Here is a 56704-nt window from a genome sequence, read left to right as displayed (position 1 = left end):
ACCAGTGACCATTACCTTAACAACGAAAGTGGCCGGTACAGAAGCAGCTGCAACCGACTTCCAATACCTGCAAACGTCTATCGTATTCCCGAAAGACACAGCAGTATTTACTACTACCGCTGCAGTGATTAAAGCGATCGCAGATCAGATCATAGAAAAAGATGAGCAACTGAACATTTCCGGTGCCGCCAGCGGTTACTCCGTAACAGATGCGCAACTGAAGATCTATGATGCAACCCGCAGAGATGCGACTAAAACGAAGATTACCTTCACACCGCCTGCTGCCGGTATGCCCGAAGGCAATACCCAACAGGTTGGGTTTAGTTTACCAGCAGGCGTGAGTACAGAAATACCTATTAAAATATCTCTGCCATCTACAGGTACTGCTACCCGTGGTACCGATTACAGTCTGCCAACAGATACCAGCTTTACCGGTACTTCCGGTGCTGCTGAACTGAAAGTAGCTGCTGATATCCTGGTAGAAGATGTAGAAGATATTCATGTGAATCCAACAATCAGTGATGTTTATAGCACGGTGTATACCTTTGCACCAGCAACGCTTGACCTGACAATCAAGGATGCGCAGTATCCATTCCCTGTCGGTGATTCCATTAAACTGAGCAGCGTACCGGATAGCGTAAACGAAGGACAGAGTGCCGTAATTACCGCTACTTTACCAAATGGCTGGAAAGCGGGTAAGAATTGGGTAGTAAATCTTAATAAGAGTGCGATTTTATCTACCGTGGCGGATAGTCGTCATAGTAGTATTCCTGCTACTGTAACGATTGCCAATAACACTGCTGCCGGATCTACGGCAGCTATCACTACCAGTACCAATTTAATACTGGATGATGAAGGAGCCATTATCGTAGAAGGTAACAAAGGTGATGTGAATATGCCTGCTACCAACACCGCCATTTATATTAAGGATCTTACCCAAACACAACCTGGCGCAAGGAAGATTACACTTACACCAGATGCTACGTTAATACCGGAAGGCAATAAAGTAATGGTGCACGTATCTGTACCATATGCTTCTACCAAAGATCTGACAATTCATCTGGCAGCAGATCCTGCGCTGACTACCGCTAAAAACGTTGACGACTATACGATGCTGGCCACTACGTTTGTATTACCGCATGGTACTACTACGGCTGATTTTGAATTACTGCAAACTGTTGCGGATAAGGTGCTGGAGAATAGTGAAGCACTGGTAGTAAATGCTACCGCCAATGGCTATACGGTGAACAACATGAGCCTGAGTATCAAGGATCTTACCCGTACCAATCCAGCTAACCTGCAACTGAATGTGAATATCTTTAAGTCACCGCTGACAGAAGGTGATAATGGTGCAGTGACCATTAGTTTGCCTGCGGGAGTAACTACTGCTATACCTATCCACATACAGTTACCACAAACAGCAGGTACTGCAGAAGCAGGACCTGACTATTCACTGGCTACTACCGTAACATTGGATAGCAGTAGCGTGGTAGCCGGTTTGAGTATTAAGAAAGATAATTTCACCGAAGGTCCGGAAACCATTACACTTTCCGCTACGGCCGCAGATGGTATCAGTACTTATACTATTGCTATACCAACGCTGACCATTCAGGATGATGCGGCGCAATATCCTTTACCATCTGATATATTAATTCATACCAGTATGGCTGCTATTGATGAGAATGGCGCGCAGGGAGCTGTGTTAAGCGTACAATTGCCTAACAACCTGCAGGCAGGTAAGGATATCGTGGTACATATTAATAAGGATAACACGCTGAGTACCGCTGTTAATTCGGATCATAACGCATTGCCTTCTCCATATGATATCCTTATCGCAAAAGGACAAAATACCGGTACACATCCATTTGTGCTGAAGGCAGCGAAAGATATGATCCTGGAAGATGATGAAACAGTGGTGTTTAAGGGAAGTATTACAGATCCGGTTTTCAGTGCGGCTGCTATAAAAGATACCACGATCACTATTAAAGACAGAACACATGATGATCCGGCCACCGGATTTATACATCTCACTGCGGTAACTACTGGTACACATGTATTGGAAGGTAACAGCTATACCATGAACGTAGCGTTGGCACCAGGCGTTACTTCCGGCAAACCTATCACTGTAGCATTAAGTATAGATGCTGCTTCGGTAGCTGGTGCAGGTGATATCAATAATCTGCCGCTTACGGTTACCATTCCTGCGAACGCACCTGGTGTGGACTTTACCTTCCAGGCAAAAACAGATTTCATACTGGAGAAACCAGAACTGTTATGGATTTCAGCAGCACCGCAGAATTACCCTGGCATGAAAGGAGATAAACTGTCGGTTACCATTGATGATGCTACCAGGCTGAATCCGGACAACCTGAAACTGGAAGTGCGTGTAGACTCCACCGTTATACAGGAAGGTAATACGAGTGATGTGACAGTTGGATTTGTGAATAGTCAGATTACTTCTTCAGAAGATGTGGTTATTAACATCTCCAGGCATGCAACATCTACCGCAGATGCTGCCGATTATAGTGGTGTACCTGCACAGGTAACACTTGCTGCCGGTGAACACAACCAGGTATATCACCTGTTGGTGAAGGATGATAAGATACTGGAGGGTGACGAGCAACTGCAGTTTACCGCGCAGCTGGGAACTACCGGATATGTTATATCACAACCAGGTATGGTGCTGATTCCGGAAACAGGAGATATGCGGGTGATCCTGCAAAAAGATAAAGATGCTGCAGAACCGTCTACCAATGGTGCTTATATCGTGAAGTTACCAGCTAACCTCACCGCTGCCACAGATGTGAAAGTAGTTTTCTACGTAAGCAGCATTGCTGGAACGACCAATATTTCACCGATACAAACCTCCGCAGTGATACCGGTTGGCCAAAACAGTGTATCCGTTCCCGTGAATGTGATAGACAACAAGGTGATTGAAGGAGATGAGCAGGTGAAAATAGCCCTGATGCTGGCACAAATGAAACGGTTTAACAAAAACATTGCCCTGGATGTAGATGATCGTGATACAGTGAGCCTGAATATTCATGATGATGAAAGTGATTCACCGGGTCGTGAAATGACGATATCAAAAACCGCTGATGCTTCCGAGCCAGCTACTGCAGGATCCTTCCGGGTTCAGTTTACTGACACCCGGTTGTCTGCCACAAAAGATGTGACGATTACCTATACCGTAGCAGGTAATGCTGTAGCAGATACCCGTTATAAGAAACTGAGTGGTACGGTATTAATTCCTGCTGGTCAGCATGGTGCGGACATCCCGGTAACGCCTATTGATAATAGTATTGTAGAAGGAGATGAGAATGTAGCCGTGCAGCTGAAAACTGTTAGCAGTACGCTTCCTGGTGTAACCTGGCCATTGTCTGCCAATGCAGCTGCGGATGTGATCATACATGACAATGATACCCTGGTGGTAGAATTATCTGCCAATGCTACCAGTGTGGCAGAAGGAACTGCAGTACAGTTTACGCTTACTTCGCCAGCTTCCGCTGCACATGATGTACCGGTGAGAATAAAGATTGCCCAGGATGCGGCACGTACGTTTACCGCTGGTGAAGGCACCGTGAATGGTAACATAGTTACGATTACCATGCCGGCACTGACTAAACAGCATACTTTCACTATTACAGCTGCTGATAATGATATCAACGATGATGATGGTTATTTGAAAACAGCTATTCTGCCATTCGTTGGAGGCAGCAGCACGCTGGTATATAAAGCGGGTGATAAGGATACTGCAAGGGTAAGCATTACCGATAATGATCCGCTGACACTGACTTTTGCCGCTGATAAATTCAGTGTGAAAGAAGGTAATAAAGGAGAAAATACACCACTGCGGTTTAATGTACAGCTGAGCAGACAAAGCTCCCGTGCGATTACTGTTAACTATGATTTTGAGGAATCCACTGAAGGGGTATCTTATCCTTATATGGACTTTAAAGCTACACCGGGTGTTGATTTCGACAACACGATCAAACAAACGGTGATTGCTCCTTTGCAAACCATCGGACAGGTAGCTGTGAATATTAAAGGTGATACGACGTTTGAACAAAACGAAACATTTATCCTGAAGATGTCTTCTGTATCAGTACCATCAGGCCAGAATACGCCGGTATTAGGTAATCCGTTGAAAGCAACGGGTGTGATCCTGAACGATGATGCCATGTGCAAAACCTGTGATACAGATGGTGATGGTTTAACTGATGGACAGGAAGATATCAATGGCAACGGTGATCCGTTTGATGATGATACAGATGGAGATGGTATTCCGAACTTCCTGGATCTTGATTCCGATGGAGATGGTGTACCTGATTCCGTAGAGAAGTTCACTACAGATGGTCGTGCGATCAACAATAACAGTGGTAAGATCCGCGTACATCCTGCTATTTCACCAAATAATGATGGTTTGGGTAACGATGTGATGTATATCGAAAACATTGAGAAGTATCCAAACAATGAAGTGGTGATATTTAATCGTTGGGGTGGTACCATCTTTAAACTGAAGAACTACGATAACAAGTCCAACAACTTTAAAGGACGTGCAAATGCAGGAGGCAGTGTAGGTAATGATGTACCGGATGGTTCTTACTTCTATAACATTGAAGTAACCATAGATGGTAAGAAAGAGCATTACACCGGCTTCATTGTGATTAAACGTTAACGTATACACGAATTTATTAGTAAGATGAGTTTGACTAAATATTTAAGCTGATACCTATGAAAGAGCGTCTTATGAAAGCTTTAGGGGTTGCTATTTTATGCTGGTGCTGTTGCCTGCAGGCGGCCGCACAACAGGAACCACTGTATTCGCAATACATGTTCAACGGTATGATCATTAACCCGGCTTACCCATCAATGGACGAGTCCTCCAGTCTTACGGCAGTGGGTCGTAACCAGTGGGTGGGAGTAGATGGTGCACCTAAAACAGCAACGGCTTCTTTTTATACACCTATTAAAGCCACTAACACCAGCTTGGGTGTTTCGCTGATGAATGAAAAAATCACGGTGAACTCACAAACGGCTGTCAATTTTAATGTTTCCCAGCGGGTAAAGCTCAACGAGAAAATTTACCTGGCCATGGGCATCAAGGCTGGTATGTCGCAGTTCCGGGAAGATAACAGCTCGTTATCTACTACCGATCCGGCGTTTGCACATAACCAGAGCTATTGGAAAACAGATGTTGGATTTGGATTTATGTTGTTTACCGACCGTTTCTTTATCGGGATTTCCTCTCCTACATTCAAAAGCTTTGATATGGGTAACAGTGTGAATAAGGTAGTGGTGGAATCGCACTACTATCTGCAAACCGGTTATCTTATCAATATTAATGATGACGTGAAACTGAAGCCGAATGTGTTACTGAGACAGGTGAAAGGGGCGGGCTTCCAGTATGATCTGAATGCCAATGTGCTGTTGAAAAATGTGGTATGGCTGGGCGCTTCCTGGCGTTCAGAAAAAACAGTAACAGGATTGGTACAGGTACAGGCTACCAAGAACCTGCAGATAGGCTATTCTTATGATACGCCTATGCAGTCGAACCTGAAAGGCGCACAAACTGTATCGCATGAGTTGATGGTGAACTACCGTTTTTCCTGGTCTAAGTGGAAAGTGGTGGCGCCGCGTTATTTCTAATTATAATAAAATGAAGAATAGTATGCGAAAAATTAATTTCTGTTCCCTCATACTTTTTCTGAGCATTGTTTCCCTGTTTGTTTCCTGCAGTTTTGTAAAGGATCATGTTCAAATAGGCGGCTTGGGGAGTAAGGCTAAGGTAAAACGTGCCGAGCGTCTTTACAAAAGACAAGAATATGAGCGGGCCATTTCATTGTGTATCGAAGTGATCAATAATGGCACCAGTGAAGACCTTTTACGTAGGGCTAAGTTGCAACTGGCGAGGACTTATTTTGAAACCCGGCAGTTTGAAAAAACGATCAGCCTGTACGATGAATTGCTATACAAACCGGAAAAAGATGTACTGGTGACCGATGTTACTAACTACATCGATTTGCTGAAACGTACAGGGAGGGTGATCAAGGCGCAGGAAATAAGCGCGATTTACGCCAATAACTATAAAAGTAATGCCCGCTTTACTAACCTGCAGGCGTCATTGGTGGACTACTACAGCTTCTTTAACCGTGACTCTATGGAAAATATCCGGGTGGACAGCTTACGGTTAAATCTGCCAGGGTATCAATATGGCCTGGCATTGTATCAGAACAATGTTGTTTTCCTTTCCAATGATATCAAGAAGAATGAACAGCAGTCTTTCTACACCAACTCCAAATTATACCAGATTTCAGAAGATGGGGTAGAACCATTTAATAACAGTCTGCGGGGTGTTTTACAGGTAGGACCGGCTTCTTTCTTTGAGAACGGACAAAAGGTGATCTACACTTCCAACCGGTTTACGGATGTGAAGAATGACAAGAACTCTTATATCAACTATAATAATGGCACGCAGCTGTTATCCGCTATTTATCAACCAGACCATGATATGTGGAGCAAACCGTTGCCGGTGAAGCTGGGAAAAAACACGGAATCTTATTCTTTCCTGCATCCATCAGTTGCACCTAACGGTAAACGTTTGTACTTTGCATCCGATATGCCTGGCGGTCAGGGCGGTACAGATATTTATTATGCTGACTGGGACAAGGAAGCCAAAAGGTGGAAAGCACCTGTGAACATGGGGCCTGCTGTCAATACCAACGGAAATGAACTGTATCCTTTTGTTGTTGGCGATAAATTATTCTTTTCATCCAACGGTCTTCGGGGCTTTGGCGGACTGGATATATTTATGATCAATACTAAAAAACCAGAAGAAGGTACCGTACATTTGCCTTATCCTGTGAATACGCAGTTTGATGATCTGAATCCTGTATTGGATGAAAACAAACTGTTATTATATTTTACATCAGATCGTTCGGGTGCACATGATAATGATCATATCTATGTATTAAACCTGAAGAAAAATCCTTTGAAACAACTGGACCTGCCTTATCCCGGCAAACCAGTAAAAGACGACGATAGAGTGCCTTATACTATGAACCAGACGGACAGCCGTCAACAGCTGACTTTAGTAGGTAGTAAACAGTATGATAACCGCCCTGCAGAACAGCAGGTAGTGGTTCCTGCTGTTGTAAAGCCTGTTGCCTCAGTTGCCGTTGCTGCCACGCCTGAGCGTAAAATGGTAGATTATCCCGACAATATAACAGACAGTTCTCCTGAAAACATTCCCTGGCAAACGACCAATCCGGGCGGCAGCGTTACTGCTTCCACATCTTCCAATAGTACCACAACAATACCCGTACACACCGGCCAGGCAGCATATAGCAGTCCGGAGGTGGTAAGCTGGCGACAGTCGGGCAGCATGCCTGCTTCATTTAAAGGTGGCAGCTACACATTGGCAAAAGATAGTGCAATGAAAGCACTGGAGTCACTTTGGAAAGTACCGGGCTTTATTTATTATGACCTGAATTCCTATGTACCGCAGGACCAGGAATGGCGCAAGCTGGATTCTATTTTCCAGTTATGGAAGGCCAATCCTCACCGGATTATTATGGTGAACGGGCATACGGATATTATTGGTACGGAAAGATATAATCTGTCGCTTTCCAAGAACCGTGCAGTGTACATACAGGAATGCCTGTTGAGCAGGGGAGTGGATGCAGATAAAATAAAGATTAATTACTTCGGCTCTACCAGGCCGGTGTGGATAGCGAGACAGTATAGTCTGGATAATGACAGGGACGTCTTCATACAGCTTCAAGGCGTAAACAGGAGATGTGAGGTCAGGATTCAATAAATTGTTTATCGGTTATTTTTTGCGTATATCAAACTAATACAAATGAACAAAATTTCTTCACTAATGCTTTTACTGGCGGTAGGCACACAAGCCTTCGCACAGGAAATGCCTGTTGTGTTTAACAAGAGTTTCAGTGCTCCCAAGAACCAGTATAAGAAGCTGGCGATTGCAGAGAACAACTCGATTGTTGCTATCGGCGGCGGAACAGATAATGGTTGCATAACCAAATTATCTGCAACAGGAAACCTTATTTATAATGCCAAACTGAATAAGGGCGGACTGGTAGCTTACCAGGATCTGCTTTTATTACCTAAAAATGAACTCGTGGCAGTGGGTGGTGGTACCATTGCTTATGGCAATGCCCGTATTACCAAACTGTCTGCTACCGGCGAAGTAGTATTTGACAAAAGCATTGGCAATGGTCAGGGTGGTTATTTCACAAAGATCATTACCGATCGTCATGGTAATTACATTACCGTTGGCGTAGATGGCAGCAAGCCTGCCCAGGCGCGCATCACCAAAATGAGTGCTGATGGTAAAGTTGAATTTGACAAAGGTTTTGGTGCACACAATGTATTTACCAATGTGCTGATTGATGAAGATGAAAACATTGTTGCTGTAGGTGGCGACGTGGGTGATGGACAGGGAAAAGCTTACATGGTAAAAGTAGATGGTAAGGGAGAAAAACAATTTGAGCTTTCTTTCGGTAAACCAGGTGCTACTTTCGAAAAAATGTTACTGCTGGAAGATGGTGCTGTACTGGCTATGGGCGGTGGCGCTTATGGTACCGGCAACGCCAGCCGCATCGCAAAAGTGAATGCGGAAGGTCAGGTAGTATTTGACAAGGAATACAGTACTGTTGATGGTAAGTTCAATGCCATCAAAGTAAATGACCTGGGTCAGATCTTTGCCTGCGCAGAAGAAAAAGATAAAGGCCGTATTGTTAAACTGCGCCCTGATGGAACAGAGTTGTTTAACAAAGAAACTGATGCTGCTTTATATGCATTGGAAGTAGGCAAAAATGGAAAGGTGGTGGCTGCCGGCGGTAACGTTAGCAACAACACCGGTAAAATTGTAAAACTGCTTCCTGATGGAACCGCAGTGGTAAACAAAAACCTGGGTTCTGTTTTCCAGCACCTGTTACTCACCGAAGATGATGAGATCTGCGTAGTTGCCAAAGATGGCTACCGTATGATTAAACTGACTCCTGATGGTGAAATGATGTTTGATAAGCAACTGGGTAAATACGATGCTAAAACAAGTCTGGCTTCCCTGCTGATGAGCCCTTCCGGCGAAATCATTGCAGCGGGTGGTGGTGACGAAGATGGTAACCGTATCATTAAGATCAGTCATGGTGTATCTATTAACGATATCGCTGTTTCTGAGCCCCTGAATGGTTTATCTAATGCAACCATGACGATTACTTTATCCGGGTTTTTAAGGAGCAATGGTGTTCGTACACCCGTTAACGTCCATTATAAAACCATTCCGCATAAAGGTGGTGCTGATGCAGCTGACTTCGATGTTACCGAAGGAACTATTTCCTTTGTACCTTCTGAATTCGCCGCTGGTGCTATTATTTCCAAAACCATACAGATCCCTGTAAAAAGCGATAACCTGCTGGAAGGCAAAGAGTCTTTCCACGTAGAAGTGCTGGATGCATCAGAACTGTATCTTACTAAATCAAAAGGTGAAGTAACCATCCTGGATCAGCCGGCGATGGTGAAATTCATTGGAGGTAACAACGGAGCAGAACCTGCTACAGATGTGGTATTTTCTGCCGGTTTATTTAAAAGAGATAATACGCCGCTGATCAATGCTACTTCTAAACCGGTTCGTTTAACTTATAAATTCGGTAATGGTACTGCTTTACCTGGTGCAGATTTCGTGAGCAGCATTAAAGCTCCTTTCGTGATCGACAGCGGTGCAACTACTGCCAGTCTGAATGTAAAAGTAAAAGACGACAACCGTTTTGAACTGGCCGAAACCGTAGTACTGGTATTGAGTGAAATAAAAGCAGAGAACGAAGCCGTGGTAGGTTACAACGGAGACGTTACCTCTATTTCTGCTTCTCAGTACATACAGGATCAGGCAGCATACATTACCCTGGTTAAGCTGACAGATGCCAACGAATCTGCCACTGCACCGGTAAGTATGTTTAAATGTATCCTGGTAAAAGCTTCCGATCAATCTGTACAAACCAACTGTACCGGTAGCGATATCAACATCTTCTTTGGTGTGGATTCTGCGAGTACTGCGACCTACGGTAAGGACTATGTTATCATGAACGGCGACATGGTGAAGATTACCGGTGATTGTGCATTCAGCGAAACCGATATCCAGGTAGCGTTGGTAAACGACCGCGTAAAAGAAGCAGATGCACTGGTAGCAGTTAAACTGCGTGATGCCACTGCAGCAGCAAATGCAGGGGTGCTGAAAGTTTCTCCTGAGCTGAAACTGAACAAGGCCATAGCGATCATCCACGATGATGATAACGATGAAGGCACCGTGCTGACGGCTAAATAATAACGGCTTGGATCAATAACCGATATACGCGCTTCAGGCACACCTACTTCCCGCATAGTTTACTATGCGGGAATTTTTTTTGATACAACAGGTCAGAAAGTTTTCGCTTTTGGGCGATCCTTATAGGTTTTTTTCGTATAAAAAATGATGGTTTGTTTGAAAAAACGAATGGGATTCCTTACTATTTACATGATGGGAGACCTGGAGTATTCCTGAAGCCGTCCTTTGGCATGATGGAGAAGCGGCAGAGAGCAGGAGTCAATATGTGAAGCTATTTGCAGGCGAGCGTTACCATCTCACTGCGTTCCTGAAATCGTTATAAATATTAATAAACTTAAAAGCAGCATCTTTTATATTAGAATATAAAAGATGCTGCTTTTTTTTGTAAGGATAAATCCGCTTGTTAACAGTTATCGTACATAACCTTATAAAACAATGTTATTTTTTTAAAGAGTTGTGTCTTTTAATGGTTAACTTGGGAATAGCCTGGTATATCCTTACCGGGCTTTTTTTTATAACGATTTACGCATTACAAAGTCTTCCATCAGGTATCCATGGCCGATGTCAGTGTCTCTCTCTTTATAAACACTGAAGCCCTGTTTCTCATAAAAAAATTTGGCTTTATTGTATTTGTTTACATCCAGTTCGAGGGTATTGGCACCGCGGGCGCTTACCTGATCCACAACTTCCTGCAGCAGTAATTTTCCTACTCCTTTTCCCTGGTAATTATAGTCCAGATAAATTTTGTGGAGCTTATACACATCTGGCGTATCAGTCGTACCATAAGCAGCAAAACCAATTGGTTGGTCATCATCCGTCAGGATCAGAAACTGATGTTGTTGTTCAGTGATCTGTTTGTTAAGCGCTGCGGTACTGTACATCAACTCCAGCATGTAGTCGATCTGAGCTTGTGTAATTATTGCCTTGTAAGTGGGCCGCCATATTTTTTCTGCCAGGTCCTGTATCACCTGGATATCATTTACTGTTGCTTTATTGATTTGGTACATAGTATTATAAGCTGTTATTTTCCCGGAGTATATTTTCGATAGTTTCCTGCAGCTTGTCCAGTGTGGTAAATCCCCTGGCGCAGAGATATAATTGTTTGCCGGTATCCAGTATAGCAGCGGGGTATCCGGTGATGCCCCAGTTTTGTATCAGCTGGAATTCCTGGTTTGTTTCATAGCGGTAATGTTCATCGTGCAGGCGGCTGATGAATTCATCCTCCGGCAAGCTGAACTTTTTTATGAGCGCACGATAGGTGCTGTCGTTATTCAGGCTTTGCCCGTTATAGTTCAGTGCTACCTGCATATCATGTGCGAAGGTGATGGCATTTTCCGGCTGGTATTGTTTAAATACGGTGAGGGCAATGCTGGGCTTTTCGGAATCCATGATTTCTTCTGATGGCAGTAATTTTTCCAGGAAGGCCTTGCCAAATTTTACACCGGTCAAGGCTTCTACATTGGTATGTTCCCTTTGGATGTAGGTGGCCATAGAAGAAAACGGATGGCGGTTATCACCGGTAATCATGCCTCCGGAGAGGATATTGAATTCCATGTTTCCGTTGTCATTTTCCTGCAATTGTTGTACTACGGGGGTGAAGCCGTAGCACCATCCGCATAGTGGATCGTAGATATATATGAATCGCATCAGCGGTTAGCTTTTAGTGGTTAGCTGTAAGGTGTTTATGGTACAAAGGTAGCTAAAAGCGTAAAGCTGAAAGCTTTTTGCCTGATGCTTCCTGCCCCGGCTTTTTTCAATTTTCTTCCTCAAAAAAGTGTTCTTCATGCAGCTTTTTTGAGAGGGCTGCATCTTTTCGTATAGCCTTGATAGATAGTCTCACGGCAAAAATGAGGGTGATGACAGAAGCGCCCATCAGGAAAATATTATTACCGAGAAACAGGAAGAAATCGAACGTGCCATGGAAGAAGACCGCAATCAGCAGGCCCTGGAAGAGGAGGCCGCCGCTTTTCTGCGGAACAAATTTTGCCATGCCTGCATAGTAACCCATGAGTATAGCAAAGGTAGCGTGAGCGGGTACGGAGAGGAACATCCGGGCTACCCCGGTGCCTACGCCATACTGGCCTACATACGCGATATTTTCAAGGGTGGCAAAGCCCATTCCTATCATGACGGCGTATACAATCCCATCCATGGGTTCATTAAAAGCTTTTTTCGGATAGGCGAATAGCAGTAGTACCAGGAACTTGGCCAGCTCTTCTGAAATACCTACTACGCCATAGGCAAAGGCCGCAGTGCCCAGCAGTGTGCCATTATTTTCCCGTAGTCCCAATGATACGGCCAAACCTTGTACGAGCAATGGCAGCACAACGCAGCCCATGCCCAGCAGAAAGCTTTTTATCAGTAAGCCGGTGGGTTCGGGATCATATCGATCCATTAAATAAATAAACAGACATATGGCAAATCCCGGGGCCACGGCCAATCCCAGTAGCATCATGGAAGGATATTTTTTTGTTGCTTACGTTGTTGCAGATAATTATTCAGCATGTCAACAGTGTAACTACTGAGATTGTTTGTTTTTGTGATGCCTCCTTTTTGCGCAGCGAGTGTACCATACCTGATATCTCCGAATCCATGGATGCTGTGGGCATCAGGATCTATGGAGATGAGCACCTTTTTTTCTATGGCATAAGGCAGCCAGGTCCAGTCGATGTCGAGGCGTCGCGGGTGGGCATTGAGTTCTATGACTACCTGGTTGGCAGCGCAAGCATCAATAATCGCTTTATGATCCACGGGATAGCCGTTACGACTTAACAGGAGGCGGCCGGTCATATGTCCGAGGATGGTGGTATATGGATTTTCGATGGCTTTCAGCAAGCGGGCCATTGCCTTTTCCTCTGTCATTTTAAGATTGGAGTGTACAGATGCAATTACCAGGTCAAATTTGGCAAGTATTTCATCAGGGTAATCCAACGTACCATCGTTGAGGATATCGGACTCTATGCTTTTAAAAATGCGGAAAGGCGCCAGTTTTTTATTCAGTGCATCAATGGAGGCGTGTTGTTCCAGTACTCTTTCGATATGCAGTCCATTGGCATAAAAAGCGGAGCGGGAATGGTCGCTGATGACGAGGTATTCGAATCCCTGTGCTTTGGCGGCAACGGCCATTTCTTCGAGGGAAGATTCGCCATCGCTCCAGTTGCTGTGGGAGTGGATGATACCTTTGATATCGCCTGGTACGATGATATCCGGCAGTTGTTGCTCCCGAGCGAGTGTTAATTCGTTTATGCCTTCCCGTAAGAACGGCGGTATATAAGCCATTCCGGCGGCACTGAAGATTGCTTCTTCAGATACGGCATTGTGGAGGTAGGCGGCTCCGCCTGCGGTGTTGAATTTATCGATGAAAGCGGGGGCGCCGGTGGTGGTGAATAGTTTAGCGTAGAAGTTTGTTGCTTCGCAGCTATGTGTCACTATTTTAAGCTTCTCATCGTATTTCCATACCAGGTTATCCTGGTTGGTAGCGGTGAGTTCAAAGCCGGGGAGGGTGGCCAGTTGCTGGGCCACTATTTCGACCGGGGCGGCGATCAGTACTTCTATTTCATCTATGATAATGCTGTTGCGGCGGAAGGCTCCTGTAAGGGAAACGGCTGCCGGCGCCATGAGTTGTTGTAGTTGATTTTCCAGTTGCTGGCCGGTAGCTGCTACTTCTGCGTAGAGGAAGCGGTTGCGGTTAGAGAGGTAAAATTCTATATTCTGTCGTACACTTTCCTGGGTTTTGGCGCCGAATCCTTTGAGGAGCATCAGGCGGTTTTCATTGCAGGCGTAGAGGAGTTCACCCATAGATTCTACTTCCAGTTCTTTCCAGATGGTAGCTATTTTTTTGGGTCCCAGGCCTTTAATCTTCATGATTTCCAGGATACCGGCGGGGGTAATTTCCAGGTAGTGATTGAGCAGGGAGAATTGTTGGGTATCCAGCATTTCGAGTATGCTTTTGCCGGTAGATTCTCCGATGCCTTTGATACGGAATATCTCGTCTTTAGGCGTTTCTTTCAGCTGCGAGGGCAGTTTCTCTATTGTGAATGCCGCGGAGGCGAAGGATTTGGCTTTGAAACTATTTTCTCCGTGTATATCCATTAGTTTGGAGAGCAGGGAGAAATTATCTGCGATTGAATAATTATCCATGCAGTAAAAATACGGAGATCATGCGAATTTTTGTCTTGCTCAATATAACCCTGGGTAGGACAAAAAAAAGATCCTGGCAAAAATGCCAGGATCCTTATAACTACATTTTGTAATTCCGATCTTAGTTAGCCGGAGTTGCAGGAGTTGCTGGAGCAGCAGCTGGAGCCTTTTTAGGGGCAGCTTTCTTCTTAGCAACTGGTTTTTTAGCTGGAGCAGCTTTCTTAGCAACGGCTTTCTTCTTAGCTGGAGCAGCTTTCTTAGCAGCAGCTTTCTTAGGAGCAGCTTTCTTAGCAGCAGCTTTCTTCTTAGGAGCAGCTTTTTTAGCAGCAGCTTTCTTAGGAGCAGCTTTTTTAGCAGCTACTTTCTTTTTAGGAGCAGCTTTCTTAGCAGCAGCTTTTTTAGGAGCAGCTTTCTTAGCAGCTACTTTCTTTTTAGGAGCAGCTTTTTTTGCAGCAGCTTTTTTAGGAGCAGCTTTCTTAGCAGCGGCTTTTTTAGGAGCAGCTTTCTTTTTAGGCGCAGCTTTTTTAGCAGCCGCTTTTTTAATTGTTGCCATTGTTTTTTGAATTTGGGTTAGTAAAAAAATTGGGTATTAAAAAAAACTTTATGGCTAACACTGATTAGGCTTCCGCCTGAGCAGTGGTATCAAATGCTTTAACAGAAACGTAAGTTTTGTTTTCGCGACCTTTTCTGAATTCAACTACTCCATCACTAACTGCGAAAATGGTAAAATCTTTACCAAGACCTACATTTTGACCGGGATGATAAACCGTACCTCTCTGGCGAACGATGATGTTACCGGAGATAGCTGGCTGACCACCGAAGATTTTTACTCCCAGCCTTTTGCTGTGGGAGTCACGGCCGTTCTTAACGCTACCTTCACCTTTTTTATGTGCCATTGTATAATTACTTTAAACTTGTCTAATAAAAAATTTAGCCTAAACTTAATTAAGCTATCTCATTGATTTTGATTCTTGTAAAGTGGGTTCTGTGACCAACTTTCTTTCTGAAGCCTTTTCTTCTCTTCATCTTGAAAGCGATGACCTTGTCACCCTGAACATGAGCCAGAATCTCTGCTTTTACTACTGATTTTACATCAGTGCCTACGGACAGCGTCCCAGCATTATCTGTTAACAGTACATCGGAAAACTCCACCTTGTCTCCAATATTTCCTTGTAACTGCTGTACAAAAATTTCCTGGTCTTTTTGTACTTTAAATTGCTGACCTGCGATTTTTACAACTGCAAACATAATTATCCAAAATATAATTTCCGCAAAAGTAACCTTTTGTTTTTTAATAGACAAAGTTTTTCGGTCTTTTTTAAATCACAATGTATAAACACATGTGAAGGACCGACAAAAGCTTAATCTTTTCAAAGATACATACTTTCTTGAATTTTAAATTATTTTAACAAATTATACTTTCGGGTGCCGGGCCGCAATATCCACCTCTTTATGCTATTTCCGGATCATTTAAAAACAGCTATCTTGCCGTACAAACCAACGCAAATTTGTATACTTTTGTCGTTTACGCAAATAAATACAGATAGGATAGGGGCATTTTTTTATTTAATAATTTAGTCATTTATTTTCCCGGCAGGCTCTTTTTCCCAGGGTAAAGACCGGAATTCAGGCTAATTAAATAAGAAATTATTCCAATCTTTAGTCTCTCAATCATAAAATAACAGGCATGAAGTTTAAATCACTGCTGGCCAAACCATTTGCTTCAATCGTACATAATAAGATAAAGAAGGAAATGTTAAGGGCGGTAGAAGATCAGGATGCTATCCTGCAGGAGCTGATAAAGACAGGCAAAAAGACAGAGTTTGGGACAGAGCATAAGTTTAACGCCATTCAAACCCATGAGGAGTTTAAGCAGGCTGTGCCACTAAGAGATTATGAGCAGTTTAAGCCTTATATAGAAAGAATTAAGGAGGGAAAGCAGAATGTACTGTGGAAAGGGCAGCCGATTTACCTGGCCAAAACCTCCGGCACTACCAGTGGCGTGAAATATATTCCCATCTCCAAAGAATCGGTTAACAATCACATGGATACCGCCCGTAATGCCTTGTTGAACTATATGGGGGAAACCGGCAATACAGCGTTTGCAGATGGAAAAATGATTTTCCTGTCTGGTTCTCCGGAGCTGGAAAGGGTAGGTGGTATTCCTACAGGTCGTTTGAGCGGCATTGTGAACCACCATATTCCCCGGTACCTGCGTACCAACCAGCTGCCATCTTACGAAACCAATTGTATTGATGACTGGGAAACCAAGCTGGACAAGATTGTGGAGGAGACCATCAACCAGGATATGACGCTGATCAGTGGTATACCACCATGGGTACAGATGTATTTTGACCGTTTGATGGAGCGTAGTAATGGTAAGCGCATCAAAGAGATATTTAAAAATTTTGATGTGATGGTATATGGGGGCGTGAACTTTGAGCCTTACCGGGCCAAGCTGATGGCTTCCATTGGCGCACCTATCCATACATTGGAAACCTTTCCGGCATCAGAAGGCTTCTTTGCCTTCCAGGATTCGCAGGAGCAGGATGGATTGCTGTTGAACACCAATTCCGGGATCTACTTTGAGTTTATTCCCGCCCACGAGATTTTCAATGAAAATCCGACCAGGTTATCGCTCAAAGATGTGCAAACCGGTGTAAATTACGCTATGGTGATCAACAACAACGCCGGATTATGGGGCTATAACCTCGGTGATACGGTGAAGTTCATTTCTGTAAATCCGTACCGTTTGCTGGTTACCGGCCGTATTAAACATTTTATCTCTGCCTTTGGCGAACACGTGATCGGAGAGGAAGTAGAACATAGCCTGATGAAGGCCGCAGCAGAAGAAAATGTGCATATTACAGAGTTTACGGTAGCCCCGATGGTGCAAACCAATGGTGAATTACCTTACCATGAGTGGTTTGTAGAGTTTGAAAATACGCCGGACAATCTGACTGCATTTGCGCAGAAAGTAAATGAAAACATGCGTCAGAAAAATATTTATTACGATGATCTGCTGACAGGTAATATATTGCAACCCCTGAAGATAAGGACTGTTCGCAAACAGGGCTTTATCGATTATATGAAAGCTATTGGAAAACTGGGAGGACAAAATAAGGTACCTCGATTGAGTAATGACAGAAAGCTGGCAGATGAACTGGCAGCATATTTACAAAAATAACCGGCGATTCAAAGCAGCAACAGCTGTCTGGTAATTACCGGCAGCTGATTCTTCATTTTTTGTTAACTGTAAAAAAGTAAATCACCGTAATGAATAAACGAAAGATTGCCATCTTTGGGTCAACCGGATCCATTGGCATACAGGCACTGGAGGTGATCGCTGCGCATCCCGACAGATTTAGTGTAGAAGTACTGACCGCACAGCAGAATGCAGATCTGCTGATAGAGCAGGCGCTGAAATTCAAACCTAATGCGGTAGTAATAGGTAGCGAGGCAAAGTACAAGCAGGTAAAAGACATATTATTTGATAAAGGCATTAAAGTATTTGCCGGTCCCAAAGCCATGGTGGAAGTAGCTGCCTGGAGCTCTATTGACATGATGCTGGCGGCTATTATGGGATTTGCAGGTCTGGCGCCTACTTTATCTGCTATTGAGCAGGGTACCCCGGTGGCATTGGCCAACAAGGAAACCCTGGTAGTAGCAGGAGATATTGTGATGGCTACCGCCCGCAGAAAAAATGTCCCCATTATACCGGTCGATTCTGAGCATTCGGCCATTTTCCAATGCTTGCTGGGAGAGCCTTTCAGCAAAGTGGAGAAAGTAATTCTCACTGCTTCCGGCGGACCTTTCCTGGGTAAAAAGCCCAATTTCCTGATTAATGTAAAGAAAGATCATGCCCTGCAACATCCTAACTGGAGCATGGGCGCCAAAATAACGATCGATTCCGCCACCCTGATGAACAAAGGGCTGGAAATGATTGAAGCACGCTGGCTGTTTGGACTGGCACCGGAGAATATTGAAGTGGTGATACATGCACAATCTATCATTCATTCTATGGTACAGTTTATAGATGGTTCCCTGAAAGCGCAAATGGGCTTACCAGATATGAAATTACCTATTCAGTATGCGCTGGGTTATCCTGATCGTTTGGCGAATGATTTCCCACGGTTCTCTTTCAGGAACTATCCTACGCTCACTTTTGAGCAGCCGGATACCAAAACATTCCGCAACCTGGCTATTGCCATTGAAGCGATGCACAAAGGCGGAAATGCTGCCTGTGTAATGAATGCAGCCAATGAAGAAGTAGTGAATGCCTTCCTGAAAAACAGGATCGGCTTCCTGCAGATGACAGAGGTAATTGAGGAAACACTGGGTAAGATACCGTTTATTGAAACCCCCACCCTGCACGATTATTATGAATGCGATAATGCTGCACGCGAACATGCTGCTTCCCTTATCAATTCTATCGTTATATAAAATTGCCAATAAAAATTAACAAAGAGTTTTGCCGGAATATGTATTAAAACTGATATATTAGGCAGATTAAAGCAGAAATAATTAAATGACTACAGAGGTAATATTGGTGAAAGCAGGGCAGTTATTACTGTCACTTTCTATTTTGGTAGTGTTGCATGAGTTAGGCCATTTTATCCCGGCCAAGCTGTTCAAAACCCGGGTAGAAAAATTTTATTTGTTCTTTGATCCATGGTTTTCTCTCTTTAAGATCAAGAAGGGAGAAACAGAATATGGTATTGGTTGGTTACCATTAGGAGGATATGTAAAGATATCCGGGATGATAGATGAGAGTATGGACAAAGAGCAGCTGGCGAAACCTCCGCAACCGTGGGAGTTCCGGGCCAAACCAGCCTGGCAGCGTTTGATCATTATGATAGGTGGTGTTACCGTAAACATCCTCCTTGCATTTTTCATATATGCGATGCTGTTATGGCATTATGGAGAAACCTATTTGCCGGTGAGCGAAGTGAAATACGGTATAGTAGCAGATTCTCTCGCACATAGTATTGGTATAAAAGACGGTGATAATATCATTGCCATTGATCATCGCCCTGTAAAGTCTTTTGAATCTATCCCCGGAGATGTGATTCTGCATGAAGCTAAAAGCATACAGGTAACGCGGGATGGCAAGGAAGTAAGTATTCCTGTGCCAGATGGTTTTATCAGAGCATTGCTGAAACAGAAGGCGCCTTTTGCGATGCCGCGCTTACCGTTTGTAGCGGATAGCGTGCAGCCCGGAAGCCCTGCTGCCAAAGTAAAAGTGCAGAAAGGAGATCAGCTGATAGCCATCAATGGCCTGCCGGTTCCCTTTTTTAACGATTTTGCCAAAGAGATCCGGAAACACAAAAAAGAAGATGTTTTTATCACCGTGCTTCGTGGTAAGGATACCCTGAACATGTCTACCACCTTAACGGAGAAAGGCGAGTTCGGTGTGTATCCAAAAGTACCTTTCAATTACAACACCAGGCATTTTACCTTCCTGGAATCATTCCCGGCAGGTTATCAGAAAGGTGTTGATAAATTGGTAGACTACATCAGACAGTTCCGTTTGATCTTTGTTTCCAAAGAAGTAAAGGTGGCAGAGTCACTGGGTGGGTTCGGCAGTATTGCCAATCTGTTCCCGGAAGCCTGGGACTGGGTGTCCTTCTGGCAACTGACGGCTTTCTTATCTATTATCCTTGCATTCATGAATATCCTGCCTATCCCGGCACTGGATGGTGGCCACGTACTCTTCCTGTTATACGAGATCGTTACCGGCCGTAAACCGAGCGAAAAGTTCCTGGAGTATGCACAGATAGTTGGTATGGTACTCCTGTTTAGTTTGCTGCTGTTTGCAAATGGATTGGATATCTGGAGAAGTATCAGCAAATGGTTTTCTTAGTATAAACACATAAGTTATTGTAATAAAGAAAGTTGCAGGAGAATATTTTTTCTTCTGCAACTTTTTTTATTTGACGCTTGACAGAAAAAACGTATCTTTGTCGCCTATTTGCCGGGGATGCCTGGTTTTGACAGCATAGATCTTTGAAAGTGTAAGCATGCCGTGCGTTGGATAATTAGCACGATAATCTGAATATTCAAACTCTAATTGGCGAATCTAATTACGCCATGGCTGCCTAATCATAGATTAGACACCCATTATAGCCGCTTGAAGTTGTCGCCTTATGTGACTTCCGCCGCCGAATCATAAACCCATAGGGATAGGTATTCATGGTTTCTGTGAGTGAATACTGAAGCTACAACGGATAAGGACACGGTTGGTTCGTTACGCCCCTGCCAGGTCCCGACAAAACAATGCGTAAATAAGCATGTAGAAAGCTTTCGGCGAATATGTTTGGACGCGGGTTCGATTCCCGCCATCTCCACTTTTGGACGCGGGTTCATTTATCCGTTTTTCAAGATTTTAGAAGTCACTGATTTTCAGTGACTTTTTTTATTTGTATGAGCTTAAAAAGGGGACTTTAGTGGGTCATTCGGAATCACATGGCAAACCCTGGGGATCATGTAAATTTTAAACCTACAGTTTAGTCAATCTATAAAGGCAGAATGCTATAGATCTAAGCCTGCCAACTGCCCCAAAGCCTGCATCACGGGGATTTTATCTTCTTTTAAGATATAGTGTATTAAGAACCCCCATCATTATAGTCAACATTGCCTCTTCATTATGTAGACTCTGCCGAGCCTATGCCTGGGACAGGCTAAGTACGTATAGTATCATTGGAGTAGAGGTGGACTTGATGTGGACTTGATGCGGGGATGACATCCGGATGTATAAGGCCAGAGCTGGCCATAGCAGCGCTGCTATGGCTAGCTCTGGCAGAGGAAAGAGATACTGTTGAAAGGAAGCGGGTGTAAAGGGGTTTATTTATCAAAATACCGCCTACCTGACAATTATCCCGGTTATTCCCCCTATTATATCATTCAAACTTACCGGTTTTTCGTTTTTCCAATAGGTGGCTATGCCATCAAGATAGCCGGCCACATAAACGTCATTGCCTGATACAGTGATGGCGCTTACCCCGGCACCTGCAGCTTCGTTCCCACTGGTCAACCGGCCAATTGTTCCATTTTTCCAATAAACAACGATATTGGCGCCGGCCTGGGTTCTGTCAATCCCAGCCACATATACATCGTTGCCGGATACGGCAATCGCATCTGCTCTGCAACCATTTGGAAGGGCCACACGCTCGCCATTTTTCCAATACACGGCAACTTCCCCGCCAGCTGAATTGATTTCAAATCCCGCCACATACACATCATTGCCGGATACGGCAATAGCATGGGCTTCTGCGCTCTTTTTGCCATCGGTCAGCGCTTGCGCTTTCCCGTTTTTCCAGCATGTGGCCACATATTCTCCCTGATCACTTACCTGGTAACCGGCTATATAAACATCTGCTCCGCTAAGGGAAATAGCATACAATTTCGTGTCCTCACCCAATGAGGTGCCAGCTCCATTTTTCCAATACATAGCCAGCTTTCCATTATTTCCAATCACATGTACATCTGAGCCGGATACGCTGATACCCACTGCTTTTGCATACGTTTTCCCATCAGAGAGTGTGATTGCTTTCTTATTTTTCCAATAGGTGGCAACAGGTTCTCCTGCATCATTATCCTGATAGCCAGCTACATACTCATCATTTCCGGATATTGCAATTGCTGACGCCCCGGCATGTTTTTTTCCATCTGTTAATTCGATCATTTCTCCATTTTTCCAATAGGTCAGGCCTCTTTTACCCGAATAATCATCATATACCAGTAGTATCGAAGAAGATGACTGGGCACGAAGAATGGAGCTGGTGACTAGTAACAATAACAAGGGGCCTACTAATTGCTTAATCTTTCTGATCATTTTTTACTTTTTATGCGGTTTACATTTTTTGGATACCTGGAGAATAGAGTCATCCCGAGTCGTCAAAAATAGGTGGCTGGTGTGGGATACCATGTTTTCATACGCCTACAGATTTACTACAGTGGCCTCAATAGATGGCTACAAAACGTCTACACGATTTATTATCTGTTAATAAATAAATATTAATAGATTAAACTATTTTATTGTGTGTGGTTGTTACGCCATCCCACTTTTTAAGCCTCTGGTATTCCAACATCTAAACTGCAACAATATTACCGCCATAGGCGTTAGTTTTAGTTTATCATTTAACCCAATAATTTTAGTTTATCATTTAACCCAATTATTTAACCCAAAATCTGTACTAGCATGAAACACCCTAATGGATTCTACATTAGCGCGGTACTCTGTATTGCATCTTTAATGATCTTCTCCTCCTGCTCAAAGAATGACAAAGACTTGAAAGACCCGTCACCAGCTCCCAATGCAGTAGAAGACATGACCAATTACCTGGTAAAACAGGGCTTTGACCGGCAGCATATTGTCTTTGATAAAGACCGTGTTGTTATTGAAAATGATATTATTATCACCATTCCTGAACTTAAACAACGGGTTGCCGACTGGAAAAAAGAACAACAGTCTGGTGTTCCTCAAACAGAACAACGGAGAGGTACTTACATTGTAAGTAATGCTTACAACACCAACATTAAGTTCTACATTGACCCCGCAGTACCTGCCAACTGGCAAACAGCTATTCAGGGTGCGGTGAACAACTGGAATGCCGTGAATGGCACCCGTCTGGGGATGTCTATTGTAGCTAATCAGGCCAATGCAAACACCCGGATTTTCATGGGATTTGAAAGTGCAAACTGGATAGCCAGGGCCTATTTGCCGGGATCAAATAGTGCACCTGGTGTAAGTGTTGAAATTAATTCCAATTTCAATAGTCTTGCCGCCAGTCAGAAGCTGTTTGCTATAACCCATGAATTTGGTCATACAATAGGTTTCCACCACACCAACCAAACCTCCGGTACATTAATACCCGGAACACCCAGCTCAGATCCAAACTCTGTGATGAATTCAACTGTGCTTCCATGGAATGGATTTACAGCCGGAGATGTTCTTGCAACACAGATATTATATCCACAATAACCAGAAGTGTAAACAAATCTTTAGGGCGGACTGAAAATATTTTCAGTCCGCCCTTTTTTTGATAGTAAAGACTGCAAGAGTGATTCAACAGCGATCTGTTTTTACATTTAAGTTTAACTTCAAAAAAAGAAGGGATATAAATCATTGATCTATATCCCTTCTTTTTAGCTGTATTTTAAAGGGGTAAGCACCCGGTATTACGTTATTTTGCCAATAATGCCTGCCCTTCAAAAACAATCCCTGGCCAGCCATGAATCATGAATTGCCTGATATTCTGGTGGTCTGTTCCATCCGGCGTATTTAATACAGATTGATAGTGTTCGGCAAATAAGTAAAGGGTATCTTCCTTGCTCAGGTTATTCAGTTGAGCGAAAGCAAAAACTTTGGCACTGCCCTGATTTTGGGTGGCTTCATTATGCGCCTCTCCATTTTTAAAGGCAGTTGGTTGATGCTGATAGTAAGCTTCTATAAATTCAATGACCTCTTTGAACGGGAGTGAATTGTCTTTTAATTTCTGAATCAGGGTAATCAGCTGTTCTTTCATCCGGCGTATTATGTATTTAAAATGAATGTGAGACTGTGTGAAGCTGCTGATGACAACCCCGGCACACCCCATTTAACAGATCAAAAATAGAAATTTAAAGGCGTAGCTTTTCATTTTGAGATATAGTTATTTAAACAGGCCGGCTTTTACAGCCAGGCTATCTCATCATACAGGTGTAAGGTGCGCGCGCTGACACCTGCCAGTTTAGCCAGATTTTTTTCATTATTTCTGCCAGAACAATATTTAACAAAGTGCTGCGCTTACCTGTTTAAATATCGAATAATATTGTAGATAGAAAAAAGCTTACAACATGTCTGATCAAAATAAAAACGACAGCTGGTCTGCAAAACAATATTCTAAGTTTGAAAATGAACGCAACCGACCTATCATAGATTTACTGGCGCATATACCTGCCACGGAAGTAAAGACGGCAGTAGATATAGGATGTGGTCCGGGTAATTCGACTGAATTACTTCAACTTCATTTTCCTGCTGCCATTGTTTCGGGTATGGATAGTTCTGAAGATATGATAGCGGCAGCCCGCAAAAGAATGCCTGATTTGCTGTTTGACGTAGCAGATATTTCAACATGGCAAGGTAGTGGGCATTACGATGTGATCCTGGCTAATGCTGCTTTGCAGTGGGTGCCTGATCATAAAACGCTTTTCCCGTCGTTGATCCATCAACTTAATCAGGGTGGAAGTTTAGCGGTGCAGATGCCTGATAATTTTGAAGAACCAGCCCAACAATTAATGCGATCAGTGGCTGCAGAAGGTCCGTGGGCTACAAAGCTGGTGAACGCATCAAAGCGGGTAGCTCGTGAAGGGGCCGGCTGGTATTACGAAAACCTGCGTAGCCAGGTGAAATCTTTAGATATATGGCGCACTACTTATTATCATCCGCTTGCCGGCGGCGCGGCGGCCATCGTAGAGTGGTTTAAAGGCACCGGACTTCGTCCGTTTCTGGATCCCCTGAAGGAGGAGGAGAAAGCGGCCTTTCTGGCCAGGTATACCGATGAAATAAGCAAGGCATACCCGGTATATGATAATGGTACCGTGTTATTGCCTTTTCCAAGATTGTTTATTATTGCCACCCGCTAATCGTCATGCGGACGCCTCACTCCCGAAAATTCTTTTTAAACATCTGAATGAAAACAGTTTATCTTTATAGTACCAACCATTGTGTCTATTTTTTATGTCTCAGTATGATGTATATACAGATGAGCAACTGATATCGCTGCTTGCACGCAGCGATGAAGCCGCCTTTACTGAAATTTATGATCGTTACTGGAACCGGCTCTATCAATCGGCCTGCCGTAAACAGGCAGACAAAGAGCAGGCAAAAGAAATTGTGCATGATGTGTTCCTGGATATCTGGAAACGCCGGGAAGGTTTAACCATCAGCCATTTGCCGGCATACCTGGAACAGGCTGTTCGTTTCCGGCTTATTAATTATATCAATCGTAATAAGATCCCCGCTTTTTTCGACTTATTTGAAACGCTTCTTTTTTCTCCTTACGAGGCCGACCAGCTATTGAAACAAAAGGATTTTATAAAGCTGCTGGAAGGGTGGGTGGACACATTGCCGGAAACACAACGCCGGATCTTTATACAATATTTCCTGAAAGAATTGTCCGTAAAGGAAATTGCGCTGGAAATGAATCTCTCTCCCAAAACAATACAGAATAATTTAAGTCTTTCTCTCCGTCATCTGCGTACCAGGTTTGGAACATTAGCCGTCATCCTGCACCTTTTTATCCACTAAAATGAAGCCGCAGAAAAAAAATATCTTTTTTCCGGGAAGCTGCGCTTTTTTTTGTGACTATATAAAAAAGGCTTTTTATGCAGCTTTCTGACTGGCACCAGAAACATTTGCGATCTATACTCAGGAAATATGAGGCGGGACAGGCGTCTCCGGCTGAAGTATGCTTTATTGAAAGCTATATGGACAGCCTGGATGACCTGAACAACGAGGCCGACAACGCCGGGGAAAGCAGGGAGCTGCAAGAGGAAATAAAAGCGAAGTTGCTGGAGAGCATCCGGCAGCCCGATGTAAAAACGAAGGTAGTGCCCTTCCGGCGTCCTTTACGGGCGTGGGTAGCCGCTGCTGCTGTTATACTGCTGCTGGGCAGTAGTGGCATGTATTGGTGGCTGCAACGTGCCACAAAGGGCGGCTCCGCTGCATTGGCAGCTAAAGACATTGCGCCCGGAAGTAACGGCGCTGTGTTACATCTTTCAGACGGGAGCAGTGTGGTGCTGGATAGTGCGGGCAACGGCACAGTGGCCGTACAGGGACAAGTGAAAGTGGTGAAGGAGAATGGGATGATAAAATACCAGGGTTGTACTAACGAGGTATTGTATAATGAAATTACTACCGACAAAGGCAAACAATGGAGAATGGTGTTGCCGGATGGAAGCGGGGTATGGCTGAACGCAGCCAGCTCTATCCGATACCCGTTGAGTTTTAACGGCAAAGAACGGATTGTGGATATTACCGGCGAAGTATATTTTGAGGTAGTACATAACGAAGCGCAGCCCTTCAAAGTGCGTGTAGGCAAACATGTGATTGAAGATATCGGTACGGCTTTTAACGTCAATGCCTATGCCGATGAACCAGTAATGAAAACAACCCTGATAGAGGGATTGATACGGGTTAACGGAACGCTTATGAAGCCGGGAGAACAGGCGCAGGCCAGCGCAGGAGAGGAGTCAGTGACGGTAAGTAAAGTAGAAAATGCAGCCGATGCGATGGCATGGGTAAACGGGCAGCTTTCCCTGGAAAGCAACAACCTGCAGGCGCTGCTGAGAAAAATTGCACGATGGTATAATGTAGAAATAAAAGTCGAGGGAACATTGCCGGAAACCGGCTTTATCGGTACGATAGACCGGAATGTATATTTATCTGATGTATTAAAAGCATTAACTGTTTATGGCGTTAACGCACGCCTGGAAGGAAAGACATTGATCATTTCAGCTAAGTAAAAATTTATTCATCAACCAAAAACTCATTCATATGACAACAGGATAGTTGTTAGGCCACCGGTATGCCTGAAAAGAAAAACCGGAAGTGATTACGACTCACCCCCGGTGTAATATTCAGGCTACCTTATCAACCAAATCTGCTTAAAGGACCTCGTTTTAAAGTAACAGCCGAACAAACCAAATTTATGAAACTTATTGTTAATGGGAATGCCCCTGTGGGCAGGGGCGAATTATTGTCTCTTTTAATCTGGAGGATCATGCGACTGACCATATTATTACTCATCATCGCACTGCATCTGAGCGCTAAAACTTACTCTCAGTACATTACTATCAAACAGGAAAACCTGACTATAAAATATGTTCTTGGTGAAATAAAAAACCAGACAGGTTACTCCTTTATCGCCGATAATACTTTACTGGAGAATAATACAGTACGGCATCTGAGGCTGAAGAACATTACCATGAGAGAGGCGCTGGATGCGTGTTTTAAGGGAACGCCTTATACGTACAGCATAGAAGATCATCTTATTATTATCAGGCGCATGCCGAATGGTATTTTTCCGTCTCTTCCGCTGCAGGTGCTGGCCGCTAATACCATTCGTGGCCGCATAACAGACGAAAACGGGAAAGCACTGCCTGGCGTCAGCGTACGCGTGGAAGGAAGAGCCATGGGTACTATCACTAATGAGAACGGGGAGTTTACGTTGGTAGGTGTAGCGGAGAACGCAACATTGACCATCGGCAGTGTCGGTTATGAAACAATGAGAATAAAAGCTGATGGGCGAAATTTTCTCAGCATCGTATTAAAAACAAAAACCAACCTGCTCGATGCGGTAGCGGTATTGTCTACCGGCTACCAAACCATATCAAAGGAGCGCGCTACAGGTTCGTTTGATGTGATCAGTAAATCGCAGCTCGACAAACCGGCGGTTAACATTGCCCAGCGCCTTATTGGCACTACTGCCGGTATGCAGGCCAAGCTGGATGTTGACGGTAATCCTACTTTTGAGATCAGGGGGAAAACCAGTTTATATGCAACTGCTACTCCCCTTGTTGTGGTAGATGGTTTCCCGGTACAGGGCGATTTCAATACGCTCAACCCCGATGATATAGAAAGTATCACTATCCTGAAAGATGCGGCCGCCGCATCTATTTGGGGGGCGCGATCAGCCAACGGGGTCATTGTTGTTACCACCAAAAAATCTGCACGTGGCGTTCCGCTCCGGGTAGAGGTCTCCGCGTTTACCCGTATGGGTAGTAAATTTAACCTGGACTATGTAAATCCGCTTGCATCGTCTGCCGAAACAGTGGATTATGAGAAACTGACTTTTAACAGGTGGGGAGCCCAGGTAAATTCCGGCGATCTGACTTCCAACTATGGGAAGCAATGGTCGCAGGCAACGGTAGCCCTGAGTGAAAATTATCTTGGATACCTGTCAAATGCCGACCGCGATGCGGTATTGGAGAAATTAAAAACACAGGATAACCGTTCCCAGATTTCAAAAAACCTGTTGGCTAACCCTTTGGATCAGCAGTACAACCTCACCCTTTACGGTGGCTCGCAACGGATGAGCAATGTATTGTCGCTGCTGTTCGGGAAAAAGCAGTCGAATTTTAAAGGAACTGGTGGAAATAATTACCTGTTTAATTACCGCACCAGTGCCAATGTATTTAAATGGCTTGACTTTAATGCCTCGGCTATGGTCCAGTACAATGATGCGCGGAACAATGGCGTATCACTGAGCGACATACAGGGCTTGTCGCCGTACGATATGCTGCTGAATACAGATGGCTCTTATACCAATATCAGCCAGTATTATTGGCCTATATTAACCCGGTCTGTGCCAATGAATAAATTTCCCTATGCTGACTGGACCTACAATCCCATCAAGGAGGTAGCTAACCGGGATATTACTACCAAACAGTTAAATGCCCGCATACAGGCAGGGCTTACGTTCAGATTGATGAAGGGGCTTTCGTTCGACAGCAAGATCCAGTATGAGCTGTTTAATACCTTTAACCGCGGACTCTATAATGATCAGACCTTTTACGTAAGAAGCCGGGTGAATACTGCTGCCAGCTGGAATCAGTCCACCGGTGCTATCACCCTGAATCTTCCTAAAGGCAGCATCCTTACGCAGAGCAGGAGTAAGGCGGAGTCATATAATTTCCGCAACCAGGTTAACTTCAACCGCAGGTTCGGAAAACAGCATGAAGTAAATGTGATTGCCGGGTCTGAAATCAACAACTTCGTTACGCAAACTTTCGGCAACCCTGTTACCTATGGTTATAATGATCAGACACTGACCCTGGGCACATTCCCCAATGGCCCCGGAGGCACTTTTTCTCCGATTAAGAACTGGCTTGGCAATAACCAGACATTCTCTTATACCAATACGTTCTCTTATGCAACAGAAAGATATTTTTCTTTCTTTGCCAACGGCGCCTATACTTTCAGGAATAAATACACCGTGTCCGGCAGCTATCGTACAGATGCTTCCAACCTCATCACGGATGACCCGCAGTATCGCTATGCACCTTTCTGGTCGGCTGGCCTGGCGTGGCAATTACAAAAGGAACGTTTTATATCGCGTATTTCCTGGATCGATTGGTTGAATGTGCGATTGACTTATGGATTTAACGGCAACGTGGATAAGTCCACCGCCTTCCGTCCGTTGATTTCCACCACGGCGACTCCGGATATTTATACACAGGACTTTAAAGCATCTGTTTCCAGCTATGGCAATCCTACGCTGCGCTGGGAAAAAACAGGAACCTGGAACCTGGGGGTAGACTATGCGCTTTTCCGCGACAAGCTTCGGGGTAAAGTAGATGTTTACAATAAAAAGGGAAGAGATCTTATTGCCGTATTGTCCATCCCCGCTGTAAACGGTACCACTTCCCAGAAATTAAACAATGCAGAGATGAGTAACCGGGGAATAGAAATAACCGCCGGTACCACCATACGTATCAAACGCAATGATATTGTATGGAGGGGAGATGTAAACTTTGCCTATAACAGAAATAAGATCACAAAATTATTTGTTGYCAACTATGCAGCATCTACGCTGTATTCCGGCGGAAGCGGCGCCTATGTGGAGGGTAAGGATGCCAATACGCTCTGGAGTTTTCAATATGCAGGCGTGTACGACAAACAACCTTATGTAAAAGGTGCAGGGAAGGACAACTATAATTTTACAGGATGGACGCCGGGAGATGGCCGGGATTATATGCAGGATATGGGAACGCTTGTAGCGCCTTATACGCTGGGCATGGTGAACTCATTTAAGCTATACGACTTTGATGTATCATTTATCATTACCGGTAAATTCGGTCATGTGTTTAACCGTATGTCGTTTAACTACCCGGTGCTGTGGGGTTCCAGGGTATTGCCGAATAATAAACTGGGAGAAGTGATGAAGGGCGATCCGATGAAGATAGTACCACTGCCCATGAATGATGATGAGCCTAAATTTTATTTCTGGGACCGGTTTTATCCTTACATGAGTTACCTCGCAGAAAACGCCTCGCATATCCGTATGCAGGAAGTGAATATTACTTACCACCTGAAAAACAGGGTAGCATCAGCTATGCACATTGGAGGGCTGCAGTTATATGCCCAGGGTAATGATCTTTTTACGATTCTGGCCAACCATTCCGGGGAAGATCCGGAGTACCCGCTGGGAACAATGAAACCCCAGCCCAAGTTTACGTTCGGACTTAAATTAACGCTCTAAATCTGCCATTATGTTTATTAATACAATATACCGCTTGTTGCCAGGCATGGCCATGCTTACTTTATTTGCTTCCTGTGATAAATATCTGAATGAGCCACCCAATAAAACATCCTCGCTGGTAGTTACCACTACCACACAGTTAAATGCCTTGTTGAATAATTATGGCACCTTTTACCAGGAAGGAAACAGGACCGCTATTTATAGTACCGATGATGCAGACCTTCCGCTGGATTTATATAATGCGCGTCCTTCCACATTTTCCATGGCACAGGTGGAGTTTACGCTCTGGGATATTAATAACCTGCCGGACGATGGCCGGGAATCATTCTGGAGTGGTGAATACAAGAAGATCTTTAACGCTAATATGGCCCTTTCCTATGCGGACAAAGTAAGTGGTACTGATGAAGAGAAAGCAATTATAAAAGCGGATGCGCATTTTATAAGGGCATACAGCTATTGGGTGCTTGCCAACACTTATTGTGTGCCTTATACAGATGCCAACAAGCAGGAAACCGGCTTACCTATAAAGTTAGGTACCGGTTTTGAGGAACCGGTGGTGCGTCAGCCATTGGGTAAAGTATATGAACTGATTGAATCAGACCTGGCAGAAGCAATGAAAACGCCTGTTTCCCTGGTGCAGGGTGGAATACCCCGTCACTGGCGGGCCAACAAGGCTGGAGTGAATGGTTTCGCTGCACGTTATTACTTAAACCGGAATAATTATGCGGAAGCGCTGAAATATGCGAATGCAGCATTGGCAGAATACAGCCGCCTGGTAGATTATAACACCGAAATGAAGTATGGCATTGATGGTAATATAACGATCAATGCCGGTACCCCTACTGCGCAAACGGTGACCATTAAGTACCCATATACGCACAACAACCAGTCTGATATGACAGACATGATAGGCTGGAAAGAATTCCTGTATTTCAGGATGCTGTATCATGAGTCGTGGTGGTATGTCCCCAGCAAGGCATTACTGGACCTGTATGATCATGATCATGACCTGCGTTATGAATATCATATCGTTGAAAATTATTCTTACGACCGTGGCTTAATCAAGCCTGCATACAGTTACCCGGGATATATTTTCTTCTATAAAGACAGAATCCCTTCCGGCCCTACCGTTGCAGAAATGATGCTGATCAAAGCAGAATGCCTGGCACGAACCGGAAGCATCAGTGAAGCCGTGACGGCTGTGAATACCCTGCGTGCGAAACGCATGAAACCCGGTCCATGGGTAGATCTTGTTGCCGCCGGTAAAGATGCTGCCATAAAATTGATCCTGGAAGAACGCAGGCGTGAAATGCCTTTCACACAACGTTGGTTTGACATCAGGCGGTTTAATAACAATGATGACCCCAACGATGATGTAGTGCTCAGCAGAACTTTTTACCCTTACAATAATGCACAGGTATCAGTGGGAGAGCCGACCCGATTATATACGCTGCCTAAAAACGGAAGACGTTTTGCGGCACCACTTCCCCGCACAGAAATTATTTCCAGTAACGGTTTAATAGAACAGAACAAATACTAAAAACGCTTTTATATGATTTGTAAAAAAATAATGAATACCGGTATTGCCTTGCTGCTTGCAGGGCTCCCGGCCATACCTGTTGTGGCGCAACAAAGTACGGCAGATATCAATGAATTAAAAGCCGTGATAACAAAGTATCCGGATAGTCTCGGAGCGCATCATGATTACATTAAAGCATTCCGTAAAAGTATTCCCAACGCATCTTTCCGCAATGGAGATTCGGTGATATCATTACTGAAAGGACAGTATGCGCAGTGGGCCAAACAATTTCCAAAATCAGCTATCGTACCTTTTGCTATAGGAGAAGCATTTGCTGATGCAGAAAGTCCTAAGGCAAAACCGTATCTGCTAAAGGCAGTGAACCTGGATCCCAAGCTGGCCCAGGCCTGGAGAGACCTGTCTATTGATGCAGACCGCTGGGGTGATCAGAATGGAGCAAGGGAATACATGGGTAAAGCATCAGCAGCAGATCCCTCAGACCCCAGCTATGCGTTTTATTATGCCATGGATTTTGAGCACGTTGATGGCAAAAAGTGGCGGGCCATGTTGTATGACCTGGCCAAAAAGTTCCCGCAAAGTGAACGCGGCGCTCAGGGCTTATACTGGCTGGGTGCCAGGAGCAACGACACTACAGAAAAAGTAAAAGTATATGAGCAGTTGCGTGCTTTGTATCCACCTGCGAAATTCAGCTGGTCGTCTGGCGGAATGGATGATCTGTTTAGTATTTACCTGAAAACAGCGCCTGAAAAAGCCGCAGCACTGGCTTCCTCCCTGAAGGGCCAGGAAGGCTGGGGCGCCAAAGATACGCTGGCAGGAAAGATCATTACGGTGAATACCTATCTGCAGCAGCAGCAATTCCGGGAAGCAGCCGATCTGCTGGCAGGCATTAAGCAGCCGCGGTACTCAAGACTGAATTCTTTCATCGCCTTGCTGAAAGCCAGGGCCACACATGGAGCAGGTAATACCAATGAAGCTTACAACGGACTTGCTGCGATTTATGCGAAGGACCCAACTGATGATATCTGGAAGGAACTGGAAGTGTACGGAAAAGCGCAGGGAAAGAATTCCCAACAGATGGAAAACGATATCTGGCAGATACGGCAGCAGACAGTGAAACCTGCTCCTCCTTTCAATCTTGGGCTGTATACCTCCTCAGGAACTGCTTCCCTGGAAGATTATAAGGGGAAGGTAGTATTGCTCACCTTCTGGTTTCCTGGTTGTGGCCCATGCCGCGGTGAGTTCCCACATTTCCAGAGTGTGATGGATAAATTCAAGGGACAGGAAGTAGCTTATGTAGGGATTAATGTTTCTCCGGACCAGGACGAGTATGTATTACCATTTATGAAAGGAACAGGTTATTCTTTTACTCCGCTACGCGCCACCGATGAATGGGCGGCCAAGGTATATAAAGTACGTGGAGAGCCTACCAATTTCCTGATCGATCAAAAAGGACAGCTGGTGTTTACAGATTTCCGGATAGATGGAAGTAATGAACGGACGTTGGAACTGATGATAGGGGAGGTGTTGAAGAGAAACTAATTTTTACATGGAGCACTTTATCAGCAGTTGTTTGGGTTAATGACGAGAGTATAGTAACGGACAGAAACAAACTTTCAGGAAAGGATTGGTATAAAAACGGAATACACAGTTTAGCGACTGGGTATTCCGTTTTTTTGCGCAAGGGGACCCCTTTCCTTCTTATTAAATTCCTGTAGCTCTTTGGATGGAAATAGTATCTTCTTTTTCATCTTTAAGTCCGGCATTTAGATATCTGCCAATTACAATGTATAAATAATTAAACAATAGTAATTTAAACTCCACACTATAATCTCTTAATTTTTTGCTATAGTTTGTGCTTTCAACTGAAACATCTGAAATTTAAAACTAGCTATTGTCAATCAACGGAGCAAAAGGGGAAATGGAGCTGATCAATTCTTTTCAGCGAGGGGATCATAAAGCGCTGCACCAGGTATATGCTATATATCAGCGGCCGCTCTGTTTTTTTACGGAACAAATCATTGCCAATACCATGGCAGCGGAAGATATCGTATCCGATTGCTTTATCAGTGCTTATCAAAAAAAGGAAGATTTTCCTTCCCTCAATCACCTGAAGTCCTTTCTTTTCACCGCTGCCAAAAATGCGGCACTTAACTATATTAAGTCGGAAAAGCGGCATCATGATATTCATCACCTGTTGGAAAGATCTGCCGATAAACTGGCGATAGATGTAGAAAATGCTTACATCAGGACGGAAGTGATGCAGATCATTTTTTCGGAAATTGAAAAGTTACCCCCACAATGCAGGTTGGTAGTCCGCATGGCCATTATAGATGGCAAAAGCGCTGCTGAAATTGCCACCGAGCTGAATATGGCCTACCAAACCGTTTTAAATCAAAAGGCGAAAGGGGTGGCATTGCTACGTAACAGCTTATTGAAAAATGAATTGATTTCCTTGCCCATGCTGCTTTCTGCACTAATATTACTGCAACAGTAATTTTTTTTTCAGAAGACCGGTATAAAATGAAGCGTTAGTTGTTTTAGTAGTGTAGTATGGAAGAAAAGAATCATTACATCGCCATTTTAATTGGCAAATACCTGGATGGTAGTCTCGATGCCAATGAGCAAATCGTATTAGACGAATGGATCAACGCATCCGATAATAACCGCCATCTTTTTGCAGAACTCAGTGATGGAGAACAGTTGATGACTCATCTTCAACGCTTCTATGCTTATGACGGAGACCGGATTGCCCGGAAAATCGGTGCACAGATTCCTGCCTTTGCAACGCCTCCCAGGACCTCCATCTTCCATATTCATTCCTTACGCAAATGGGGTTGGGCAGCTGCTGTGGCGCTGTTATTAGGTGGAGCTACCTGGTTTTGGGTAAATCATACAACAACCCCCACCACTTTACAGGCGTCCAACCTGGTAGCTATTGCGCCGGGAAAAGAAGGGGCGATTCTTACACTGGCAGATGGCCGGCAGGTATCGCTCGACAGTATGGGCAATGGGGTAGTCACTCATCAAAGCGGTGCTTCCGTAGTAATGTCCAACGGGAAACTGATATATGATGCTGCCGGTGAAAGTGCTACCAGCACCGAATACAACAAAATGACCACGCCAAAGGGACGACAGTTCCAGGTGACCTTACCGGATGGCACCAAAGTGTGGTTAAATGCCGCCAGCTCTATCCGCTATCCTACTGCCTTTACAGCAGAGGAGAGAAGGGTGGAGGTAACAGGAGAAGTATACTTTGAAGTAGCGAAGGATGCCAACAAACCCTTCCTCGTCAACATCAACAATAAAGGAACTATCGAAGTACTGGGCACATTGTTCAATGTAAATGCCTACGAAAACGAGAAATCAATCCGCACCACGCTGCTGGATGGAAGCGTGAGAGTAGCGGTTAGTCATGCTAACAGTGTTATACTGGCACCTGGTCAACAAGCCAGCATCGGCCAGGCAACAGGCCTGCATATGCCGGAAGAAAAAGTTATGGTGGTAAATAATCCGGATCTTGAAAAAATAATGGCCTGGAAAAATAACTTATTTAATTTCGAAAACGCAGACCTGGGGGAGGTTATGCGACAGCTGGAACGCTGGTATAATATAGATGTGGTATATGAGAATGGTATACCGGATAAAAAATTTAAGGGAGAAATGAGCAGACAAATCGCATTGGCGGATCTGCTGGAAATATTAAGGAAAACGGAAGTAGACTTTAGAGTAGAAGGACGTACACTGATTGTATTAAATAATAAGTAGCCAATAATATTCTTCACCGAATGCATTAAGGAGGGCTGGATAAACCAGTCAGGGAATAACTATATATATCAACAACCAACCATTAAAAAACCGTCATGGATTGCAGCCATGACGGTGAATGAATCTGGTCGGTTCTAAACGGTTTCTTCGTTTCACATTTATTAACAACCAAATCTCATGCAATCTATGCAAAAAAAATGCTATTGGCCCCCCGACCGTAGGGGAAAATTCAAGGGCCTAACCAAAATCTTCCTGGCTATGAGACTTACTGTCATTTTATTAACAGCCGCCATCCTGCAGGCAAGCGCCTCAGGTCATGCACAAACCGTTACGCTATCGGGTAAATCTATACCTATTAAAAAAGTATTTACCGAAATTAAACTGCAAACCGGGTATGTTGTTTTCAGCAACATCAACACCATCAGCGACACGCGCAGCGTTTCCCTGTCTGCCAGGGATATGCCGCTGAAAGAGGTGCTGGATATTATATTGAAAGATCTGCCGGTCACTTACCTGATTAAGGATAAAACCATTGTGCTGTCGCGTAAGCCAGCCATTAACTTCCTGGACATCCCGGCGCCACCCATCTCTATTTCGGGTGTGATCCGGTCGGCTACCGGAGAATTGTTGCCCGGCGTTTCTGTGCGGATTAAAAATACGGTTACCGGTACTGTTACCTCCACTGACGGAACATTTTATTTTCGTCAGCTACCGGAAAATACGGTGATCCAGATTTCCATGCTGGGTTATGAAACCCTGGAAATTGGTATCCGCCAAACGGCCCAAAGCTTTACTGCTTATACCTTGAATAAGGACCAGTCTAAATCCCTGCTGGTGACCGATGGTAACAACATCACTATGAATATCACGCTGAACCGGAAAGATTTCGAAATGAGTGATGTAGTGGTGACCGGGTATCGGAATGTAAATAAAGGAAATTATGTAGGCGCCATTTACGCTGTGAGGGCCGATGATATTAAAATAGCGGGTGAAACCAGTATTGACCAGATGTTGCAGGGTGTTGTGCCGGGAATGTCCGTACTGACGCAATCGGGTCAGGTAGGCTCCACTCCAAAAATCCGCATCCGCGGCACCTCTACCATTCTTGGCAACCAGGAGCCGGTATGGGTAGTAGATGGGGTCATTCAGCGTGATCCTTTACCGCTTCCGGAAGGTAGCGGATCGCTGGCCACTGATATGGGTGAATTACGCCTGATCGCTTCTAATGCGATTTCCTGGCTGAACCCCAATGATATTGAAACCATTACCGTATTAAAAGATGCTTCTGCCACTGCTATTTATGGTTCACAGGCAGCAAACGGGGTGATTGTACTCACCACGAAAAAAGGCCGCCCCGGACAGTTAGCCGTGTCCTACAGCAGCAACCTTTCTATTGGTCAAAGACCGTCCTACAGTCAGTACGATCTGATGAACTCACAGCAACTGATGCAGTTCTCCAAAGAAGTATATGAAGGACGCGACAGTTATACTTCTGAGATATTGCCTATTGGCTATGGTGGATTAATACAGCAATTGCAGAAAAAAGAGATCGATTACGCTACTTATTTAGAAAAATACAGGAAGATGGAGAACCAGAATACAGACTGGTTTGCCCTGCTTTTCCGCAATTCGTTCAGCCAGAACCATAGCGTGAGCATCTCCGGTGGTAGTGAAAAGATCACGAACAGAACCTCCTTCAGTATGCAACAGCAGAACGGAGAAGGTAAAGGAAATGACCTGAAGACTTTTTCAGCCGCGTCTAATACCACCCTCCGCTTTGGAAAGGCGTTGACGGTAAACCTGATGCTGAATGGGAGCATGCGGGAAACAAACGGTTATGCTTATGGTGTAGATCCGTTTACCTATGCGTATAATACTGCCAGAACGATTCCCATGTATAACGATGATGGTACACTCTTTTATCACGAAAAAAGAGGTGAACCCAGTACCGTTATTCCTGGTGCTCCTGGTTATTTGTATAACATTCAGAATGAAATTAATAATACAGGGAATAAAAATACCAACACTACCCTGTCATCTACTGTTGATGTGAACCTGCAATTAGCAAAAGGCCTCCAGTATCAGGGCTTGCTGGCATACAATGTTGCTACTACCAACATAAAATCCTACGCTACAGAATTATCTTTCTATATCACGCAAACAAGAGGATATGAGTTTKGCAGCGTACTATCCAACTCACCACAGGAGTTGGCCAGTCGCCTGCCTTTTGGAGGATTGGTGCAAATGCAGAATGCTACCAACAAAGGATATACCTGGAGAAACAGCCTGGTATATGACCGGTTATTTGGTCAGCTGCACACCATGACCCTGCAAGGGGGGATAGAAGCACGTTCCGGATTGCTCCAGAGTAATATGGATACACGTTATGGCTACCTGCGTTACCGTGGCGAAAGCTACGCTCCGCTGCCTTTGGCGCCTGTGTTTCTTGGTGCCAGTGGATCGAGTCTCTACGAAGCCATGCGTTTGAATTCAAAGATTGTGAACCAGGAAAGTAATTACCTCAGTGAATATGTGTCTGCGGTATATGGCTTTGATCAGCGTTATATATTTAACTTCAATGCAAGACTGGATGCATCCAACCGTTTCGGGCAGGACAAAAACAAAAGGTTCCAGCCAACCTGGTCTGTGGGTGGAAAATGGCGTGTTGCCAATGAAAAGTTCCTGCGTTCCCTGCGGTGGCTGAATGGACTAGACTTGTCCGCAACTTATGGTTACCAGGGAAATGCGGTGGAAGCAGTATCTCCTTACCTCATTGCTACAGATGGAGGGCTAAGCACCATATTCAAGCAATATACACTCAATATCAAATCGCTTCCTTATCCGGACCTGGGTTGGGAAAAAACGAAAACATGGAATCTTGGTGTGGATATATCGCTGTTGAGAGGCCGCCTGAATGCTACTGCCAACTGGTATAAGAAAACCAGTAATATCCTGGCATCGCGGGACGTGCCTGTTGAAAACGGGATGAATTCCGCTACGGTATTTGGTTCCCGGATGGATAACACCGGCTATGACCTGATCATCAGTGTCATTCCCATACGTACCAAAGACTTCCTGTGGCAGTTTTCTGTGAATACAGGTCTTGCCCGTAATAAGCTGGCGCAAAACCAACGGATCAATACCAGAGAAGATTATCTGAGTGGAAACGCTATTGTGAACGGAGAAGCCTATTCTACCTTTTACTCTTATTCTTATGCTGGCTTAAATGGAAAGACGGGTATTCCTACTTTCAACAAAATGGATATTAAACCCACTTCGAATGACCTGGACTACCTGGTAAAATCAGGTAAGCTGGATCCTGATTTTTCAGGAGGATTTAGTACCATGTTGAGGTATAAAAATATTTCACTGAGTACACAGTTTGCGATGGCATTCGGCAATCAGAAACGTCTGCCTCCGTTCTATAATGCCAATGGTGCACCTACACCGGAGCAAAATGTACCAAGGATACTGCTTGACCGCTGGAAACAACCAGGTGATGAACTACATACCAACGTGCCGGCTATTCCTCCCGGAAATCCCCGCAGGATAGAGATTCCATTACCAGTAATGACTAACTACACGCAAACACCTTATCAACTCTACAATCAATCTGATTATATGGTGGCCAATGCTGATTTTATCCGTTGCCGTCAATTGTCAATAGGTTACGAATTTTCGCAGGATCTGCTGAAAAAAGTACACATCAAACGTTTAAGTACTTCGTTTAGCCTTACCAATCCGTTCCTGGTAACTTTTGACGATGCATGGAGAGGTTATGATCCGGAAACAGCAGGGTGGCCTGCCCGCAGGGTAACGTCATTATCTTTTAATATGACCTTCTAATATTGAAACGCATGAAATATAAATTATTAACTGTTTTTTTTATCACCAGCCTGCTGGCACTCAGCGGTTGCAAAAAATTCCTGGAGGAAAAGTCCCAGAGTGATGTGATTCCAAAAACAGCCACTGACTTCCGGGAGCTATTGATAGGATCGGGTTATATGAAAGATGAGGATCCGTCCAACTTTGTTTACTTTATGGATGATGATGTAGACCTGTTCATTGAATGGGGAGATGGTACTACTGTGGTAGGATCCAATGCGGCCAAAGAGAATTACCTCTTTTATACCTGGCAACCTAAACTGGGTGACATGAATGGTTTAGGCAATGTTATCAATACAGATCCTTCTACTACTGCCTATTACCGCTATTATGAGCTGATCAAGGGGTGCAACGCCGTGCTGGATAATATCAACACCGCTATTGGCAGTCAGGCTGATAAAGACAGGGTAAAAGCCGAGGCACTGGCTGTACGGGCCATGTATTATTTCCGGTTGGTAAATCTTTACGGAGAACCATACAACAGCAACCCGGCATCGCTGTCTGTACCATTAAAACTGAATTCAGGTGTAACCGCCGAATACATGGCGCAATCGACTGTGGCGGAGGTATATGCCCAGGTGGTTACCGATCTGAAAGAAGCGGCCACACTGATGGATCCGCTGCCTGTTGCCCGCAAAGATTTTCATATCAATCAACCAGCTATCCATATCCTTTTATCCAGGGTATATCTCTATATGGAAAAATGGGAAGACTGCATAGCAGAAGCCAATAAGGTGTTTGAGGAGGGAGGAGTGGTAACGAACCTGACAGGCATCAGCACCGGTTACTGGATCACTTATTCCAATCCGGAAATAGAATGGATGTTTGGCGGCAGAGCACAGGCGGGCGACCAGACTGCCTACAGCCCCTCTCCTGAACTCCGGTCTATATATGATGCCAACGATGTACGCCTCAAATATGGTTTTACCGCGTCAAACGGTGGCACACAGATCGTAACCAAGTATACGAACGTGGACCAGGAACTGGAGCAATGTCTTCGTACCGGAGAGGCAGTCTTAAACAGGGCGGAAGCAAGCGTACAACTCGGAAAGCTGTCTGATGGCCTGAAAGACCTGAATGATCTGCGCCACAAGCGCATCATCGGATATACGGATGAAAATATCAGTGATAAGGCGGTATTGCTGAAAGCCGTGCGGGACGAACGTCGCAAGGAATTCTGTATGGAGGGATTCCGTTGGTTCGACCTGCGCCGTTATGGTATGCCTGCTATCACTCACCGTTATCAGGCGGAATTGGGAGAAGCGATACTGCATTACACGCTGAAAGAAAAAGATCCGATGTATACACTGCCTTTTCCTTCCAGTTTGTTGATGAGAAATCCTGCGTTGAAACAGAATCCTTCCGGTACCATGGCCGACAGGAACGGGCAATAATTGTTTAACAAGCAATACAACAATACAATGAAGCATCTATTTATTATCGGCTGCATTTCCAGCATATTGTTATTCTCTTGCAAAAAGGACGTTGCCATCGGACCTCCGGTGTCAGTCGGGCCTGATTATGTTTTGCCGCAGGGAAATGCGCCTAAAGAAGCAAATGATAAAATTCAGCAATTGTACGATACGTACGGTTCTTACTTCCTCTATAATTTTACGCAGAAAGATTTTGAATGGGTACAGTCCACTGGTGGCGGTTCTTCCAAGATCGATACCGTGGTATTGGGTAATCCGGCTTATGCAGGTGATATGCTGACTTTCCTGAATGATATCTGGTTGAAATTTCTGCCGGAAGATTTTAAGAAAAGCCAGGGTATTCCCTATCGCGTGCTGATGGCAGATACCATCAGGCAATACAGGGTTGGATTTCCTCCTGGCCGGGAATACCTCTACTTTGATTATAAAGTAGTGGGAAAGTCCATCACTTTCGCGGGGATGAATAGTAGTCTCCGCACCATGACATCTGCACAAAAAGTAGATAAAAAAAACCTGCTGATAGTACCTATCTGGAATTATTATCTTGCTAACAGTATCCTTCAGGTGCCTGCAGCGTTTTATACGGTCAGTGATTATACCGCCGCTGCACCTGCAGTACCCGTTAATGCTACCAATCCGGTGAACCAGGCGGCTTTCAGAACAAGAGGTTTTTTACCGTCTTCTTATCCGGCTACTTCTGCTTCTGAATGGTATTTCGGTACCTATAACTGGCCCAGTGCCAAATCAAATGACATCAGTTCTTTTATCCTGAATGTGCTCACGCGGACAGATGCGCAGATGCAGCCTTACCTGGCTTATCCGTTGATTAAGCAGAAGTTCGACATCCTGGTAAATTTTTACAAAACAAAATATAACATAGACGTGCGCGCCATCGCTAATGCTACCTACTGATCCTAACCCTTCCTTTCGCCCGGGGCTGGTCCCCGGACGAAAGGAATTTCAGTAGTCCATCTTCATAAATCGTATTCAAACGCAATCATTGTGTAAGCAAAAGTTTACACCAGCTATTTTATTTAATAAACAATCCGTAATGAATGGAAAACGCCATCGTAAAAGTTGAAAATCTGTCTCACCGTTACGCTTCCCAGTGGGCGGTCAGAGATATAAATCTTGAGATCCATAGTCAGGGCGTTGTAGGCCTGCTGGGGTCCAACGGGGCCGGTAAATCCACTACCATGAATATTATTTGTGGGGTGCTGAAGCAATCGAAAGGAGAAGTATTTATTAACGGAGTTAACCTGAAAGATAATCCGGTAGCAGCCAAGCGCAACATCGGGTTTATGCCGCAGAAACTGCCGCTGTACCAGGATTTTACCGTAGAAGAATATCTTACCTATTGCGCTGACCTGCGGATGGTAGAAAAAAAACAGGTGAAAAAAGCGGTACAGGAAGCGCTGGAAAGATGTGGTGTAGCGCATTTCAGAGATCGTTTACTCCGTAACCTGTCGGGAGGTTATCAGCAGCGTGTAGGCATTGCCCAGGCTATTGTACACAACCCGAAGTTTGTAGTACTGGATGAACCCACCAACGGACTGGATCCTAACCAGATCGTGGAAGTACGTAACCTGATCAAACATATTGCACTGGACCGTTCGGTATTACTGTCTACCCACATCCTCACCGAAGTACAGGCTACCTGCCGGGAGATTAAGATGATAGAAGAGGGACAGATGGTGTTTTCCGGTACCCTGGAAATGTTTGACAATTACATTGAACCCAATACGCTGGTAGTTGTGCTGGACACGCCTCCCGCGCATGATGAGCTGCTGAAGCTGGAAGGCATCAGGTCTATTGAGCAGCTGGCGCCTTCCCGTTTCAGACTGGGATATGATGGAGAAAAGAAAACAGCACAGCGCATAGCGGAAATCAGTGTAACCAAAGGTTGGGGACTGATGGAACTGATCATTGAAAAGAGTTCACTGGATGCAGTATTTGCCCGGTTGTCGAAAAAAAACATCAAATAAAAAGCTGATAAAAAAATATTCAATGAGACGAATTTATAAGATCGCCAAGGCGGAGTTATTCACCTTGTTTTATTCGCCGATCGCCTGGATGATCCTTATCGTATTTACCTTCCAGACAGGGATGGCTTTTGTGGAACATCTGCACGAAGTACTCCAGGCGCAGCGCACCGGTTGGGGAAATGCATTTATTACCGCCAACATCTTCTCCGGCCAGCGTGGTTTGTTATCCACCGTACAGGGCTACCTGTATCTTTATATGCCACTGCTTACCATGGGGCTGATGAGCAGAGAGCTGAGCAGCGGGTCTATCAAATTATTATATTCATCTCCCGTAACTTCTTCCCAGATCATCCGCGGTAAGTTCCTCGCCATGATGACTTACAGTTTCCTGCTCATCGGTGTTTTACTGGTGTATGTGGTGATCGGGATATTTACAATAGACCATTTTGAGCTTTCCTCTGTTGCATCGGGATTACTGGCGATCTACCTGCTGATGTGTGCCTATTCGGCAATCGGGCTGTTTATGTCCAGCCTTACCTCTTACCAGGTAGTGGCGGCGCTGGGTACGCTCGTATTACTGGCTACGCTCAGTTATATGGATAAAGTATGGCAGGACATCGGCTTTGTTCGCGACATTACTTATTGGTTATCCATCTCCGGACGTTGTAATGAAATGATCAGTGGGCTGATATGCACTGAAGACGTACTCTACTTTGTTATCGTGGTATGCCTGTTCCTGACCCTGAGTATCCAGAAACTACAGGCCAACCGCACGCATGCTTCCTTCTCCAAGGTATGGGGGAAATATGTACTGGTGGTAGTAGCCGCCATGATGCTGGGGTACGCTACCTCCAGACCTATGCTCATGGCTTATTATGACGCCACTGAAACAAAACGTAATACGCTGACACCAAACAGTCAGGCCATCATGGCTAAACTGGATGGTGGCATGACCATCACMACCTACGTTAACCTGTTGGACAGAGAATATTATAATGGTATTCCTTCGATGGTGAATGAAGACAAGCAAAGGCTAAAACAATTCATCCGTTTTAAGCCGGAAACGAAAATGAAATATGTTTACTATTACGATAAGCCCAGCAATAATCCTCGTCTGGATATCATCTATAAAAATAAAACGCTGGCAGAGCAAGCCCAGAAAGAAGCAGAAGTCAAAGAACTGGACCTTGACCTCTTTTTGACACCGGCAGAAATAAAGAAGAAAATTGATCTCACCGATGAGGGGAACACCTTTGTTCGCGTGGTAGAGCGGGAAAACGGACAGAAGACATTCCTGAGGATCTATGATGATATGGAGAAGTTCCCCAGCGAAGCGGAAGTATCTGCCGTATTCAAACGCATGGTGATGAAGCTGCCCAGGATTGCTTTTCTGCAGGGGCAGGGCGAGCGGAAAATAGAAGGGGAAAGGATTAAGGACTATACCCTGTTTTCTTCCGTTAAAACATTCCGTTATGCACTGACTAACCAGGGATGTGATGTGGAAAACCTGGATCTTTCCGGTGATAAACAGATTCCGAAAGAAGTAGATATCATTGTGATCTCCGATATGCAGCAGGCCATGGATACTGTTTCTAAAAAGAAACTGGATGTCTACATCGCCAATGGTGGGAACCTTGCAGTTACCCTTAAGCCAGGATCAGCGGCGATGGAATCATTTATTGCACAATTTGGTGTGAAAACGGTTCCTGGTCAGCTGGTACAGCCTAAGCAGGATGTAGCTGCCAACGCCGTGATATGCAGGCCTACACCGGCAGCTAAAGGGATTGCAGAGATCTTTGAAATGATGAGTCAGCAACACAAATATGTGGGCATGGTAAAATCGGCAGGGCTGGTGATGGCCGAAAACAAAGGCTTTAAAGCGACCCCTGTTTTGCAAACCGATACAGCTAAAACCTGGAATGAAACCCAAACCATCGACTTTGTGAATGATTCTGCCACCGTGGACATTGCTGCCGGAGAAAAGGTGGATAGCTTTGTGACCGCCATGGCCCTGACAAGAAAGATAGGTAATAAAGAACAACGCATCATGATTATAGGAGATGCCGACTGTATCAGCAACGGCGGAATGAAACCACAGATCAGATATTACGGCGCTGCTAACTTTTCCATGATCCCTGGTATGTTTCACTGGTTATCTTACGGCACAGTACCAGTGGATGTAAGCCGTCCGCGTGGCTCCGACAATGAAACAACGCTCACCAAGGAAAGCCTGAAAGTGGTGAAATATGGATTAATGGGTGTTATCCCGGGATTATTGTTAATAGGAAGCACCATTTTACTCATCAGGAGAAGAAGAAAGTAAAACAGAGCAGGTATGAGCCTAATGACTGATAAACAAACGCTGAATGATCTGAATATTTTCGGGAAAGGAGGAGGGGATTCTATTTACGCGATATTTAACCGAACCTTTACCCGTGGCGGATCTGAGTTGCTGGAAGAAATGTTCCACGAACCGCTTTCTGAAGCGGCAGCGATCAATGCACGCAGCACCACTATCCGCTCCTTCGCTGAAAAGGCGATTCCTTTCCCTTATGAAAGTGAATGGTTTGATGCGGGGGAACAGCACTTGCAAAATACAGATGAGCGCAGCCGGCTGAATGAAGAGGAAGATACGTTGAGCAGAAAATTCAACCAGTTCATTGCAGCCGATACAGAATATAAAGCCATTGAAAAAGGTGTATTAAGCCTGATCAATATCTTACAGGCTACGAGGCTGTTTTCAGACAGTATCCGGCAGCAGGTAGCCAACATCCCCTATAGCCGGGAACTGGCCGCTATTGACCAGCTATTGCGCCTGGAAGAGCTGCAGCCGATGATGCAGGAGCAAACGAAACATAAATTTCCTTTTGCCAAAGTAGCGGAGTACGATAAAGTACTCCGCTTCCGGCAACGGGAAAAGATCCAGCAACTACTACGGCATATTTATCTCGCCGATGTATATCTCTCTGTTGCCCGCACTGCTAACGAACATCAGTTTTGTTTCCCGGTAGCCTTGCCTCCACAGGCACAAACGGTGGTGCTGGAGAATTTTTATCATCCGTCTTTAACGAAACCGGTAGCCAATTCTTTGACCATTACGCCATCGAGTAATATCATTTTCCTGACGGGGGCAAATATGGCGGGGAAATCTACTTTCATGAAAGCGCTGGGCATTGCGATGTTCCTGGCACAGATGGGATTCCCGGTGCCGGCGTCAAAAATGGAGTTCTCTGTGCGGGATGGTATTTTCACTACCATCAACCTGCCGGACAGTCTGAGTCAGGGAGCCAGCCACTTTTATGCAGAAGTATTGCGCATCAAAACCATCGCCCGGGAATTAAGCCGGGATAAATACCTGTTCGTCATTTTTGATGAACTGTTCCGCGGTACCAATGTTAAAGATGCATACGAAGCCACAATTGCTATCACGGCTGCAATTGCCCGCAGGCAAAATTGTATGTTCGTAGTATCTACACATATCATTGAAGCGGGTGAAGTACTCAAGGAAAAATGTGACAATATCAACTTCGTATATCTGCCAACGTTAATGGAAGGCAATAAGCCCGTTTATACACATAAACTGGCATCCGGCGTTACTTCCGACAGGCATGGCATGGTGATTATTAAAAATGAAGGTATCCTGGATATATTAGCCAGGAAAAAATCAATAAAGAAGACCACATGAGCTTTATTGCCGACAAACAAACACTGGATGATTTATCGTTGCTGGGAAAGTATAACACACATTCCATCTTCCATATTTTCAACCAGGTAAAAACCAGGGGTGCTGAAAAACTGCTGAATGAGCTATTCCTGCATCCGTTAACAGATGCAGCGCAGATCAATAACAGGAGTGCTGCTTTTCGTTATTTTGGAGACCATCCCGCTACTTTCCCTTTTGATGAAGCGTTGCTGGGGAACATGGAAGCCTTCCTGGACGAAGGAAGTGCGGGCAATCTGCCCATGGCGATCTGGCAGATGAGCCGGAAAAAATTAATGGCAGTGCTGGTGAAGGAGGAAACTTATCAACTGCAAGTAGCGGGAATTGATACCTGTATCGACTTATTGAAAGGCTTTGCTGTATTATTGGATCAGTTGGAAAAGGAGGGCCGCGATAAAAATACGCCCTGGGAAAAATGGGTGGCCACCGCCCGCCATATCCTCCGGGATAAGCGGCTCAGAGAGCTGACCACCACAAAAAGATCTTTGCTGCAAAACGCGCGACTACATTACCTGGTAGCGAATGTGTTCCAACAGTCGTTGAAAACATTGCTGCACCTGACCTATGAGATAGAGGTGTTTATCACCGTATCCCGCATCGGTAAGAAGAAAGGATTTGCCTACGGCACCGCTTTTCCGAAAGAAAAGAATATGCTGGTGGCAACAGGCGTAAGACATCCTGGTTTGGACAAAGCTGTTTCCAACACACTTTCCTTCAGGGGTAACAGCAATGTGTTATTCCTGACTGGTGCCAATATGGCCGGTAAGTCTACCCTGATGAAATCAACCGGGATCATGATGTACCTTGCTCATATGGGATTTCCTGTGGCGGCGGTAGATTTGCAGTTTTCTGTGCTGGATGGTATCTATTCTTCTGTGAATGTACCGGACGACCTGAACAGGGGATATAGTCATTTTTATGCAGAAGTACTCCGGGTGAAAAAGGTAGCAGAAGAAGTAGATGCAGGCAAGCATCTTTTTGTCATCTTTGATGAACTGTTTAAAGGTACCAATGTGAAAGATGCGTATGATGCCACCCTGGCGGTGACAGCGGCTTTTACAGCATTCACGGATTGCTTCTTTATTATCTCCACCCATATTTTTGAAGTGGGAGATGCGTTGAAATCTGAAGGAGATCATATTCAGTTTGAATTCCTGCCTACTATTATGGAAGGAACGGTGCCCAGGTATACATACCGGTTGCAGAAAGGTATTACGGCAGACCGGCAGGGCATGATCATTATTGAAAATGAAGGCATACTGGATATGCTGTAGCTACTATAAAAAAGTGGGATCTTGTTACAACAAAAAAATAGCAAAAGAGAAATAACTATGTACTATCGTTACTTGGCTACAGCAGGACTGCTATGCCTTTCTATAGCCGGGAGTTCGCAGGCTCCGGGTCAATCGATCCCGTTGGATACGGCTGTTCGCACGGGGCAGCTATCAAATGGATTTACCTACTATATCCGCAAAAATAATGAGCCGGCGAAAAGGGCATTATTTTACCTGGTGAATAAAGTAGGTTCTATTCTGGAAGATGATGACCAGCAGGGGCTGGCCCATTTCATGGAGCACATGAACTTTAATGGTACTACGCATTTTCCTAAAAATGAGCTGATCAATTATCTGCAGAAAGCAGGTGTGCGGTTTGGGGCTGATCTCAACGCCTATACGTCGTTTGATGAAACAGTTTACCAGTTGCCGATTCCTACAGATGATCCTGCCATGGTGAGTCGTGGCCTGGATATTATGCGCGACTGGGCGCATGAAGCACTGCTGGAAACAGATGCTATTGATAAGGAAAGAGGTGTGGTACTGGAAGAAAAAAGGCTGCGCAAAGGGGTAGGGGAGCGTTTGCAACAACAAACATTTCCGCTGACCCTGAATTATTCGCGTTATACCATGCGGCAGCCTATCGGCACGGATAGCATATTAACGCATTTCCCTGCTGATGCCATCCGCCGTTTTCACCGCGACTGGTATCGTCCTGATCTGCAAGCCCTCGTTGTGGTGGGAGATGTGGATGTAAATCAGGTGGAACAACAGATCCGCAAACAATTTGCAGATCTGAAAAATCCTCCCAATGAAAGACCCAGACCTGACTATAAAATTGCACTGACCGGCAAAAATCAATTCCTGTCATTAACAGATCCCGAAGTAAGTGGTACCCAACTGGAACTGCTGATCAAGCATACTGCTTCCAAACTGATTACCACTGCAGACTATCTCAATTCCATGCAGAGGGGCCTGTTTAATCAATTGCTCTCTTTCCGCATGAACGAGTTAAGTCAGCAGTCTAATCCTCCCTTCCTGGGCGCCAATGCGGGCATTGGAAATTTAATCGGAGGACTGGATCAGTTTTCCTTCTCCGTTTCTGCAAAGCCAGGGAAACTGAAAGAAGCTTTCACTGCTACCTGGTCAGTAGTGGAACAGGTAAAACGTAACGGCTTTACACAAGCTGAACTGGACCGGGCTAAGCTGAGTTATCTGACTGGTATGGAAGCAGCTTTGCACGAAAAGAGTAAAACGCCTTCCAGCAGTTATGTGGCAGAATATCAGCAATTATTCCTCCAGGGCACGCCTGCGCCGGGATTTGACTGGGAATATAACTTTGTAAAAAAGGTATTGCCAGGTATCAGTCTGGATGACCTGAAATCCGTGGCCAACGAATATTTAAAAGAGAATAACCGCGACATATTCCTTGTGGCTGCCGAAAAAGATAAAAATAGTCTTCCTGATTCCGCTACGGTACAGGGATGGTTTAAAGCGGTAGCCAGTGCCTCTCTGGAGCAGTATAAAGAAACTGCTACGGATGCTGTGCTGCTGAAAAAGATGCCGGCGCCGGGAAAAGTAGTGGCGCGCAAAACCATTGCTGAAGTGGGTGTAGAACAACTGACGCTGAGCAATGGGGTGCAGGTGTGGCTGAAGCCTACCACTTATAAAAATGATCAGATCCAGTTTATATCCTTTGCACCGGGAGGTATCAATAAATATCCCAATGCAGATTTCCCAAGTGCTTCCAGCGCTGTTGGCATCATTGGCGGTTCCGGGCTGGCAGATTTCTCTCCGGTTCAGCTGGCGAAGATGTTGAATGGAAAAGCAGTGTCTGTGGGTGCTTATATCGGTGGACGCGGGCAGGGCGTAAATGGGGGCAGCAATGTAAAGGATCTGGAAACAGCGCTGCAACTGGTGTACCTGCGTTATACCGCACCACGTAAAGACACGGTGCTGTTTGACAATGCCATAGCGAGTTCGAGGGAGCAGATCAAAAACCGTTATGATGATCCGGGAAATGTATTTAAAGATACCGTGAGCAATGTGCTGAGTGGGTATCATTACCGTACCAGTCCTGCTACGCAGGAAAGACTGGATAGTATCAGCCTGGATAAGGCCTACGATATTTACCGGGACCGGTTTGCAGATGCTTCCCAGGCTAACTTTGTATTTGTGGGTAACTTCAATACAGATAGCATAAAGCCTTTGCTCGAACAATACCTGGGCGCGTTGCCGTCTCTGAAACGGAATGAACAGGGGATTAAGCTGCATGCGCAAATGCCTAAAGGCAGCCTGGTTAAAACGGTCGCCAAAGGCAAGGAGGATAAAGCAACGGTATTATTGGTGTATAATGGCGAATGTGTTTATAATACCATGAATAAGCTGCAGCTGCAGGCGTTGTCAGAGATACTGCAATACCGGCTGCTGACCAGTCTGCGGGAAAATGCAGGAGAAGTATATACGCCTTCCGTACAGGGCAGCATGGCGAAAGAACCTGATCAACGTTTTGCGATCAATGTATCGTTTGGATGTGCGCCTGAACATGTGGAGCACCTGGTAGGCCTGGTGCAGCAGGATATAGCGAATTTACAACAGGCCGGCGCTACGGCGGATGAACTGCAAAAGTTTAAAATTGGCTATATGAAACAGTTTGAACTGGAGGTAAAAAGTAATGAATTCTGGTTGCAATATCTCACCAGTAAACTGGAAAGTAAGGAACCGCTGAAAGCAGTACCTGATATGGAGAGGTTGCTGTGGAAAATCAATGGAGCTACTATCAAAGCAGCTTCAAAGAACTACCTGAGTAGCCGGAATGTAATCCGGTTTGTATCGTTACCGGAGAAAAAATAGTAGTTGTTTTTGATGGATTATATAAAGGCCGTCTCCTCACAAGGGAGGCGGTTTTTTATTGTACGAGTGGTCGCTTTTGCCCTGTTAATAACCTGTGAAATTATTTTTTGGCGGTTTCACTCCCGGAAATTATATTTGTGGTATAGAATAGTATAGTATAGAACAGTATAGTATAGGTCAACTAAAACAAGCACGTTATGAATATTGGAGCACCGCGCCATCCACGATTCATTTTTTCCACCGTTCGTATTCCATTTACGTTTTAAATTTTTGAAAATGATTGCCAGACATTTGGTGAAATGCGTCTTAGCGTTTCTTTCTGCGTTTTGTTTGTGTGTACCTGGATACGCCCAGCAAAAACCGTTTAAAGGGAAAGTTATCAATTCCACAGACAAATCACCGCTACCCTTTATCAATATAGTAGTGAAAGGCACCACCACCGGCACCAAAACGGATGAGGAAGGCAGATTTCTTCTTACCGCACCAGCCGGTAAAAATACCGTGGTGGTTTCCGGTATCGGCTTCCAGCAACAGGAAGTAATGCTGACAGACGACATTAACATCATCTCCCTGGTATCTACTATAGAAAACCTCAGTGATGTGGTGGTAGTAGGATATGGTACGGCTAAAAAAGCTACTTTAACCGGTTCGGTGACGGCAGTGAAAAGTGCAGAACTCTTAAAAAGTCCACAACCAAATATTTCGAATTCACTCGTAGGTCGTATGCCCGGACTCATCGCCCCTAACACCAGCGGAGAGCCAGGTTACGATGATGCCCGCCTGCTGATCCGCGGTGTGGCTACCACCGGTAACTCTGCTCCCCTGATTGTAATTGATGGAGTACCCAACGCGCTCGGTGGATTTTCCCGGTTAAATCCTAACGACATTGAAAGTATTACTGTGCTGAAAGATGCCTCTGCAGCCATTTATGGCTCCCAGGCAGCAAACGGCGTCATACTCGTTACTACCAAAAAAGGAGAAGCCGGTAAAACAAATTTCAATTTTACCCTCAACCAGGGTTTTATTAAACCTACCCGCTTACCGGAATTTGTGGATGCTTCCACCTATGCTACCATCCTCAATGAAATAGCTTATTATAACAGCCCTACACAAGGCAAAAATCAACGCTATTCCGATGCAGAAATAGAGCTGTTCAGAAATGGGAAAGATCCGGTATCCTATCCTAATACAGACTGGGAAAAGGAACTGTTTAAGCCATTGTCTTCACAAACTTCTGCGAATTTATCCTTCTCCGGTGGCAGCGAGAAACTGAATTATTATATCTCCGGCGGCTTCCTGAATCAGGATGGATTGTATCGCAATAGTCCGCTTAACTATAAACAGTATAATATCCGCGCGAACTTTGATATCAACTTCTCGCCTAAATTCAAGGCAACGGTGCAGGTGTCTGGTCGCCAGGAAGAAAAAACCGCACTGGCAGGTTTTGGGGCATCTAATGTGTTCGAATTCCTGTATCGTACCTACCCTACACTTCCAGCTTATTACCCGAATGGACTCATGGGCGCCGGCGTGGAAATGGGAAAGAACCCGCTCGCCATGGCACAATTATCTGGTGCAGATAAAAGACCCATTACCACCGGAAGCGTGATTGGAAAAGCAAGCTACGAGCTGGCTAAAGGATTGTCTTTAGATGGAATGGTATCTATCGACAAACGTTTCGAATTTGATAAACAACTGGCTAAAAACTGGATTGTATACCAGTATGATAAAGGAGATAAGACCTATAATCCGGTGAAAGGCGGACCCAATAATCCTTCCATGTCTGAAAGCCAGATTAACTATACGCTCCTGAACTCCTTTCTCCGCCTGAGCTATGATAAGCACTTTGGCAAACATCAACTCAGTGCATTTGCGGCTGTACAACAGTCCAAAACAACATACGAAACTTTTGGCGCCGGCCGTCAGAACTATATCACTACGCAGCTGCCGGAATTGAGCCAGGGTGGTGCTTTACCAACGGATGCCAGTAACTACGGCAGCAGTTATATAATTACCCGCAGAAGTTATTTTGGCCGTATCAGTTATAACTACTCAGAAAAATATTTATTGGATGTACAGTTGCGGGAAGATGGATCTTCCATTTTTGCACCCGGAAAACAATATGGCTTTTTCCCCAGCGCGATGGCCGCATGGCGCATTTCGGAAGAATCCTGGTTTAATAAAAATGTGGTGAACAGCTTAAAGCTCCGTGCTTCTTACGGTTTGCTGGGAAATGAAAACATTGCGCCAGACCAGGCACCAGGCTATCAGTACCTGCAAAACCTGAATCTGCAAACCGGCGTACTCAGCACCGTGAATAATGCCGGGCAACCTTATGGCGCCAATATCCCTACCATCTTCTGGGCTAAACTAGCGAACCCCAATATCACCTGGGAAACAGCGAAGAAAGCCAATATCGGTGTGGACTTATCATTGTTAAATCATTTCAATGTAACGGTAGATGTATTCCGTGAAACCAGGGATAACATCCTCGCGGCAAGAAGCTTAAGCATCCCGGGAGTGAGTGGTATCAGCAGCAGCCAGATACCGGACGAAAATATCGGTAAGGTGAGTAACAAGGGTATTGAAGCTTCGGTGATGTATGAAACGAAGTTCAATGAAGTGAAGTTCAACATTGGCGGTAACTTCAGCTTTATCAAAAATAAAGTCATCTTCCTGGATGAAGCTCCCAGCACTCCCTTTCACCAGAAAGTGGAAGGCCATCCGATCAATGCCGGTTTATACTACCGCAGTATAGGTATCTACAAAGACCAGGCACAAATTGATGCTTCACCGCATGCACCCGGCACACAGCCTGGTGACCTGATCCTGGAAGATTTTGATGGCGATAAAAAAATCACCGCTAACGACCGGGTAAGAGTAGATCAGAACAACATTCCGCAAATCGTATATGGTATCACGTTAGGGGCCTCCTGGAAAAGTTTTGATGTAAATATTTTGCTACAGGGACAAGGTAATTCGGCGCAATACCTCCTTTGGGAATCCGGTGAATTTGGTTCCTTCCTGAAAGAGTGGGCAGATAACCGCTGGACGCCTGAAAATACCAATGCTTCCTGGCCACGTGCTGTATCCAGACCTAACTCCAGCAACCTGGGTTCCTACCCCAGCACTTTCTGGAACTGGAATACGTCATTCATCCGTCTTAAGAACGTAGAGATTGGCTACAACCTGCCACCGTCTTTATTATCCAAAGCATCTATAAAAGCGGCGCGTTTCTATCTGAATGGCTTTAACCTGCTCACCTTTACCCGTGTGAAACAAATAGATCCGGAAGGCACCGATGGCAGCGGATATTTTTATCCGCAACAGAAGGTATTTAACGTGGGTGTGAATGTGAATTTTTAAGAGGGAGCAACAATTCATTTACTATTTCAATTGCAAAGAAATGACAACGAAACATATAGCACTGATCCTGGCAGCAGCTGGCCTCGCGGCACTGGGAGCATGTAAAAAAGATTTTCTGGATACCACACCTACCAGCATCATCACCGATGCGGCGGTGTGGGGCGATTCCTCACTGGCAGAGGCCTACGTAACCGGTAGATATATTGGTGTAGGTGGTAACAATGATGGCGGCAAACCCGGATTTGGCAGGGCTTTCGAAGATGCCTGGATGAGTTCTGTGACAGATGAGTCTATGGTGGTATGGGATAACAACACCTGGTTTGTACAACAGGGCGCACTTACGCCCGACAGAACAGGTTGGATCAGTGATACCTGGATCAGAAGTTACCGCAGTATCAGGGAGGTGAACTATGCGCTGGCTAACATCGACAAAGTACCAATGAGCGGTTATGGTAAAGACAGACTGAGAGGAGAATTGCGCTTTATCCGTGCTTACCGTTACCAGGACCTGATCCGCAATTTTGGTGATGTGCCGTTGGTGGGAGACCGGGTATATACATTGGAAGATACCAACTTCGATTCGCTGTTTATCCGCAAACCGGTACAGGAATGTATCCAGTATGCCGTGAATGAACTGGATAACGCTGCCGCCCTGATGCAGCATAAAAAATATCCTATTGGTCGTGGTTCCTATGAAGCAGCGCTGGCCCTGAAAGCACGGCTGTTATTATATGCAGCCAGTCCTTTGTATACTAAAAATGCTGATAATGCCAGCAAATGGACTGCCGCTGCGAATGCTGCACAGACAGTCATTGCAATGAATAAGTTTTCCCTGTACAACGATTACAAAACATTATTTACGATCAGTGGTACTTCGGAAGATATTTTTGAACGCGTATATTCTCCTACCAATGAACACACCAACCTGGAGCTGGTAAATGGTCCCAACGGTTATGGCGGATGGGGTGGTAATTCACCGATGCAGAACCTGGTAGATGATTATGAAATGAAAGATGGTACCCGTTTCGACTGGAATAATGCCACCCAAAAAGCAAAGCCGTACGAAAACAGGGACCCGCGTTTTTATGCCAGCATCCTGTATAATGGCGCACCTTACAGAACCCGTAACGTGGAAACATTTTTGCCTGGAGGTAAAGACAGTAAAGATGGTAATGGTAACTGGAATACCAGTCCTACCGGTTATTATGTAAGAAAATATATCAATGAAAGTAATCCGGTAGAAAATCCTAACCAGACGGCTTACCAGCCCTGGAAATATTTAAGGTATGCGGAAGTGCTGCTCAACTATGCGGAAGCAAAGAACGAAGCCGCAGGGCCGGTGGATAGCGTGTATAAGGCGGTAAACAGTATCCGTCTCAGAGCAGGTATGCCGGAATTGCCGGCGGGACTTTCCAAAGCCGATATGCGTACCCGTATCCGTAATGAACGCCGTATAGAGCTGGCCTTTGAAGAACATCGTTACTATGATGTACGCAGGTGGATGATTGCCGGTGTAACAGAGAAAGTTCCTATTTATGGTATCCGTCCTACCAAACAAGCAGATGGGTCTGTTACCTATAGCATCATTACTGCCCTGGCCCGTAATTTTGATCCGGCAAAAAATTACTGGGCGCCTATCCCCCAATCAGAAATTAATGCCTCCGGCAAAAAACTCCGTCAGAATGACGGGTATTAATATTTCTTAAAACGCAGTACGGATAACGGGCTACCGTTATCCGTACTACGCATAATACTTGTAGCTATCGTTTAAATAAAAGGTTTTTGTTCATGAGGCGATTCATCCATGTAAGACACAGTATCTGGTTATTTGTTATTGGCTGTTGCGGATATGCCACCGCACAGGATTCCAGGCCAATGATTATCCCCGTGGAATCAAAGCATAATGCTGTTGTACTACAGGTAGATGCAAAAGGGCAATTGTCTACCATTTACTTTGGTGCTAAATTATCCGGTAGTGCTTCTTATCAGCAGATATCTGCTGCGTATCAGCAAACCGAAGATTATTCTGAAGTGGCCAATGCTGCCTATACGACCGCCGGTTCAAAAAATCTTTTTGAACCCGCCATAGCGGTTACACATGCGGATGGTAATAATGGCCTTGATCTGCGTTATGTGAGCCATAAATCCATTTC

37 protein-coding genes and 1 other RNA gene (1 of these 38 running past the window's edge) are annotated in these 56704 nt (G+C 44.9%); 29 read left to right on the top strand and 9 right to left on the bottom strand.

Features of this window, described 5'->3' with window-relative positions; genetic code table 11:
• From AC1DCV_RS26765 to AC1DCV_RS26745, 5 genes are all read left to right on the top strand, one after another.
• On the top strand, positions 1-4678 hold a 4678-nt coding region (locus AC1DCV_RS26765; RefSeq protein ID WP_477026051.1), incomplete at its 5' end, for a Calx-beta domain-containing protein.
• A 56-nt stretch (positions 4679-4734) separates the two neighbouring features.
• Entirely contained in the window at positions 4735-5649 is a 915-nt protein-coding gene (locus AC1DCV_RS26760) for a PorP/SprF family type IX secretion system membrane protein (RefSeq protein ID WP_477026050.1), read from the top strand.
• Between the two features lie 22 nt (positions 5650-5671).
• Positions 5672-7819 (top strand): OmpA family protein, encoded by a 2148-nt coding sequence (locus tag AC1DCV_RS26755; protein ID WP_477026049.1) that lies wholly within the window; start codon positions 5672-5674, stop codon positions 7817-7819.
• A 42-nt stretch (positions 7820-7861) separates the two neighbouring features.
• Complete coding sequence (locus AC1DCV_RS26750; RefSeq protein WP_477026048.1) at positions 7862-10345, top strand: Calx-beta domain-containing protein; 2484 nt, start codon at positions 7862-7864, stop codon at positions 10343-10345.
• A 208-nt stretch (positions 10346-10553) separates the two neighbouring features.
• Positions 10554-10667, top strand: a complete 114-nt coding sequence (locus tag AC1DCV_RS26745; RefSeq protein ID WP_477026053.1) for a di-heme oxidoredictase family protein — start codon at positions 10554-10556, stop codon at positions 10665-10667.
• Positions 10668-10857: 190 nt separating this feature from the next.
• Here the strand turns inward: AC1DCV_RS26745 and AC1DCV_RS26740 are convergent, their stop codons facing one another.
• The 7 genes from AC1DCV_RS26740 to rplU all read right to left on the bottom strand — a co-directional run bounded on the left by AC1DCV_RS26740 (position 10858) and on the right by rplU (position 15787).
• Complete coding sequence (locus AC1DCV_RS26740) at positions 10858-11352, bottom strand: N-acetyltransferase family protein (RefSeq protein WP_477026047.1); 495 nt, start codon at positions 11350-11352, stop codon at positions 10858-10860.
• Positions 11353-11356: 4 nt separating this feature from the next.
• Positions 11357-11992: a DsbA family protein gene (locus AC1DCV_RS26735; protein WP_477026046.1), complete on the bottom strand. Its 636-nt coding sequence runs from the start codon at positions 11990-11992 to the stop codon at positions 11357-11359.
• A 106-nt stretch (positions 11993-12098) separates the two neighbouring features.
• Entirely contained in the window at positions 12099-12800 is a 702-nt protein-coding gene (locus AC1DCV_RS26730; RefSeq protein WP_477026045.1) for a PrsW family intramembrane metalloprotease, read from the bottom strand.
• Positions 12797-14485 (bottom strand): helix-hairpin-helix domain-containing protein, encoded by a 1689-nt coding sequence (locus tag AC1DCV_RS26725; RefSeq protein WP_477026044.1) that lies wholly within the window; start codon positions 14483-14485, stop codon positions 12797-12799. Before AC1DCV_RS26725 ends, AC1DCV_RS26730 begins: the two co-directional genes overlap by 4 nt.
• Before the next feature lie 121 nt (positions 14486-14606).
• On the bottom strand, positions 14607-15038 hold the full coding sequence (locus AC1DCV_RS26720; RefSeq protein WP_477026043.1) for a hypothetical protein: 432 nt from the start codon (positions 15036-15038) through the stop codon (positions 14607-14609).
• A gap of 64 nt (positions 15039-15102) precedes the next feature.
• A complete protein-coding gene (rpmA, locus tag AC1DCV_RS26715) occupies positions 15103-15381 on the bottom strand; it encodes a 50S ribosomal protein L27 (protein ID WP_133809043.1) in 279 nt (92 codons plus the stop codon).
• Between the two features lie 49 nt (positions 15382-15430).
• Positions 15431-15787, bottom strand: a complete 357-nt coding sequence (gene rplU, locus AC1DCV_RS26710) for a 50S ribosomal protein L21 (protein WP_331957880.1) — start codon at positions 15785-15787, stop codon at positions 15431-15433.
• A 385-nt stretch (positions 15788-16172) separates the two neighbouring features.
• Here rplU and AC1DCV_RS26705 point away from each other — a divergent pair, with 385 nt between their 5' ends.
• The 4 genes from AC1DCV_RS26705 to ssrA all read left to right on the top strand — a co-directional run bounded on the left by AC1DCV_RS26705 (position 16173) and on the right by ssrA (position 20835).
• The gene (locus tag AC1DCV_RS26705; RefSeq protein ID WP_477026042.1) at positions 16173-17672 is read left to right on the top strand and encodes a GH3 auxin-responsive promoter family protein; all 1500 of its coding nucleotides are present in this window, start codon (positions 16173-16175) and stop codon (positions 17670-17672) included.
• An 89-nt stretch (positions 17673-17761) separates the two neighbouring features.
• Positions 17762-18928 (top strand): 1-deoxy-D-xylulose-5-phosphate reductoisomerase, encoded by a 1167-nt coding sequence (locus AC1DCV_RS26700; protein ID WP_441577617.1) that lies wholly within the window; start codon positions 17762-17764, stop codon positions 18926-18928.
• An 85-nt stretch (positions 18929-19013) separates the two neighbouring features.
• The gene (rseP, locus tag AC1DCV_RS26695; RefSeq protein WP_477026041.1) at positions 19014-20348 is read left to right on the top strand and encodes an RIP metalloprotease RseP; all 1335 of its coding nucleotides are present in this window, start codon (positions 19014-19016) and stop codon (positions 20346-20348) included.
• A 113-nt stretch (positions 20349-20461) separates the two neighbouring features.
• Positions 20462-20835, top strand: a transfer-messenger RNA (tmRNA) gene (gene ssrA / locus AC1DCV_RS26690).
• 512 nt (positions 20836-21347) lie between these two features.
• Here ssrA and AC1DCV_RS26685 read toward each other — a convergent pair.
• Positions 21348-22319 (bottom strand): hypothetical protein, encoded by a 972-nt coding sequence (locus AC1DCV_RS26685; protein ID WP_477026040.1) that lies wholly within the window; start codon positions 22317-22319, stop codon positions 21348-21350.
• Positions 22320-22685: 366 nt separating this feature from the next.
• On the opposite strand from AC1DCV_RS26685, the gene AC1DCV_RS26680 reads away from it, so the two are divergent.
• Entirely contained in the window at positions 22686-23468 is a 783-nt protein-coding gene (locus AC1DCV_RS26680) for a M57 family metalloprotease (RefSeq protein ID WP_477026039.1), read from the top strand.
• A 202-nt stretch (positions 23469-23670) separates the two neighbouring features.
• Here the strand turns inward: AC1DCV_RS26680 and AC1DCV_RS26675 are convergent, their stop codons facing one another.
• Complete coding sequence (locus tag AC1DCV_RS26675; RefSeq protein WP_477026038.1) at positions 23671-24012, bottom strand: HopJ type III effector protein; 342 nt, start codon at positions 24010-24012, stop codon at positions 23671-23673.
• 310 nt (positions 24013-24322) lie between these two features.
• Here AC1DCV_RS26675 and tam point away from each other — a divergent pair, with 310 nt between their 5' ends.
• The 19 genes from tam to AC1DCV_RS26580 all read left to right on the top strand — a co-directional run.
• Entirely contained in the window at positions 24323-25111 is a 789-nt protein-coding gene (tam, locus tag AC1DCV_RS26670; protein WP_477026037.1) for a trans-aconitate 2-methyltransferase, read from the top strand.
• Positions 25112-25205: 94 nt separating this feature from the next.
• Positions 25206-25775: an RNA polymerase sigma factor gene (locus AC1DCV_RS26665; RefSeq protein ID WP_477026036.1), complete on the top strand. Its 570-nt coding sequence runs from the start codon at positions 25206-25208 to the stop codon at positions 25773-25775.
• 77 nt (positions 25776-25852) lie between these two features.
• Positions 25853-26992: a FecR family protein gene (locus AC1DCV_RS26660; RefSeq protein ID WP_477026035.1), complete on the top strand. Its 1140-nt coding sequence runs from the start codon at positions 25853-25855 to the stop codon at positions 26990-26992.
• A 185-nt stretch (positions 26993-27177) separates the two neighbouring features.
• Positions 27178-30729 carry a SusC/RagA family TonB-linked outer membrane protein gene (locus tag AC1DCV_RS26655; RefSeq protein WP_477026034.1) on the top strand — a complete coding sequence of 1184 codons (3552 nt, stop codon included), beginning with the start codon at positions 27178-27180 and terminating at the stop codon, positions 30727-30729.
• A gap of 10 nt (positions 30730-30739) precedes the next feature.
• The gene (locus AC1DCV_RS26650) at positions 30740-32269 is read left to right on the top strand and encodes a RagB/SusD family nutrient uptake outer membrane protein (RefSeq protein ID WP_477026033.1); all 1530 of its coding nucleotides are present in this window, start codon (positions 30740-30742) and stop codon (positions 32267-32269) included.
• 12 nt (positions 32270-32281) lie between these two features.
• Complete coding sequence (locus AC1DCV_RS26645) at positions 32282-33808, top strand: redoxin domain-containing protein (protein WP_477026032.1); 1527 nt, start codon at positions 32282-32284, stop codon at positions 33806-33808.
• Positions 33809-34160: 352 nt separating this feature from the next.
• Positions 34161-34763, top strand: coding sequence for an RNA polymerase sigma factor (locus AC1DCV_RS26640; protein ID WP_477026031.1), 603 nt, complete (start codon positions 34161-34163; stop codon positions 34761-34763).
• A 56-nt stretch (positions 34764-34819) separates the two neighbouring features.
• Positions 34820-36034 carry a FecR domain-containing protein gene (locus AC1DCV_RS26635; RefSeq protein ID WP_477026030.1) on the top strand — a complete coding sequence of 405 codons (1215 nt, stop codon included), beginning with the start codon at positions 34820-34822 and terminating at the stop codon, positions 36032-36034.
• A gap of 258 nt (positions 36035-36292) precedes the next feature.
• Positions 36293-39880, top strand: a complete 3588-nt coding sequence (locus AC1DCV_RS26630; RefSeq protein WP_477026029.1) for a SusC/RagA family TonB-linked outer membrane protein — start codon at positions 36293-36295, stop codon at positions 39878-39880.
• 11 nt (positions 39881-39891) lie between these two features.
• Entirely contained in the window at positions 39892-41313 is a 1422-nt protein-coding gene (locus AC1DCV_RS26625) for a RagB/SusD family nutrient uptake outer membrane protein (RefSeq protein ID WP_477026028.1), read from the top strand.
• Positions 41314-41340: 27 nt separating this feature from the next.
• The gene (locus AC1DCV_RS26620; RefSeq protein ID WP_477026027.1) at positions 41341-42264 is read left to right on the top strand and encodes a hypothetical protein; all 924 of its coding nucleotides are present in this window, start codon (positions 41341-41343) and stop codon (positions 42262-42264) included.
• Between the two features lie 143 nt (positions 42265-42407).
• A complete protein-coding gene (locus AC1DCV_RS26615; protein WP_477026026.1) occupies positions 42408-43337 on the top strand; it encodes an ABC transporter ATP-binding protein in 930 nt (309 codons plus the stop codon).
• A 22-nt stretch (positions 43338-43359) separates the two neighbouring features.
• Positions 43360-45660 carry a Gldg family protein gene (locus AC1DCV_RS26610; protein ID WP_477026025.1) on the top strand — a complete coding sequence of 767 codons (2301 nt, stop codon included), beginning with the start codon at positions 43360-43362 and terminating at the stop codon, positions 45658-45660.
• A 12-nt stretch (positions 45661-45672) separates the two neighbouring features.
• Positions 45673-47022, top strand: coding sequence for a MutS-related protein (locus tag AC1DCV_RS26605; protein ID WP_477026024.1), 1350 nt, complete (start codon positions 45673-45675; stop codon positions 47020-47022).
• On the top strand, positions 47019-48332 hold the full coding sequence (locus AC1DCV_RS26600) for a MutS-related protein (RefSeq protein WP_477026023.1): 1314 nt from the start codon (positions 47019-47021) through the stop codon (positions 48330-48332). Before AC1DCV_RS26605 ends, AC1DCV_RS26600 begins: the two co-directional genes overlap by 4 nt.
• Before the next feature lie 57 nt (positions 48333-48389).
• Positions 48390-51185, top strand: coding sequence for a M16 family metallopeptidase (locus AC1DCV_RS26595; protein ID WP_477026022.1), 2796 nt, complete (start codon positions 48390-48392; stop codon positions 51183-51185).
• A 276-nt stretch (positions 51186-51461) separates the two neighbouring features.
• The gene (locus tag AC1DCV_RS26590) at positions 51462-54551 is read left to right on the top strand and encodes a SusC/RagA family TonB-linked outer membrane protein (RefSeq protein WP_477026021.1); all 3090 of its coding nucleotides are present in this window, start codon (positions 51462-51464) and stop codon (positions 54549-54551) included.
• 40 nt (positions 54552-54591) lie between these two features.
• Positions 54592-56247: a RagB/SusD family nutrient uptake outer membrane protein gene (locus AC1DCV_RS26585; protein ID WP_477026020.1), complete on the top strand. Its 1656-nt coding sequence runs from the start codon at positions 54592-54594 to the stop codon at positions 56245-56247.
• Positions 56248-56339: 92 nt separating this feature from the next.
• Positions 56340-56704, top strand: the 5' portion of a protein-coding gene (locus AC1DCV_RS26580) for an alpha-galactosidase (RefSeq protein ID WP_477026019.1). 1843 nt of this gene lie beyond the right edge of the window; 365 of the gene's 2208 nt are visible here — the first part of the coding sequence; it begins with the start codon at positions 56340-56342; the stop codon falls past the right edge of the window.

It is taken from the genome of Chitinophaga sp. 10T418 (assembly GCF_056394125.1).
The sequence above is the reverse complement of the archived record's forward strand: the minus strand, read 5'-3'. Positions and strand labels throughout refer to the sequence as shown.

Bases quoted from the DNA above. Each gene is read 5' to 3' on its own strand.
- AC1DCV_RS26760 (WP_477026050.1), top strand. From the start codon at position 4,735: ATGAAAGAGCGTCTTATGAAAGCTTTAGGGGTTGCTATTTTATGCTGG.
- AC1DCV_RS26755 (WP_477026049.1), top strand. From the start codon at position 5,672: ATGCGAAAAATTAATTTCTGTTCCCTCATACTTTTTCTGAGCATTGTT.
- AC1DCV_RS26750 (WP_477026048.1), top strand. From the start codon at position 7,862: ATGAACAAAATTTCTTCACTAATGCTTTTACTGGCGGTAGGCACACAA.
- AC1DCV_RS26740 (WP_477026047.1), bottom strand. From the start codon at position 11,352: ATGTACCAAATCAATAAAGCAACAGTAAATGATATCCAGGTGATACAG.
- AC1DCV_RS26735 (WP_477026046.1), bottom strand. From the start codon at position 11,992: ATGCGATTCATATATATCTACGATCCACTATGCGGATGGTGCTACGGC.
- AC1DCV_RS26730 (WP_477026045.1), bottom strand. From the start codon at position 12,800: ATGATGCTACTGGGATTGGCCGTGGCCCCGGGATTTGCCATATGTCTG.
- AC1DCV_RS26725 (WP_477026044.1), bottom strand. From the start codon at position 14,485: ATGGATAATTATTCAATCGCAGATAATTTCTCCCTGCTCTCCAAACTA.
- AC1DCV_RS26720 (WP_477026043.1), bottom strand. From the start codon at position 15,038: ATGGCAACAATTAAAAAAGCGGCTGCTAAAAAAGCTGCGCCTAAAAAG.
- rpmA (WP_133809043.1), bottom strand. From the start codon at position 15,381: ATGGCACATAAAAAAGGTGAAGGTAGCGTTAAGAACGGCCGTGACTCC.
- AC1DCV_RS26705 (WP_477026042.1), top strand. From the start codon at position 16,173: ATGAAGTTTAAATCACTGCTGGCCAAACCATTTGCTTCAATCGTACAT.
- AC1DCV_RS26700 (WP_441577617.1), top strand. From the start codon at position 17,762: ATGAATAAACGAAAGATTGCCATCTTTGGGTCAACCGGATCCATTGGC.
- rseP (WP_477026041.1), top strand. From the start codon at position 19,014: ATGACTACAGAGGTAATATTGGTGAAAGCAGGGCAGTTATTACTGTCA.
- AC1DCV_RS26685 (WP_477026040.1), bottom strand. From the start codon at position 22,319: ATGATCAGAAAGATTAAGCAATTAGTAGGCCCCTTGTTATTGTTACTA.
- AC1DCV_RS26680 (WP_477026039.1), top strand. From the start codon at position 22,686: ATGAAACACCCTAATGGATTCTACATTAGCGCGGTACTCTGTATTGCA.
- AC1DCV_RS26675 (WP_477026038.1), bottom strand. From the start codon at position 24,012: ATGAAAGAACAGCTGATTACCCTGATTCAGAAATTAAAAGACAATTCA.
- tam (WP_477026037.1), top strand. From the start codon at position 24,323: ATGTCTGATCAAAATAAAAACGACAGCTGGTCTGCAAAACAATATTCT.
- AC1DCV_RS26665 (WP_477026036.1), top strand. From the start codon at position 25,206: ATGTCTCAGTATGATGTATATACAGATGAGCAACTGATATCGCTGCTT.
- AC1DCV_RS26660 (WP_477026035.1), top strand. From the start codon at position 25,853: ATGCAGCTTTCTGACTGGCACCAGAAACATTTGCGATCTATACTCAGG.
- AC1DCV_RS26650 (WP_477026033.1), top strand. From the start codon at position 30,740: ATGTTTATTAATACAATATACCGCTTGTTGCCAGGCATGGCCATGCTT.
- AC1DCV_RS26645 (WP_477026032.1), top strand. From the start codon at position 32,282: ATGATTTGTAAAAAAATAATGAATACCGGTATTGCCTTGCTGCTTGCA.
- AC1DCV_RS26635 (WP_477026030.1), top strand. From the start codon at position 34,820: ATGGAAGAAAAGAATCATTACATCGCCATTTTAATTGGCAAATACCTG.
- AC1DCV_RS26625 (WP_477026028.1), top strand. From the start codon at position 39,892: ATGAAATATAAATTATTAACTGTTTTTTTTATCACCAGCCTGCTGGCA.
- AC1DCV_RS26620 (WP_477026027.1), top strand. From the start codon at position 41,341: ATGAAGCATCTATTTATTATCGGCTGCATTTCCAGCATATTGTTATTC.
- AC1DCV_RS26615 (WP_477026026.1), top strand. From the start codon at position 42,408: ATGGAAAACGCCATCGTAAAAGTTGAAAATCTGTCTCACCGTTACGCT.
- AC1DCV_RS26605 (WP_477026024.1), top strand. From the start codon at position 45,673: ATGAGCCTAATGACTGATAAACAAACGCTGAATGATCTGAATATTTTC.
- AC1DCV_RS26600 (WP_477026023.1), top strand. From the start codon at position 47,019: ATGAGCTTTATTGCCGACAAACAAACACTGGATGATTTATCGTTGCTG.
- AC1DCV_RS26595 (WP_477026022.1), top strand. From the start codon at position 48,390: ATGTACTATCGTTACTTGGCTACAGCAGGACTGCTATGCCTTTCTATA.
- AC1DCV_RS26590 (WP_477026021.1), top strand. From the start codon at position 51,462: ATGATTGCCAGACATTTGGTGAAATGCGTCTTAGCGTTTCTTTCTGCG.
- AC1DCV_RS26585 (WP_477026020.1), top strand. From the start codon at position 54,592: ATGACAACGAAACATATAGCACTGATCCTGGCAGCAGCTGGCCTCGCG.